Here is a 54,897-nt window from a genome sequence, read left to right as displayed (position 1 = left end):
TTGCCGGATTCGATTTCGGAGCGGAGGACGTTGAATACCGCTTCGGCCGCACTGAGGCGGGCCAGGGGCTGTCCTGCTGTCCGGCTGTCTGACAGGTTCACGCCTTCAACTATGGCAGGGGTCACACCGGGGAGTCAATTGTGACGGCGACGGCGGCCCAGGATGTTGAGCAGTTCAATGTCCGGGGCCGCCGTCGGGTTGCGCGCCGGAGGGGCCGGCGGCGGGTTACTTGACAGTGTCAGTTGGCGGTATTACTTCGTCTTGGTCGGGCGGGTGCGGGCCAGCGCCGTCAGGCCCGCGGCGAGTCCGGCCAGACCGGCGGCCAGCCCGATCCAGCCGGCGGCGGAGCCGCTGTCACCGGGCGTGCTCGCTGCCGCGGCCGGGGCGGGCGACGCCGCAGGTGCCGCTGTTGCTGATGCGCCGTGGCCGGGGTCGGCGTCTTTGGCGGTGGTCACGAATGAGGGGGCGGGGTGTTCGGGTTCGGCCTGGCCCTCGACGGTTTTCTCGTCCCACTTCACGACCGTGCCGTCGGTGTAGGTCTGGGCGGTCGGCAGTGTCACGGTGGTGCCGGCGTCCGGCAGGACGCCCACGGAGAGGGCGAACGCCTGGTATTCGTTGGGCCCGATCTGGTGGGCGGTGTCGGCGGTCCAGACCACGGAGCTGGGGGCCTTGGTGACCGTGGCCCCGGCGATGGTGACCGGTTGGGGCAGATCGGCGGTGGTGATCACGGCAGTCCAGCCCTCGACCGGTTTTACCGACACGGAGGTGAACGGGGTGTCCGTGGGCAGGGTGACTTCGAGTTTGCTGGTCTTGGCCGTCTCGGATTCGTTCGGGACGTTGAAGGTCAGGTGGCTGTAGCCGCCGGCGGCCGGGTCATCGGAGTCGACGTGGACGTGCGCGGACGCGGCCGCGGCGCCGGCGGCGAGCAGGCCGGCGGTCAGCGTGGCGGCAGAGGCGGTCTTGAGGGTACGGCGGAGCGAGGATTGCATGGCAAAAGGGCCTTTCACAAAAAGGAAATAACGGGTCAGGGGCCGGCCGGCACGGGTGTCCGTCCAGTCCAAAGCAGCAGGTGGCCGCCCGCGCTCCCCGGTCCCGTGTGAAAGGAGGGGGATGTCAGGCGGCGGGCACCGGTACGGGCGGGCCGCGCCGGGCCGGCAGCCGCCGGCCGGCCCGGGCCGCCGGAAGCACCAGGGTGGCCGGGCACGGCCCGGGGACCCGGGCCGGCACCACGGTGGCGGGTTCGGGCAGCTGCACCAGGGGCCGCAGCCAGGAGGCCAGCGCGGCCAGGGCCCGCTCGCCGCGGGCCAGCAGCAGCGCGGTGCCCAGGGTCGCGACCGCGTGGGCAGCGAACATGACCCCGTCCATCCCCGCGCCTGGACCCGCAACGGGGACCGCCATGGACGCGTCGAGGGTCCCGTCGAGGGTCCCGGGAGGCATCGCGGCGGCCGCATGGCCCGGATGGCTGCCGGCCATCCGGGCAGGAACGGCCATGGCGGACAGTGCGTCGAAGGACCAGTGCAGCCACAACTGCCCCCCGCCGAGCAGCCCGGCCAACACAGCAAAGGACAGCCGGAACCGGGTCAGGACCGCCACCGGCACCATCGCCACCGCACACAACGCCGCCACGATCGCCGGCTCCGGCATCCGCCCGCCGCCGGCCAGGTGTCCCCCGGCCGCCAGCGCCACAATAATGGATCCGATCAGCCCGGTACGGAACAGCCGGAAGGGAGCGCGCGTCATCGAGGGCAGTCCTCTCCGGATTCCAAGGGCGGGCGGGTTGTCGCAAAGATCCCTTAAATCCTACGGGGGATTGGGCACTGCCACGTGCCCGTCTGGCGGAATCGTCCGTTCCATGACGTCGACGCCTAAGATTCCCGGGGCCTCAGAACCCCTTCGCCTGAGATTCCCGGGGCCTCAGAACCCCGACGCCTGAGATTCCCGGGGCCTCAGAACCTCGACGCCTGAGATTCCCGGCGCCTCAGAGTCCAAGCGCCCTAGATACCTTGAGTTGCCCTGCTTTGACTCCGACCTGCCCGTCTAGTCGGGCCCGGCTGGGTCTCGTTACACCTGACGGCGCACCGTCCGCTGCGCCGTCCCCCTGTTGCCCCACACTCACCGGTACGAACGTGCCGGAATTGCCCTTTTCAGGCACGTTGGTCTGTTCTATACTGGAAATGCACGCAAAACGGCACGTTCGTACCTATCGACGCGGGTCAATAGCGCGGGTCAATCGGACGTATCTGGATCGACAAGAAGGCGGCCATGGCGAACACGTTTCCGGGCGACCTCGCTGCCCAGGTCCGCGGCCGGCGTGGGTCGCTCCGGCTCAGCCAGCGTGATCTTGCCGAACTGGCCGGGGTCTCAGAGCGCTTCGTCCGGTTCGTCGAACAGGGCAAACGCACGGTGCAGCTGGATTCCCTGCTGGCGCTCCTGGACACACTTGGCCTCGAGCTCCGGGTCCAGACCCGGACCAGCGCCGCGGCCCGGGCCCTGGCCGGCCCCCGAACCAGCGGAGAAATCGGTGTCAGCGGACAAACATCCAACACCGAATCAAGAGCCAGCCGTGAACCGCTGGCACACGGCAAACAGCAGAACGGCCCGGAAGCCCGGCCATGAGGCACCGCATCGCGGACATCTACAAGGCCGGCGTGCTGGCAGCCCGGCTGGAGCGGCACGACGGTGGCACCAGGTTCAGCTACCTGCCGGCCTATCTGGCATCTGGCGGGCCCGCCGTCGCAAGTTCCTTGCCGCTGACTGCGAATCCCGTGTTGTCCGCGGCGGGGGCTGCCCCGCCGTATTTCACCGGGCTCCTGCCGGAGGGGCGGCGGCTGAATGCGTTGCGCCGCTCCGTCAAGACCAGCGTGGACGATGAGCTGTCCCTGCTTATCGCGGCCGGCGCCAACCCGGTGGGTGACGTGCAGATTGTTGGACATGGCGAGAAGCTTGACCCGGACGAGCACGCCGTCGAGCTTGACCCCGGGACTCCCGTCGATTTCGATGCCCTGCTGGGAGACTCCGGGCTGATCGACCCCGTGGCACTGGCCGGAGTGCAGGACAAGCTGTCCGCAGGAATGATCTCCATGCCGGTGGCCAGCTCCGGCCGGCGGTACATCCTCAAGCTCAACGCGCCCGAGTTCCCGCACGTCGTCGAAAACGAGTACGTGATGTTCCGGTACGCGGCGCGGCTGCGGATTCCCTTGAGCCGGGTCCAGTTGATCCGCGACGTCGCCGGCCGGCCGGGGTTGCTCGTGGAACGCTTCGACCGGGTTCCGGTCGCCGGGGCGGCGGGGCCCAAGACGGCGGCCGGGTCCGCGGGGGCAGTGCAGCGGCTCGCCGTCGAGGACGGGGCGCAGGTGCTGGGCCTTTATCCCGCGGACAAGTACAACGTGGGATACGGGCAGGTGTGCCACGCTCTGGCGGCGTACTGCGCGGCTCCGCTGCCCGCGCTGCGGAATTTGGCCCTCCAGGCGGCATTTGCGTGGCTTTCCGGCAACGGCGACCTGCATGCCAAGAACGTTTCCATGGTGCAGCAGCCGACCGGGGAGTGGTCCATCGCGCCGGTTTACGACATCCCCTCCACGGTTGTCTACGGGGACAAGACACTCGCCCTGACCCTGGACGGCAAGCGAACAGGGATCTCCAGGAAGCATTTCCTGGGCTGGGCCGCGGGGATGGGCCTGACAGAGCGTTCAGCCGTGCAGGTGCTCGAGCTGGCGTTGAGGGCGTCGGAGCCGCTGCTGGCGGACCTCCAGGCGGGTACGGCGTTCCGCTCCATGACCGACGACGGCGCCTCCCCCTTCTCGACCACGGTCACCCGCGACTGGCTCAAGGAGCTCAGGCACCGGCGCAGGCTGCTGTCGGGGTGATGCCTCAGAGGTGCTGGATGCCAGCCCGCTGCATCGCGTCTTTGTAGACCTCAACGTTTTTGGCGAGGAGCTCTTCCTGCTTGGCTGCCGAGACGGCGAAGGCGCGGCCGCCGAGCGCGGTGGCCTTGTAGATCTTGACGCCATGGTTCTTCAGCGAGGAATGGTAGGTCTTCTCGAAGAGCGTCAGGAAGGAGTGGGCGTCGGCACCGTGGGCAATGACGGCCGAGACGCGCTTGTTAATCTTCAGGAACTGGCGGAAGGGCCGCAGACCGTCCGTCTTCTCCTGGACGTTCAACGCCGAGGCCGCGTCCGGATCGCGGATCCACGGGTAGGCGTTCCACGGCATCACGTAGCGCGGATCCAGCTCGGCGGCCTCGTAGATGGAGGTGGCGCGGCGGGCGGCTTCATCGTCATTGAAATGCGAGACGAAGCCCGATTCCGTGCCCTTGCCGGGGCTGATATGCAGGCTGACGATCCGGCATTCGTCCTCGTCATGGACGGGGTCGATGTAGGGGACCACGGATCCAGGCTTCTTTTCCATGAGTTCGTCGCACAGCTGCGTCACCGCGGCGATGTTCGGCTCCTGCAGCAAGGTCTTTTTTTCGTCCCAGTCAATCGTCACGATTTCTCCCTCAGCACTTGGCGTCCAGAATCAGGCGGCTCCCTCCACTCTACGCTTTCGCGGCAGGGGGTGGTTCGGAGGGGGCATTCATTTCATTTCGGTCTCGAGGGGCGGGTCCAGAGGCTTCCTGCCTCTGGTTCTGGGGATGGGGCGGGCGTACGCTTTAAGTACCTGCAGGTAACCATCTGACGACGCCGGGTTGTTCGGGACACTGAAGTGTCCGAGCCTTCTCATAGCGAGATCGCGAAGGTACCTGCAGGCCTGACGCCAAGCCGCCACCCGGGGTGGAGGGCGTTTTTCTTTGTCGCCGTCGCCGGGTGAGATCTTGTCAGCGTGGCCAGAGGCTGGGACCGGCCGCATTCCAACCGACCGTGGAGCCTCCGTTCGGGCGGCTCCCGTCCTAGCAAGGAGCATTGCCATGGCACTTTCCGTGGTGTTTCACAAGGTTGCCGACTACGACGAATGGCGCAAAGTCTATGATTCCGTCGCCGAACTGCAGGCTGCCGGCGGAGTCACCCAGGAGTCGGTCCACAGGCTGGCCGGCGACCCCAACGCAGTCCTCGTCCTCCACTATTTCGGCTCCGTCGACGAAGCGCGATCCTTCTTTGCCAACCCGGACCTGTTGGACGCCATGAAGCGTGGCGGGGTCCAGGGCGAACCGCGGATCGAGTTCTTCGACTAGCGGCCAGCCGCGCGAGACCGGCTGCCCGAGGCCGGGCGGCAGGCCAAGCTTTGTCCAGTTCCGGCGGGCCCGCCCGGTCCGTGCGCCGCCAGCACACTGATTCCTAAGCCGCAGGTGCTGCTGTGAGTCTTCCGCGGTGAAGTGTTTTGGCGTGGTGCCGGAGCTGGCGCCGTTGGCGGGATCCATGCTGGTCCGAGGCTGGTGGTCGAAGCGGCGTTCCGGGCAGGGGTGGGGCGGTGGAGTGGTAGGTGTGGCCGGTGGGGGTGGTGAGCTCGATGGCGTGCCTAGGGCTACTGCTCCCCCTACTGCTGCCTGCGCCGCTGGCCGACATTGGTGTGGTGGTGGGGCGTGCGGTCCAGCCGGGGGTTTCTTTGGTGTGGTTGCAGGCTTCGCAGAGGCCGGCGCCGTTGGTGTTGGTGGTTTGGCCGCCGTGGTGCCAGGGGGTGACGTGGTCCAGGTGGCGGATGGGCGCGTCGCACCAGGGGGCGCGGCAGGTGTCGTCGCGGGCCTGGATGAAGCGGCGGAGCCCGGGCGGGAAGATCCGGGCGCGGGAGTCCATCCCGACGAGTTCGCCGTTGCGCGGGTGGGTGTAGAGGCGTCGGAGCCAGACCTTGAACGCTGGATCATCGGCAGTCGCGGCCCCGCCGTCCGGTTGAGCGGGACTGCCAGTTTCCAACGTACGGCCCGTGCCGCCAGCCGTGGTGGTCGTGCCGGGTGGGCCGGCGGCTGTGGTGACGAGGGTGCGGGCCCAGCCCGCGGGGACGGTGCCGTAGCCGGGGAGCCGGGCCGGCTCGGAGTCGGCCTGGAGGAGGCTCCGGTCGGTGATGACGAGCTGGATCTCGACCCCGGTGATCCCGCCCGGGGTGCCGGTGGCGCGTTCGACGAGGGTGTCGGCCATGGGCTGGCCACGGTTCCGGGGGTCGCCGGTGCTGCGGAGGGTCTCGGCGTGCCGGGCCAGGGCGGTGTAGACGGCCACGCCGGCGGCGACCGGGAGCAGGGCGCTGAGCCGGCACATGGTGTCCGGGGCCGGGCGAAGGCTGACGTGCCGGTCCGTGGCGGCGTGCGCGGCGCGCTGTGTGACGGTGCGGGGATCCCGGCGGTAGGCCGCGGCGCGGGCCGCGCCGGTGATCGCCCGGTCCCCGGCGCCGTCGAACGTTCCGGTGTCGGGGGCGAGTTCGTCGTCGACGGCGGCCCGGTCCGCCGCGGTCAGGCCGGCGGTCTCGCGCACCAGCAGGGTGGCGCGCCATTCGTTCAGCTGCCCGGTTTCGAGGGCGGTGAGGGCGTGCGGCATTTCGGTCACGAGGGCTTTGGCCAGGCCGAGGAGCCGGCCGCCTTTGGCGGGGGATTCGCGCCGGGCGAGGGCGATCTGCGCGCCGATCCCGGCGCCGAGGTGTTTGGCGGGGATGCCGGCGGCGGCCTGGGGCGCGGCGCTGGAGGAGGTCGAACTCGACGGCGAGCCGGGCCTGTTCAGCCGCCGCCGCCGATTTCACGTCCTCTAGCACCCGGATCCGGTCGATGATCCCGGCACAGTCCGTGGGCGGCGGGACGGCGTTCAGCCGGGCGGCCACGGCAGCGAAGGATCCGCCGCCGCGGCGCCCTGCCACCGGTCTGTGAGCCACTTCTGGCCCCTGTTTGCCGTCCATGAATCCAGTGTTTCAGGGACCACTGACAATAATGGCCGCCGGTCCCGCCCGGAGCGCTGACCACTCAGAGGAAGCCTTCTTAGCAGAGCGGTGTAGGACGTGTGCCCGGAGCGGTGCTCGTTGACGGGTGGGTTTGGTGTGAGCCGTGGGGAGGTCGAGGCCCCCACAACCCCTGTCTCAAAATCCGGCGCGGGTCCATCATGGGAGAGGGCGCCAGCGCGGCGACCCAAGCGGTGTCCGGCGGGGTTTTATAGGGCGGGGTGTGTCCATGAACCAAAAGGAATATATCGCTGCGAGGATCGGCTCGTTGCCTTCTGACCGCCGTTCGCTGCTGAAGGCGTTCGGTGTCGGGGCCGCGGGCATGGCGGCGGCGCCGCTGCTCGCCGCTTGCACGGCCCAAAGCTCCCCCGCCGGTGCCGCAAGCCGTGGCCCGGGCAGTGGCCCGGGCGCCTCCGGCACGCCGTCGCCGTCGGCGTCGTTGCTTCCCGCGCCGGAACCGCAGGTCAAACCGCTCCTGGACCAGCAGAAGGTCAACGACGCCCTGGCCAGGCTGGACGGTATCGTCCAGGGCGCCATGGAGAGTACCGGCGTCCCCGGAATCGCCGTGGCCGTGGTCTACAAGGACCAGGTGTTGTACTCCATGGGCTTCGGCGTGCGGGAGTCCGGCAAGCCCGAGACAGTGGACGCGGACACCGTCTTTCAAGTGGCCTCCGTGTCCAAACCCTTGGCCTCTACGGTGGCTGCAGCCGCGGTGGGCCGCAAGGCCATCTCCTGGACGGACCCGGTGATCAACCACAGCCCGGGCTTCGCCCTAAAGGACCCGTTCGTGACGCAAAATGCCACGGTGGCCGACCTGCTGTCACATCAAAGCGGCCTAAGAACGGGAGCGGGCGATCTGCTGGAGGACCTGGGATTCGACCAGTCCTACATTCTCAGCCACCTCAACCAGCAGCCGCTGGACTCCTTCCGGGCGAGCTACAACTACAGCAACTTCGGCTACACGGCTGGCGCCCGGGCCGCTGCCGATGCCATGAAAATGGCTTGGGCGGACTTCGCTGAAGACGTATTGTTCAAGCCGCTGGGCATGAGCGCCACGAGCTATCGCCACGCGGACTACGAAAAGGCCTCGAACAGGGCCCTGATCCACGTGCCCGCGGGCAATAAGACCTGGGTGGCCAAATACAGCAGGGACGCCGACGCCGAAGCGCCAGCGGGCGGGGCCAGCTCCTCCGTGCGCGACCTCGCCCGCTGGATCCGCCTGCAGCTCGCCGATGGCAGCTTTGAAGGTACGGAGATTATCGCCCCGGACGCGCTGGGGGTCACGCATGTTCCGCACGCGGTGAACGGCTTTCCCCCGACACCAGCGGCCCGCACCCGCTTCTATGGCCTGGGCTGGAACGTCTCGTACGACGACCACGCCCGGCTCATGCTTGGACACTCCGGAGCCTTCAACCTTGGTGCCGCGACCGCCGTCTCCCTGCTCCCCGGCGAGCAGTTGGGCATTGTGGCGCTGACGAACGGTCGGCCGCAGGGCATTCCCGAGGCCATCTGCGCCGCGTTCCTTGACACTGCCCAGAACGGATCACCCACAGTGGACTGGCTCGGATTCACCGCGGGCGCCTTCCAGAAGATCGATGAGGCGGAGAAGCCAAAAGTCGACTACTCCCAGGCGCCGTCGCGGGTCGAACCCGCACGCGGCAACGATTTCTACACCGGCACTTATGCGAATTCCTACTATGGCCCGCTTGGCGTCGCCGTGGAGAACGGCGTCTTGACCCTGGAGCTGGGTCCGGCCGGCCGAACCACCAAGTTTCCTCTCCAACACTTCGACGGCGATACCTTCAGCTTTGAATCCATCGGTGAGAACGCCAACGGCCTCGCCGGGGCAATCTTCGCCGCTGGTGCCGCCACGGGCGCCGCCACCGCGGACGCCAGGGCTCCGAGCGTCAGGCTCGACTTCTACGATCAGACGGGGCTGGGCACCTTCACCCGCGGCTGAGCCCGGACTTCCGCGGGCTTCTTCCGTAAGCTTCAAGGGCGCACACTGCCCCGAGTCAAGGAACCCATGCCGATCAACAGACAGACACTCAAGTCAGACGGGTTTGCCGGGTTTAGGCCTCTCGCAGCAGTGGACGTCAACCGGATCCCCCAACGGACCGGGATCTTCGCCGTGCTGAAGCCTGGAGGCTATGAACTCCGGTTCCTGCCCAAGAGCACGGCAGGGGTCTTCAAGAAAAAGGATCCGTCCGTTTCGGAGTCAGCGTTGGCCGCCGAGTGGGTTGAGGACGCCGACGTCGTCTACATCGGCAAAGCGGGCGCTGGCAGCAAGGGCAACCGCGGCCTTCGCCGACAAATCCAGGAGTTCATCGACTTCGGCAAGGGCAAGCCGCCGGGCCACTGGGACGGCCGGCTGATCTGGCAGCTCGCCGATCCCGGGTCCCTCCTGATTGCCTGGAAGGAGCTGCCAGCGGAGGCTGTCAACGGGGCGGAGGCCGGGTACCACGCCCGATTCCGCGAGGACCACGGCCGGCTGCCGTTCGCCAACCTCGTCCAGGCGCGCGTCAAAGGCAAATAGGCCACAGGCAAAGCAAGCGGCTACGGGCTGCCGTGGGTGAACCGCCCAGCCACCAACGTGGCGGACACGGGCATGGCCGCAAACTCCGCGTCGGAAACCTTCCGCGGGTCGCCGTCGAGCACGGCGATATCGGCCGGATCCCCGACCCGGATCCGGCCACGGCCGCGGGTCGAGGCCGTGAGAGCCTCCTGCCGCGTGAGGGCCTGTTCGGCATGCCAAGGCCCGCGGCCATCCTGCCGGGCCCTCGCCGTGGCGGCGGACATGGCAGTCCACGGATCCAGCGGGGCTACCGGAGCATCGGAGCCGAGGGCGAGCCTTGCCCCGGCGGCCACCAACGAACGGAGCGGGAAGGCCCGGTCCGTGCGGCCCGGCCAGTTCGCCTCGGCAGCGTCCCGGTCATCGAGGGCATGCGCGGGCTGCACGCTCGCAGTCACGCCCAACCGGCCGAAGCGGACAAAATCCTCGCTCCGGACAAACTGGGCGTGTTCCACCCGCCCGCCGATGCCCGCCGCCTCAAACGCATCCAGCGCGACCCGGTTGGCCGCGTCCCCAATCGCATGGACCGCCGGCACAAAACCGGCCTGCCGCGCACGGACCAGCAGGGCCAGCAGCTCCGGCTCGCTCACGGTCAGCAGGCCGTGGCCTCCGGCCGGATACGGGTCAACGCAGAAGGCTGTGCGGGTGTTGAGCGAGCCGTCGATCAGCACCTTCAATGGGCCCACGGTCAGGAGCCCGTTGCTGCCAGCCACCCCCAGCCCAGTCCGCAGCCCCTCGGCCACAGCCCGGTCAAGATCCTGCGGATAGACCCCGGCTTCAACCCGCAGAGCAGCGAAGCCGCCGGAGATTCTCCGCAGCCAGGCGTCGCGGTTCCAAGTCATCTCGAAGTCCACGATCCCGACGACGCCCCGCGCGGCAGCCGCCTTCCCCGCCTGCTGCACCCACCGATCCACCACCGCATCCGGAAGGTTGCCCAGCTCGCGGGTCAGGGCGAATGCCGGATCTTCCCGGAGCAGCCCGTCCGCGTGCGCCTGCACTCCGTACCGTTGGGCCGCTGCGGAGTTGAGCCAGACGCAGTGGAGGTCGTGGCTGATCAGGGCGGTCGGCCGGCCGTGCGTCACACCGTCGAGGAGGTCCAGGCTGGGCAGGTCCGGCCAGACGGCATCGCGGAAACCCACCCCCACCAGCGTCGCGACAGCTCCGGAACCGTCGATACGGCTGCTAACGCCGGTGGCATGAGACCCAGCGACATGCGACCCGACGACGGCGGCCGCCTCGCGCGCCGAGCCGGCATCGGACAGGTCAAGCCGGTTGGTGGCCAGGGCCCACTGCGTCATGTGCACATGCTCATCCCACAGGCCCGGAATGACGGAGCGGCCGTCCAGGTCCACCACGCGGGTGCCGGCGGGGGCCGTAGACGCGTCCTGGCGCGATGGGACGACCGCCGCCACGGCACCGCCGCGGACATGAACGTCGACGCATGCTTCGTTCCCGGGCTGCCGCGCGGAGGCGAGCACGAGATCCGGCGCGCGGCTGGGATCGAGCGGATCAGGCATAGAAACAGGCTAGGCGCGCAATGGCCTTGGACCCAAAGCAGACGGGCCTAATACGCGCACAAGGGACTTTTGCCCCTTACCCGTTAAACGTTTGCCCACCAAGCTGATTGTGGGGAGGTTCCTGCACGGCCAGTTGGGGGTCGCGTAGTTGAGGGAGGAATCGCCCCACGGAATGAAGTAAGGGTCTCACCGCAAATTGGGGAAGGAAATGGCGTTTTGCATTTTCCGGCTTCAGCAGGAAACGGCAGGAGACCACGGCCACATGACCATGCACCACCATTCGGGGGACCCCAAACTCAAAGTTCTCATCCGCCTCAACGCCGACGCCGAATCAGCCCGGATCGAGGTACACGGCATCGTGACCGCAGCCAACGTGCGGGCACTCTACGTTGTGTGCCGCCGCGTCACGAGCAAGCTCCCCGCGTTCGAACTCGTGCTGGACCTCGCGCATGCCCGCGTATCGGCAGCCGCGATTGAGGAACTCCGTGAGCGCGCCCGCGTCTCCTTGCTGTATTCGGGGATCGATGGCACAGAGACGCCATGCCGCCTGCGCCTCGTGGACCCGCTGGTCATCCTTAAAGCCAAGGAATACGTATGAAAGCCCTGGTCTACGGCGGGCCCGGGGAGAAGTCTTGGACCGAGGTCCCCGACCCAAGAATTCAGAGTCCCAGCGATGTGATCGTCAAAGTGGACACCACCACTATCTGCGGCACCGATCTGCACATCCTCAAGGGCGACGTCCCGGCCGTGGCCAAGGGCCGCATTCTGGGCCACGAAGGGGTCGGCACCATCACGGAGATCGGTTCGTCCGTCACCAGCCTCAAGGTCGGGGACCGCGTCATCATCTCCTGCATCAAGTCCTGCGGGCATTGCGCCAACTGCAAGACCGGGCTGTACTCGCACTGCCTGGGGCAGGAAGGCACCCCGGGCATCGGCTGGATTTTCGGGCATCTGATTGACGGCACCCAGGCCGAGTTTGTCCGCGTCCCTTATGCCGAGAACTCCCTGCACCTCTTGCCGGAGGGAGTCAGCGACCAACAAGCCGTCATGCTCTCCGACATCCTTCCTACCGGCTTTGAGATCGGCGTGCAGTACGGCCGGGTCAAACCGGGAGACACGGTGGCCGTAATCGGCGCCGGCCCCGTTGGACTCGCCGCGATCGCTACCGCCGGACTTTATGGGGCCGCCACGATCATCGCTGTCGACCTCGATGCGAACCGGCTCGAGAAATCCCGCGAATTCGGCGCAACGGATGTGGTCCTCTCCAGCGATGCCAATTGGAGGGAACAGGTGATGGTCCTGACCGACGGGCAGGGCGTGGACGTAGCGATCGAGGCCGTCGGCGTGCCGGCGACGTTCACGATGTGTACGGACATCGTGCGGCCCGGCGGCAACGTGGCCAATGTGGGCGTGCACGGCAAGGCCGTTGAACTGCACGTCGAAGACCTCTGGATCCGGAATATCAGCATCAGCATGGGCCTGGTGAACACCAACACCACCCCCATGCTGCTCAAGCTTGTGGCACAGCAAAAAATTGCGGCGGACAGATTCGCCACCCACCACTTCAACTTTGACGAGTTCATGGAGGCGTACGACACGTTCTCCCGCGCGTCAGAGACCAAGGCCCTCAAAGTCGTGATTACCGCGTGAAAGTGCCCTCCTGAAAGGACGGTGGCGGCCATGAAAGCAGGCCGGATTGTCATGCTGGTGATCGGCGCGCTGTGCGCGATGCTGGGGCTGGGGCTGCTGGCCGGAGCCGGCGTCGCGGGCTGGATCAACTACCAGCAGCGCGATGGCCGGTACTTCGTCACGCAGCCGGCGCCGTTCTCCGCCGATTCCTACGCGCTGACCACCCCCAGGCTGGACCTAAGGGCCGGAAGCGGCATGCGCGACGGCGTCCCGGCGGGTTTCGCGGGCAGCGTGCTGCTCCGTGGTTCCACCACCGATCCCGGCAAGGAAATCTTCATCGGTGTTGGCCCGCGGGCTGAGGTCGCGGCGTACCTGGCCGGCGTCCGGCACACCGAAATCGTGGACATCAGGGTCAACCCCTTCCGCGCCCTGTACCGCGATGTGACCGGCGCCAACATCCCGTCCGATCCGGCGCAGCAGAACTTCTGGGCCGCGACTGCCACGGGCCCGGGACAGCAGGACCTCACTTGGGACCTGCGCTCCGGAGACTGGGCCGTGGTGGTCATGAACGCCGACGCGAGTGCCCCGGTAAGCGTGAACCTGCAGGCAGGGGCACGCTCCGGTCTGCTCTTGCCAGTGTTCATCGGCCTGCTGATCGGTGGCCTGGTGATGCTCCTGATCGGCGTGCCGCTGGTAGTGCTGGGCGCCGCAGGGCTCGGACGCGCCGGGCCGGGCCAAGGCGGCCCGGGCGGCGGCGTCCCTCCCGGGCGCCTGTCACCCCAGCCCGGCCAGCCGTATCCAGTGGGCACGCACCCGCCCGGGGCCGCCCCTGGCCAGCACACCATGGCTGCCCCCTACAACATGGCTGCGCCCTACAACATGGCTGTGCCGGCAGGCGCCGTAGCCGCCTATGCCGCCGCGCCGGGAACTCCCTATCCGGTGGCAGCCGGCGCAACCTCGGCGTACGTGTACCCCGCGCGCCTCCACGGCTACCTCGACCCGAACCTGTCGCGCTGGATGTGGCTGGTCAAGTGGTTCCTGGCCATCCCGCACTGCATCATCCTGTTCTTCCTCTGGTTCGCCTTCGCAGTGGTCACGATCGTGGCCTGGTTCGCGATCCTGTTCACGGCGCACTACCCCCGCTCGCTGTTCAACTTCAGCGTCGGCGTGATCCGCTGGAATTGGCGCGTGGCCTACTACGCCTTCAGCGCGATCGGCACGGACGCCTACCCGCCCTTCACCCTGGCCCGCACGGACTACCCGGCGGACTTCGACGTCGATTATCCCGCGCGGCTGTCCCGCGGCCTGGTGCTGGTGAAATCGTGGCTGCTGGCCATCCCGCATCTGCTGATCATCGGCATCCTGACGGGCACGGCTTGGACGTGGGAGTATCGTAACGGCCAGTATGTGCAGTATGGAGCGGGCATCTCCCTGATGGGGCTGCTGGTCCTCATTGCGGGCGTGATCCTGCTGTTTACGGGGCAATACTGGCGGGGGATCTTCGACCTCCTGCTGGGCCTGAACCGCTGGATCTACCGTGTCATCGCCTACGTTGCCCTCATGCGGGACGAATATCCGCCGTTCCACCTGGACTTGGGTCCCGTCGATCCGGGCGAGGTGCCGGTGCCCGTCTCCGGAGGACCCGCCGTCGGTCCGGCACCTAGTGCGGTGCCCCGTTGACGGCGGCTCCGGGCCCGATCTGATCCAGCGTGTATCCGCCCGGGTACACGGCAATGTTTGCGGTGCCCGGGACAAACGAAGGACTGCTCGGCAATGGCCGGATCCGGACTTTGATGGCGCGCGCACGCAGGACAGTGGTGAATGCGAACCTCAGGACGGCCGGTGCCCGCTTCAGCCCCAGGGCATCGGCCACCTTGGGTTTGTCCATCATCAGTGCCAGGACCAGGGGCGTAAAGCGGCGCAGCGGGGCGGGCAACCGGTTTTCCAGGGCGGGGACCGTGGCGGCCAGAAGGGCTGCCCCCTCGGGGCTCGGGCCCAGGTTCCGGTCCTCGTAGTCATCCAGGAAGCCGCAGGCGGCATCGAACGACGCCGGGACCGGGCCCAGTCCCATGCGGGTGCCCAGCTCGGTGTAGAAGGCGGTGGCGGCTTCCTTCTCGAGGTCGGTCAGCCGCCGCCAGCCGTTGGCGTCCACCCATCTCAGCGGAAGGACCAGCAGTGTCATGAGCACGTAGACGAAGTCCTCGGCGGTGCCGGGCACGCCTTCATGGACCCGGCGGAGCAGCCCAATCATGGCTCGGCTGCGCTCGTGGTCAAAGCCGTTGGCGATGATCTCGTGGATGACGATCCCGGTGTCATAGGAGCGCTTCAGCGGGCGGGCCGCCATCTCACCGGTCCGCGCCAGCGTCCGGGCGATCGAGGGGACCGCGAAGTTGCGGTAGTAGGAGACGAAGAACCCGGCGTGGATCTCGGACTGGAAATCGAACAGCACCATGTCCCGGTAGATCTCGTGGAGCTCGGTGCCGGCCGGGTGCGCGCGCCGGCTCGGGTGGGTGAACAACCCCATCAATGGAACCCCGTCACGGGAGCCGGTTCAGGTCGAGCTGCTCTTCGGCAGCCAGCAGGAAGGTGCGCTCCTGCGGGGTCAGGGTGCCGCCGGACGCGAGCTCAGCGTCCCAGACCTCAACGATCATCCGGTGCAGCCGATCCCGGGCAGGCGCGCCGGGGTCGCTCTCGAGGAGGCGTTCGGGATCGACATTGTGCAGGACCCGTTCCCTGATGGGTTCGACGCCGGCGAGGGTGTCGGCCTCCCAGCGGGCCCGGCGTTTGCGCCGGCTCCGGCCTGCCATGGCCGGAATCGTCAGGCCCGTCCCGACCAGTATGACCGTGAGCATTTCCATGACTCCGATGGCGGCATGGGAGGGCACCGGGATGGCCTCCAGCGCCGGGACCGGGACGGAGAGCAGCCCGATCGTGAACTTGACCATCACGAGCACACCGACAGTACAGCCGATGCCGACCATGGTGAACCCGACTTTGAAGGACCGGCGCATCCTCGGGATGTAGCGGAAGCACGCGACGGCGACTCCGCAGCAGACCCACCCGATGAACACGATGAGCACGGTGGAAAACAGGGCGGCAGGCAGTCGCCCGTGGTAGGCGCCCCAGCTGTCCGTCGTGACCGTGGGGCCCGTCAGCACGAAGAACAGCAGTTGCAGGAGCAGGGTGGCGATCAGCGGCAGGGAGCGCACCAAGGGCCGCCGCGTATCGGGCGGCATGATCGCCTCGAGGACCGCGCGTCGGAGATACCACAGCCCGATGATGAAGGCGGAATGCAGGGCAAGCTTGGCGACGTTGATGCCGCCGATGCCGGCATCGACCGTGGCGTACACGGCCGGTGACATCAGCAGCGAGCCGGTGCCGGCGAACAGCGCTGCAAGGAAAACGGTGTCCCGGCCGTTGCGCACCACAGCGGGGATGCGGACCGCGGCCAGAACGAACAGGACCGCGGCCATCAGGAGCTGGATCATCCGAAGACCGAGCTAAAGTTTCCCGGCTGGCCGCCGGAGCGGTCCTGGGAGCTGCGGATGCGTGCGGCGAGGCGGTCAGCCAGGAGTTCGGCGGTTACCTCGAGCTCATCGAGGAAATCCGTCCGTTTCAGTGCCTTGACCACCCGCTCCGGGTCGAGGTCCGGGAAGAACGTACCGGCGTATTCGGCGGACACGGTGTCCTGCTCGTGGCGCAGGATCATGTGGGCGAACTCGTGGAGGATAATCTGCTGCCGGTGGACTTCCGAGGCCGCCCGGGCATGCAGGATCAGGTCCATGTGGTCAAGCCCGAACCACAGGCCGCAGACTTTATCGGTGGGCCCTTCGATGGGGTTGATGACGATCTTGCGGTCCCGCAACCGTTCGAGATGCCTCTGGAGTGAAGCCAGCGAGACCGGCTCGCTGAGGCGGAGGCCGGTTTCTGCTTCCTGTGCCCGCGACCGGGCGGCGTCGTAATCCATGTACCGCGTCCTTGGCTGTTGATAGAGCGTCAGCGTGGACACGCCACTCCCTGACGGCCAAACCTCGCCAGAATCCTATCAGTGCAGGTCAAAGCGCGGTGAGCGGGTCGCGGCAGCAGGGAGCTGGGGGCATCGCGACGTCAGGACATCAAGGCTGGTCCGCATCCCCGCGGGAGAGCTGCTCGTCGATCAGGTCCCGGATTTGGAGCAGGGTTTCCGGGGAGAGTCCGTCCAGTTGGCGGGCGGCGAAGTTGCGCACCTTGTTGGCCCGCATGGAGGCGAGCAATTCGAGCTGGGCCTCGACCCGGGGCGGTAGTTCCTCGTCCCCGTCGATCAGGTAGTTCTCGCTGACCCCGAAGAATTTGGCGAGGTTCTGCAGGAGTTCGACTTTCTTGACGGCCGGTCCGGAGCCCGACCGCATGTAGTGCCACCTGGCCCGCGAGAGCGGCGTCCCGGCAGCGGACATGGCATCCCGGACGTCATTGAACGTGATTTTCCGGCCCTCGGCCTCGGCGGTGTCCAAGAGGATGTTCAGCTTGCGGGCCAGGTCTAGACCCGGCGCGGAGGTCGGCTGGTCGTCACTCACAATGGCTTCTTTCATTGGCGGGACTTCGTCAGCCGCGGCTTGTCGAAAAACTTTGGGTCGCCAGCGAGTGTAGCAGATTGGACATGTCTAATCTGTTCCGGGTACGCTCAGGGCGAGCAATTGGACGTGTCCAATTCCTCGCTGTATGGGCGGCAGTTCTTCGCCCGCTTCGTCGTGGTTCGGCCAGGTGTGTGCTTTGGGGGGACACCTGGCCGGGTCCCGGCGTTTCGGCGGTGCCGCCCATCCTCTTGCCACCGGCCCTGCGCAAGAACATAGTTGAGGGAATTCACGAACTCCGCGGCACTAGGCAGGCGACCATGCTGAATATCGGGATTGCGGAACACGGCTTGCTGCACGGCAAGACTGCCCTGATCTACGGCGGCGGCGGGGCAGTTGGCGGTGCGGTGGCGCGGGCCTTGGCGGCCGACGGGGCCGCGGTCCACATCGCCGGAAGGACCGAATCGCGGCTGGAGAAAGTAGCCAATGAAATCCGCGAGGCCGGCGGCAGCGCCGAAACCGCCGTCGTCGACGCCCTGGACGAAGAGCAGGTGGATGCCTTCGTGAACCGGGTGGCGAAGAAGAGCAAGAAGATAGACATCTCCTTCAACGTGATCTCGTTCGGCGACGTCCAGCAGCCGCTCATGGAGATTGATGTGGATGACTTCACCCGGCCCATCACCCTGGCCGCGCGCACGCACTTCCTCACCACCCGCGCGGCCGCCGCCTACATGGTCAAGCAGCGCTCCGGCGTCGTGCTCATGTTCGGGGGTTCCGGTCCGCAGACGATCCCCGGCCTGGGCGGTTTCAAGGTGGCGCTGGACGCGATGGAAGGGCTGCGCCGCCAGTGGGCGCTCGAGCTGGGAAAACACGGCATCAGGGTGGTCACCATGGTCACCGGCGGCATAATCGAAACCATCCCGTGGCAGGCCGACGGCCGTGAGGAAATCGTTGTGGAGATCGCCAGGGCCGCGCACTTGAACCGCACGGCCACGCTGGCGGACGTGGGAAACGTGGCTTCCTTCATCGTCTCGGACAAGGCCGCGGCCATCACCGACGCGACCGTCAACATCTCAGCCGGCGCAATCGTGGACTACTGACGCCGGCTAGGCCACCAGGTTGGCGGCGGCGACATCCATGTGTTCGAGGACCGTTGTGCGCGCCAGCGTCGCGTTGCCGGTCTCGATCGCCGCGACGATGTCGTGATGGCGGTCCACGCTCATGTTTTTAACGGCCCGCTCGATCCCGGCAAACATGATGGACATCCGGATGGAGCCCTCAAGGGACTCCCAGGAATGCAGCAGGGTCTCGTTTCCGGTGAGCCGGCACAGCGTCCGGTGGAACTCGAGGTCGGACTCAATCCGTTGCTCCAGGCTCGCCTCGGCGGCCGCGGCCATGGCATCGACCGCCGAGCGCAGGGATTCAATCACCGAGGCCCGGTCCGGCAGTTCGCACAGCGTCAGGACCGCGAGCGATTCCAGGGCCGCCCGGACGGCGAAGATGTCCCGGATTTCCTTGCCGTCCAGGTGACGCACGGACAGCCTGCCGCGCGGTCCGGCCGAAAGCAGTCCTTCCTGTTCCAGCTGGCGCAGGGCCTCGCGCAGTGTTCCCCGGCTGATCTGGAGCATGTCGGACAGTTCGGTCTCCACCAGATGCCGCCCGGGCTCCAGCTCACCGCTCGTGATGGCCGTGCGCAGGGCGGATAGCGCCTGCTCGCGGAGGCTCTTCTTTTCCAGTCCGAGAAGCGGGGCTGTTGCTCCGGCCATGGTTTAGTCCTCAATGTCAGTGGTCAACTGTTTACAGTTGGTGCGTTAACAGTTGATGCTACGGTATGTGCGCGGAGCCGGCAGCTGCCGGCCCCGCACATTCTCAGCCAAGTTCGGCGAGCACCTTGGCGACGATCCTCTGCACCGAGAGTCCGTACCGTTCGTGCAGTGTGGGCAGCGCGCCGGCGTCCAGGAATTGATCCGGCAGCGCCACCGGCACCACCCGTTTGCCCAGTCCCGCCGTGACCACGGCCGAGGCGACGGTCTCGAACAGGCCGCCCACCACGCTGTGGTTCTCCAGCGTGACCGCGAGGCGGTCGGTGTTGATTTCGGCGAGGACCGTCGCGGCGTCGAACGGCTTGATGGTGGGGGCATGGACGACGGCGACGTCCACGTTGTGCGCCGCCAGCGCCTCGGCAGCCTGCAGTGCCCGCATGGTCATGAGCCCACTGGAGACGAAGACGACGTCGTTGCCCCCGCGCAGGACCTTGGCCTTGCCGAGTTCGAAGGTGTAGTCGTACTCATCCAGCACCGTGGGGACGTTGCCGCGCAGCAGGCGCAGGTAGGTGGGTCCATCGCTGGCCGCCAGCTGCGGGACCGCCTGCTCAATGTCGACCGAGTCGCAGGGGTCCACAATGGTCAGGTTGGGCATGCCGCGGAAGATCGCCATGTCCTCGGTGGCCTGGTGGCTTGGGCCGTAGCCGGTTGTCAGGCCGGGGAGGCCGCCGACGATATTGACGTTGAGGTTCGGCTCGGCGGCGTCCAGGCACAGGAAGTCGTAGGCGCGCCGGGCAGCGAACACCGAGTACGTCGACGCGAACGGGACCAGCCCGGTCTCCGCCAGGCCGGCCGCGGCGCCGAAGAGCAGCTGTTCGGCCATGCCCATCTGGAAGAACCGTTCCGGGAAGGCCTGGGCGAAGATATGCATGTCCGTGTACTTGCCCAGGTCCGCGGTCAGTCCCACGATCTTGTCGTTCTCCTGTGCGGCCTTGACCAGGGCGTGCCCGAACGGCGCGGACGAGGTCTTCTGGCCCGGATCGGCGAAGGAGGCGATCATGGCCGAGGTCTTCAGCTTCGGGGCTGTGCTGGTGGGGGCGGCGGTGGTGCTCATCGTTCGGCCTTTCCTTCGTATCCTGCGCTGAGTTGTTCGCGGCAGGTCTGCCATTCGTGTTCCTCGATGCGCATGAAGTGGGCCTTCTCGCGCTGTTCCAGCAGCGGAACGCCGCGGCCCACCTTCGTGTCACACAAGATCACGGAGGGACGTCCGACGGTGGCGGCCTGGGCCGCTGCGTTGTCGAACGCGGCCAGCAGCGCGCCGACGTCGTTCCCGTCCACGCGCTGCGTGTACCAGCCGAAGGCTTCCCACTTCTCGGTGACGGGCTCGGTGCGAAGCACGGTGTCTGTCTTGCCGTCGGCCTGCAGGGCGTTGATGTCCACCATGGCGGTCAGGTTGCCGAGCTGGTGGTGGTGGGCGCCCATCGCGGCCTCCCAGGTGGAGCCTTCGTCGAGTTCGCCGTCGGAGAGGAAGTTGTAGACCCGAGCGTCCGAGCCCTGGTAGCGCAGGCCCAGGGCGGCGCCGACGGCGATCGAGAGGCCATGGCCCAGCGAACCGCCGGAGATCTCCATGCCGGGGGTGTAGGTGGACATCCCGGACATCGGCAGCCGGGAATTGTCCGAGCCGTAGGTCTCCAGTTCCTGGACCGGGATGATCCCGGCTTCGGCGAGGGCCGCGTAGTGGCCGATCGCGTAGTGGCCGGTGGAGAGTAGGAACCGGTCGCGTTCCTCCCACTCGGGGTCTTCGGCGCGGAACCGGAGCTGGTCGGCGTAAACCGCGGCGAGCATGTCGGCCGCGCCGAGGGCCTGGCCGACGTAGCCCTGGCCCTGCACCTCGCCCATGTTCAGGGCATGGTGCCGGATCCGGTAGGCGGCGGCCGAAACACTGTCAACGCGTTCTGTCGGGGTGGTGGTCACAGTTTCCTCAGTGGCGGTCGTTTGAGCTTCCTCTGTCGTGGCCATCAGGCGCTCACGTGTGTGGGGGTGCTTTTCGTGGCCTCATCGGCAAGCCGGCGCTCACGCCGGCCCCAGGTTTCACGGGTGGCGACGGCGGCCCACAGGCCGATTGCTGCGTACGTGCCGAAGAGCAGCGCCGGTCCCATCCAGCCGAAGCTGACGAAGAGGAGGGTGGTGATGAACGGGGTGAAGCCGGAGACCATGGCCGAGATCTGGTAGGCCAGCGAGGCGCCGGAGGCGCGGGTCTTGGCCTGGAAGAGCTCCGGGAACCAGGCGCCCTGGGCGCCGGCGAGCGAGTTCTGGCAGACGGCGTAGGAAATCACGAGGGTGGCGATGATGAAGATGAACAGGCCGGTGTTGACCAGCAGGAACATCGGTACAGCGAACGCCACGGCGAAGGCGCAGGACCAGATGTAGAGCGGCCGGCGGCCGATCCTGTCCGTCAGACGGGCCCAGGCCTGGGTGGCGAAGATGCCGATCGCGGAGGCGATGCACAGTGCCACGAGCGTCTGGGTCTTGTCCGCCAGGTGCTGGCTGTTCAGGTAGGAAATCATGTAGGTGACGGACACGGCGTAGCCGGCGGTCTCGGCGATGCGGAGGCCGATGCCCTTGACGATGTTGCGCCAGTCGTTCTTGAGGACCTCGACGATGGGTGACTTCACGATGGCGCCGCTGTCCTTGACCTCGTCAAAGACGGGGGACTCGGGCACCTTCGAGCGGATGATCAGGCCGACGACCACCAGCACGATGCTGGCGAGGAAGGGAATGCGCCAGGCCAGTTCGCCGCCCAGGTTCACGCTGACCAGGAACACCAGGTTGGCCAACAGGAGCCCCACCGGGAAGCCGGCCTGCACCATTCCGGTGTATTTGCCCTTTGACTTCCAGGGGGCGTGCTCGTAGCTCATCAGGATCGCGCCGCCCCATTCAGCGCCAAAGGCCAGGCCCTGGACGATGCGGACAAACACAAGCAAAGCCGGTGCGAGCAGGCCGACCTGGCTGTAGGTGGGGAGCAGGCCGATCAGGAAGGTGGCGAGGCCCATCAGGATCAGCGAGGCCACGAGGACGGGCTTGCGGCCGAGCTTGTCGCCGAGGTGGCCGCCGATGATGCCGCCGATCGGGCGGGCCGCAAACCCCACACCAAGCGTGGCGAACGCGGCGAGCGTCCCTGTCACCGGGTCGCCGGTGGGGAAGAACGCCGTGCCGAAGTACAGGGCCGCAGCCGTGCCGAAACCAATGAAGTCATAAGTTTCGATCACGGCGCCGACGCCGGAGCCGATCGCGACGCGCCTGGCCTCCTTCGTGCCGTGCACCGGGCCCCGCATGGTGAGAGCTTCGTTGCTCATGTCAATCCCTTTCGAAGAGAGCTGCCGACGCTTGAGCGTCAACACTGTCGACTGTTAACAGATGATACGCCAGTGTGACCCAGGCCATAAGCAATGTCAACAGTCAACTTCAAAGGTTGACTGTTGACAGTCGAATTCGTAGTGTGGTCCATATCACCATCGCCCCAGGGCGCGACCAGAGGATCAACGACGATGTTCAACTCCCGACTCGGCTGCTCTTCCATCAGCTTCCGACACCAGGACCTGCCTACGGCGCTGCGCACGATCGCCGGCCTCGGCTTTGAGGAAATAGACCTCGGCGCCCTCCCCGGAGTGTGCGACCACGTTCCGTACGATCTCGACGCCGATGCCGTCGCCGCCGTGACGGCCCAGGTGGTTGCCTCGGGGCTGCGGGTCCGGTCGGTCAACGGAGACGTCGGGGACCTGAACGCCGTGCTCGACGCCGACGCGCAGTCCGCCCGGAACCGGCACCTTGACGCACTCCTCACCCTTGCGGCCGGAACCGGCGCCAAGGCTCTGGTCCTGCCCTGCGGCGCCCTTGGCCACGACCCGGTCCGCAGCCTCGACGAGGACCTGGACACCGTGGCCGCCCAACTCACCGCCGCCAAGCGGCGGGCGGACGAGTTCGGCGTCGAACTCTGGACCGAGTCGCTGCACTTCCTGCGCTTCTGCTGGAACCTGGAACGCGCAGAACTGCTGGCGAAGCGGCTGGCAGGCTCCGGCGTCGCGATCGTCATGGACTTCAGCCACATCGTGGCCGCCGGTGAGGACCCGCTGGAATACCTCGAGCGGCATCAGGGCCGGATTGCCCACGTCCACCTGCGCGACGCCGTGCCGGGGAACATCAACCTCAGCATCGGCAACGGCCAGGCCGATTTCGCCGCCGGGCTGGGCGCCCTCGCGGCCGGTGGCTACACCGGCCACTTCTCCCTGGAACTGGAGACCCGGGACGTCACCCACGAGGAACGCCCCGCCGCTGCCGCCAAGGCCGCCAGCTTCATCACCGACCTCATCTGACCGTCTATTGCTCCGTAACCGCCCTTATGAACACTCAAAACGGCTTTTTCGGAGCACTCGATTCCAACAAACAACACACCATGCATATTCAAGGAGCATCATGAGCACCATCCAGCGCACCGCCGTCCTCACCGGGGCAACCTCGGACCGGGGCATCGGCATCACCACCGCCCGCCGCTACGCCAGCCAGGGCTGGGCCGTGGTGATCCTGGACCTCGACGGCGAGAAGTCCGCCAAGGTCGCAGCGGAGATCGGCAACGAATTCAACGTTCCCGCGTTTGGCCATGAGGTGGACGTCGCCAGCGAGGACTCTGTGACGGCCGCGTACAACGCCGTGGCCGCCGAGGTCCGCTCCGGCAGCCTCCCAGCCGTCGGCGCCCTGGCCAACATCGCCGGCATCACCTCTCCGGTGCCGTTCCTCGAGACCACGCTGGACCTCTGGAACAAGGTCATGGCCGTGAACGCCACGGGAACCTACCTTGTAACCCGCGCCTTCTTGCCGGACATGATCGCCAGCGGCTGGGGCCGGATCGTGAACATGTCCTCCGTCTCAGCCCAGCGCGGCGGCGGCGTCTTCGGCAAGGTCCCGTACTCCGCAGCCAAGGCGGCCATCCTGGGCTTCACCAAGGCCCTGGCCCGCGAGATCGGCAGCACCGGCGTGACCGTCAACGCCATCACCCCCGGCGCGGTGGACACCAACATCCGCGTGGGCAGCACCGAAGAACAGGAAGCCGCCATCAACGCCGGCATTCCGCTGGGACGCAACGCCAGCACCGAGGAAATCGCCGCCGTCATCACCTTCCTGTCCTCCGAGGAATCCGCCTACCTCACCGGAACCACCATCGACATCAACGGCGGAAGCCACATCCACTAGCAGCCACCCTGCTCAGTAATCGAGTCCGTAGACCGAGCGCAGCCGAGAGAGCCCACGATGACCAGAATATTTAACGACCCGTCAGCCTTCGCCGAGGAAGCCCTCGCCGGCTTCTGCGACGTCCATGCGAACCTGGTGCGCCAGGTGCCCGGCGGCGCTGTCCGCCGGCACCGGCCCGGCCAGCCGAAGGTGGCCGTGCTGGCCGGCGGCGGCTCGGGGCACTACCCGGCCTTCGCCGGGCTGATCGGCACCGGACTGGCCGACGGCGCCGTCGTCGGGAACATCTTCACCTCGCCGTCTGCCCAGCAGGCGTACTCCGTGGCCAAGGCGGCGGATTCCGGCGCCGGCGTGGTCTTCACCTACGGCAACTACGCCGGCGACGTCATGAACTTCGGGATGGCCAGCGAACGGCTCGTCGCCGAGGGGATCCAGGTGGAGAACGTCCTGGTGACCGACGACGTCGCCAGCGCGCCGCCGTCGGAAGTGGAAAAACGCCGCGGCATCGCCGGTGACTTCACGGTCTTCAAGATCATGGGCGCGGCCGCCGAGGCGGGCGCTGACTTGGCCGAGGTGGTGCGTCTGGGCCGGAAGGCCAACGACCTGACCCGCACCATCGGCAGTGCCTTCCACGGCTGCACCTTCCCCGGCGCCGAGGCCCCGCTGTTCACCCTCAAGGACCGGCAGATGGGACTCGGCCTGGGCATTCACGGGGAACCGGGCCTGTTCGACACCGATCTGCCGCCGGCGAACCGGCTGGGCCAGGAGTTCGTGTCCCGGCTGCTGGCCGAGACGCCGCAGGGCGCTGGCGACCGCATCGCCGTCATTCTCAACGGGCTCGGCTCCACAAAGCACGAAGAACTCTTTGTCCTCTGGCTCAGCGTGGCACCGCTGCTTCGCGCCGCGGGCTACACCCTGGTGATGCCGGAAGTCGGCGAACTGGTCACCAGCCTGGACATGGCCGGTGTGTCACTGACCGTGACGTGGCTCGATGACGAACTCGAGCCACTCTGGACCGCTCCCGCCGAGACCCCCGCCTACCGGCGCGGGAATGCCGCCCTCCCCGGCGGCGAGGCGGACGATTCGGCTCCTGCCGAGGAAACCACGGCACCGGAGGCTTTCGCCGCGGCCGATGCTTCACGTGATTACGCAGGGCACTGCGTCGCCGCTTTGGCGGCGGCCCGCGAGGCACTCCACGACGCCGAGAAGTTCCTTGGCGACCTCGACGCCATCGCCGGCGACGGGGACCACGGGCGCGGCATGGTCCGCGGTATCGATGCGGCCGCTGACGCCGCCGCAGGGGCTGCGTCCCGCGGTGCCGGTGCAGGAGCCGTACTGGCCACCGCCGGCGATGCCTGGGCGGATAACGCCGGCGGCACCTCGGGCTTCCTGTGGGGCGCCGGCCTGCGGGCCTTTGGCGAGTCCCTCGGCAACGACCACGCGCCCAGTGCTGCCGAACTCGCGGCGGCGGTGGCATCGTTTGCCGCCCGGATCGCCGAACTCGGCAAGGCCGACGTGGGCGACAAGACCATGGTGGACGCACTTGTCCCGTTTGCCGAAACCTTCGGCCGGCTGGCCGGCGAAGGGGCCGGCGCGGATGCCGGCTGGACGGAGGCGGCCCGGGAGGCCACCGCCGCGGCGCAGGCAACGGCAGCCCTGCGCCCCTTGAAGGGCCGGGCCCGACCCCTGGCGGAAAAGAGCGTAGGCACCCCCGACCCGGGGGCCACGTCCCTGGCGATGGTCTTCACGGTGTTCGGTCCGCACCTTGCCGGTGTGAATACCGAACGTGTGAATATTGCCGGTGTGCGGCAGGACGCAGGGGCACACTCATGAGCCAGGCGGCAGGGATCCGGCTCATTGTGGGCGCGGACGAGGCAGGGGTGGACTACAAGGACCAGATCCTGGCGGACCTCCGGACGGACCCGCGGGTGGCGGAAGTCATCGACATCGGCGTCAACCGCGGCGACGCCCCTGAGCAGTTCGCCAAGCCCTACCCGTACGTGGGCATCGCAGCGGGGGAGCTCATCCGGGACGGGATGGCGGACCGGGCCATCCTGTTCTGCGGCACTGGGATCGGTGTCGCCATTGCCGCCAACAAGGTGGACGGCATCCGGGCCGCGACAGCCCATGACTCCTTCAGCGTGGAGCGTTCGGTGCTTTCCAACGACTGCCAGGTCCTCACCATGGGCCAACGCGTGGTGGGGCTGGAACTGGCACGGCGGCTCGCCCGGGAGTGGATCGGCTACACCTTCGATCCCTCGTCCGCCTCGGCGGACAAGGTGAAGGTGCTCACGGACTTCGAGGGCTGCTGACACGGCGCCCGGGGTCCTCCAAGGAAGGGCGCCTACCATGGGCCCGTGCCGCCCCTTGAAGTAGTCCTCACCGCCTGGCAGATCGACTGGGCCGCCGCCGCCCTGATCGGCGGTTCGGCGGTGCTGTTTGCGCTGGGCCTCAAAGCAGCCGCGGCGCGCGGCCACCGCCATCCCCTGTGGCGGACGCTGGCGTTCTATTTCCTGGGCCTGGGGTTCCTGACCGTGCTGACGTGCGGATTCCCGGGCGTCTACAGCCCGCAGCTCCGGTGGGCGTTCACGCTCAAGATTTCCCTGCTGCTGTTCGTGGTGCCGCTGCTGATCGGCCTGGGAAAACCCATTTCGCTGGCCCGCGCGGCCCTTTCGCCGCGGGGCGTGGACCGGCTGAACAAGGCGCTCGCACACCGTGCGGTGCGGCTGGCCGGCAACTCAATGGCCGCCCCGCTCCTGGGCCTCGCGCTCTTCTCGACCTTCCTCACGCCGGCCTTCTACACCCTCCGCACAGCCCCGGTGGCCGGGGCGTTGCTGACTGTCGGGGTCCCGCTGCTGGGCATGATGATGGCCCTGCCGATCATCGAGGAGGCGGACTTCCGCCGGTCCAGCGCGTTCTTCGTCATGGAGTTCGTGTTTGTGTTCATCGAACTGCTGATCGATGCCGTGCCTGGGATCCTGCTGCGCCTCAACGGCCAGGTCCTCGATCACGTCACCACGATGCCGTCCCCGCTGGGCTGGTTTCCCGACGCCCTGCGCGACCAGCAGCTGGCGGGGGATGTTCTGTGGTTCATTTGCGAAATTGTGGATTTGCCGCTGATCATCCTGATGTTCATCCGCTTCTCGCGCAGCGACAAGAGGGAGGCCCGCGGCTTCGATGACCTCACGGACGAAGAACTCGACGAACTGAATGCGGAGCACCTGCGGCAGGGCCACTGAGCCCCCCGCACGTCCAGGGCACTATTCCACACTGACCTTGATCCGCTGCACCACGTTGTTGCCCATGCCCTGATAGTTCCACGCCGGTTCCAGCGGCTGCACGGCGCCGCTGGCATCGGTGGCCCGGCAGCTGAGCTCGTGTTCGCCGGGATCGGCCACCCATGGCATCGACCACGCGCACCAGGCGAACGGCGCGGCCGGGTGCTCCAGATGGGCAGGGGCCCACTTTCCGTCGATCCCGACGTCGACGCGCTCCACGGCGCCCTGCCCGGACCACGCCCGGCCGGTCAGCATGACAGGTCCGGGGGGCAGAATCCTGCTGCGGGTGAAGAAATCCGGGACGCCAGGGGGGACCATGAGCGAGCGGACGTTGATCCAAGAGACCGGGGTGCCGGGGTCGTCGGCATCCTGCTGATAGCGGTACGCCACGGACTGCTGGAAACCGTCGAAGGGCTTGGTCAGAACCTTGATCGAGGACAGCCACTTCACGCTCGCCATGCCGTACCAGCCAGGCACAACAAGCCGGAGCGGATAGCCGTGTTGCGGCGGTAGGTCCGCGCCGTTCATCTGGTAGGCGAGCAGGACGTCGGGCCGCAGGGCCTCGCTGATCGGCAGGCTACGGGCGAAGTGCTGGGCGACTCCGCCCTGGACGCCGCTGTCCGCCCCGGTGAAGAGCACCTCGACGGCGTCGTCGTCCACGCCGGCCTGGGTCAGCAGGTAGGCGAGCGGGACACCGGTCCATACTGCGGTGCCGACTCCCTCCAGGATCCAGGGCTGGCTCAACGGGCGGGGCCGCAACAGGGACCGGCCGTTGCCGGCGCACTCCAAGGTGACCGGGAGGCTCATGCTCGGTGCCCGGCGCAGCGCCCGCAGGCTCAGCTCCACAGCCCGCTGCACCGCGCCACCGATCTGCAGATGCCAATGGTCGACGTCGATGAACGGGATGTCGAAGTGGGTGAGAACATAGTGCAGCCCGGGCGGGGTGGTATCGATCCGCAGGGCCTCGAGCGGCATGGAATGATTCCGCACGGCCAACTGGAGCTCGTCCGTGGTCAGCGGGCCGTGGCTCGGCTCACCGGAGTGCGGCGCGAGTTTCCGGCCCTGCCGGCGCGGACTCTTCAGGACGGTGGAATGTCGGGACATTTGCTTAGGCATGGCGTTGCGATTCTTCCTTGCACCAGCCCGTTGCTGGCCGGTGTCACCTGAAATCAGGTCTACGCCGCGGCCCGGATGCCGTCAATACTGGGTTGTCCTGTCCTGTCCTGTCCTGTCTTGTGTTGGGCTGGCAGTCCGGCTGGCTACAGCGTGTGCGCCTCCGCGAGGAATTGCTCCAGGCCCAGTGGTTCGCGGCCGGTCAGCTCATGCACGGCGGACGTCGGTCCGGCCAGTTCGCCGGCCGCGATGGCCGTGTACGTGCTCACCCAGGCGTCCACCTGCCACGGCGGCGCCCCGTAGGACGCGCGGGACGCGTAGGCCTCCTCCACGGTCTCGTCGTGGAACGTAATGGCCCGGCCGGTTCCGGCGGTCAGGAGTTCCGCGCCGCGGGCCAGCGAGATGTCCTCCGGACCGGTCAGGTTGTAGGTCCGTCCCACGTGCAGGGCCGGGTCCCGCAGCACGGTGACGGCCGAGCGGGCAACATCCGCCCGAGCCACGGCCGCCATCACGCCGGTCCCGGCAGGACCCCGGATGACGCCGTCTTCGCCGGCCAGCAGCGGCAGGAAGTCCAAGTAGAAGTTGTCCCGCAGGAACGTGTAGTCCATACCGGAGGCCTTGATGCGCTCTTCCGTCGCGAAGTGGTCCCGGCCCAGTGTGAAGGTGCAGTTCGGTGCCGCGCCGTAGAACGAGGTGTACACGATGTGCTGGACGCCCGCTGCGGCCGCCGCATCGACAAAGGCGTAGTGCTGCTGCAGCCGATCCTCGGCCTCGGCGGCGGAGACCATGAACAGCGTCTTTGCCCCGGTCAGCGCCGCTTTCGTCCGCTCCTGGTCCGCATAAGTGGTCACGAAGGAGACGGCGCTGTCGAGGTCGGGCGCCCGGGCGGCGTCCCGGACCAGGAGTCGTTGTTGGCTGCCGGCCTGGGCCAGCAGCCTGGCCACCTGGCCGCCCAGGTGGCCGGTGGATCCTGTAACGGCAAGCTCGGGGGCGTTGGTCATGGGCCTAGGCCTCGCGGGACGCTGGCGACTTGGTCTGCGCGGGGTCGCGTTCGGCCAGCGAGCCGATGACGGAATCGATCTTGTCCATGATCACCGCGTCCAGCTTCACGCCCGCCGCTGCCACGTTCTTCTCGATCTGTTCCGGCCGGGACGCGCCCATGATCGCCGACGCCACGTTCTTGTTCTGCAGCACCCAGGCGATGCTGAGCTGGGCCATGGTCAGCCCGGCCTCCTCCGCAATCGGCTTGAGTTGCTGCACGCCGGTGAGGACCTCGTTGGACATCCAGCGCTCGATCATCCGCGAGCCGCCCTTGGAATCGGTGGCGCGGCTGCCTTCGGGGGCAGGCTTGCCGGGGTGGTACTTGCCGCTCAGCACGCCCTGCGCCATCGGGGACCAGACGATCTGGGACAAGCCCAACTCTTCCGATGCCGGAATCACCTCGGCCTCGATCACCCTCCACAGCATGGAGTACTGCGGCTGGTTGGAGATCAGCTGGAAACCCAGTTCCCTGGCGAGGGCATGGCCGTCGCGGATCTGGTTGGCCGTCCACTCGCTGACCCCGATGTACAGGGCCTTGCCCTGCCGGACGATGTCCGCGAAGGCCTGCATGGTTTCTTCCAGCGGCGTCTCGTAGTCATAGCGGTGCGCCTGGTAGAGGTCCACATAGTCGGTCTGCAACCGCCGCAGGGAGCCGTTGATGGATTCCATGATGTGCTTGCGGGAGAGGCCAAGATCGTTGTGGCCTTTGGGGCCGGTGGGGCCAAACACCTTGGTGAAGACTTCCAGCGATTCCCGGCGCTCGTCCTTCAAGGCCGCTCCGAGGACTGTCTCCGCCGCCGTGTTGGCGTAGACGTCGGCCGTGTCGAAGGTGCTGATGCCGGCGTCGAGCGCGGCACGGACGCACTGGGTGGCGACGTCGTTCTCCACTTGGGAGCCATGGGTCAGCCAGTTGCCAAACGTGATTTCTGAAATCTTGAAGCCGCTGTTCCCAAGGTATCTGAATTCCATGGGTTCCAACGTAGCGGACTTGCCTGCCCGGGGTAAGGGCTCAGCCGGCTTTGCGCTCCTGGGCCGGCGGCTTGGCCTTCCCCGTCGGAAGACCGCGCAGGGAAACCAGCGAGCCGGTGTCCAGCAGGGACTTCGCGGCGGGCATGGTCGGCTTCTGGAAGGCTCGCGGGACCGCGCCGAGCTTTCCATTGGTGTCCGTGGCCGATTCCACCAGGGCTGAGACTTCCGTGATGTCCCGGGCCGGTGCGGAGGGGTTGGGCAGGTCGCGGACCTTGACCCGGACGGGCGGGCCGGCCTCGGCCTTGGCCCTCGCGGCGGCACGGGCGTCTGCCCGGGCCACGGCGGCTGCCCATTCCGGCGACAATTCCGGCTCCTTCTTGCCTGCGTTCCGGGCTGGGCGGCGCGCTTTCGCCGTCCCGGCGGGGAGCGCGGGCTTCGTTGCCTTGGCCGGCTGGTCCCGCGGCTGCTTTTCCCGTGTGGGCTGTTCCCCTACCTCGGGCCCACTGCCGAGGAGCCCGGCGACGGCCAGGACAACAAATGCCGCGAGCCGGCCGATCCCCGCGAGCACGAGGGTGGCGGCGAAAACCATGAAGAGGCCAAGGAACATCACGAACGCCACGCCGAGGGTCCCGAAAAAGGTGAGGTTCAGCGCAATGGTCGTTGGATCTTCCATGTCACCTCTCCTTGCCGGCCTGCTGCAGCGGGTTCCCAGCCGCCAGCATGTGGCGGGCACGAACCGCTCTTAACAATACGTACTTTTCGCCGGCCACGCGCCGCCCCGCGCGGTCCTGGCGAAGTTGTGGCGAAGCCGTTATCCGCGGGGAGGCCACGGCGCTACCGGCCGGGCGTCTATAGTCAAAGACACCCCTGCCGGCGACCGTCCGGCCCGCCGGAAGGACACCTTGTGACGCACGCCGCAGCAGCCGACTCTGACCCCGACGGTACGTCCGCCGCGGCGTATGAGGGGAACTGTCCGTGCCTGTCCGGCGAGCAGTATGCCCAGTGCTGCGGCCGTTACCACCGAGGGGATGCCGAGGCGCCGACGGCGGAGCAGCTCATGCGGTCCCGGTACAGCGCTTTTGTGGTCCGGGACGTCGACTACCTGCTGCGGACCTGGCACCCGGACACGAGGCCCGCCGAACTGGAGTTGGATTCCGGCATGCAGTGGCGCCGCCTGGACATCCTGTCCACCAGCCGCGGCGGCCCGCTGGACGGTGAAGGCACGGTGGAATTCGCGGCGCACTTCCGGCACGACGGCGAACGCGGCGTGCAACGCGAAACCAGCCGCTTCGTGCGGATGGACCGGCGCTGGTACTACGTCGACGGCGTCGTGTCCGGCTGACGCCGGCGGGCTACGGGTGCCTGACCGCGGAGCCGCCGACCGGGGAATCCTCGGGGTGGTCCTCAACCGTTGCCGGGCTGAAGCCGGCCTTGTCCACCCGGCGGTGGAAGCGCATGCCCGCGAGGCCGCCCAGCACCGCGCCGGCCAAGGCAACACCGGCCACCACCACGGCCGCGATGATGCTCATGGTGTTCAGTTGGCCCTCGTTGACCGGGATCCGCGGGAAGCTGTTCAGGTTTGCCAGGATATTGAAGCGCTGGCCCGCGACCAAGCCCAGCACGGCGACCACGATCGCGGCGATCAGGGCCCAGATCCAGACCATGAAACCCTGCCTGGCGCCGTTGAAGCGCGCCATCCGTCCGGCCACATAGCCGCCGCAGTAGTAGGAGACCAGGAGGATCGCCAGCAGCACGATGATGCCGGCCAGCCCGATCGTCTGGTTGCTGGAGGCCTGGTTGACGGCCTCGTTCACGTCGGTGTTGGTGGCCAGCCCGACGGCGGTGCCCCCGGCCGCGACCAGCGCGGTGAGCAATACGGCCATGCCGGTGGCGGCCAGCCAGCCGAAGAACGCCGAGCCGACTTGGATGCCGCCGAACTGTTCCTTCTCACGGGCCACAACCGTTTGGCGGGTGGGGACCTCATCCACGCCCGTGTCAACAGCAGTGTCGTGGACGGCCGTGTCGTGGCGGACCGCTGTCACCGGAACGGTTGTGCTCTCCGGTGCCGTCTTGTCCCGGGCCAGGCTGTTCTGGGCCGTGCTGACCTGTGTTGTCTTGGCCGGGGTCGTCTTGTCCTGTTCCGTGTTGTCCTGGGGTGCGGCGTGGCGGGGAGTTGTGTCGTCGGGGCCTGTGGTGCTGCTCATGAGGATCTCTCACTTTCGCTGTGTGGCCCGGGCACGTGGGAGTGCCGGTCTCCATTCCACCTAACCACGGCGGAATCCGGTTAGCAAGGATGCTTACTATCCGAGGTGAGGCCCGTCAGCGGTATTTGCGGTGCAGGTCTTCCCGCACCGAGGCGCGCCGGCTGGCGTCCGCGATCCACGGACCGGTCCCTTCTGACTGGTCAAGGACCCCTGCCTCAAGCCAGGCGTAGTCGCCGGCGAGAGTCTGGCGGGCCAGGACGTGGTCGGCGTCGTCGGTGTTCCGCCACAGCCGGTCGAAATATTCGTCCACGCGTACGCGGGCTTGTTCGCAGTAGGCTTCTGCGAGTTCGTACGCGGAGGCACCGCGTTCCGGCTGCGTCCGCAACAGCATCTCGGCGCGAGAACAGCACGCCGCCATGGCAAACAGCTCGGCGCCGATGTCCACGATCCGGCCCAGGAACGCCTGCTTGTGTTCCAGCTTCGCCTGCCAGCGACCCATGCCGTAGAAGGTCTGCCGCGCCAGGCGCCGGGAGGAACGCTCCACGTAGCGCAGCTGTTTGGCGAGCCGGCCGAAGTCGCTGTATGACCGCGGGTCCATGCCGGCGCCGGCTACGAGTTTGGGCAGCCACTTTGCGTAGAAGCCGGAAGCGCCGACGGCGGCCTTCGCCTTGTCCGAGAGGCTGGCATCCTCCGAAGCGAGGTCTCCCGCGGCCGCCAGGTGCGCATCCACGGCCTCACGGGCGATCAGCAGCTTCATGATTTCCGAGGAGCCCTCGAAGATCCGGTTGATCCTCATGTCGCGGAGCTGCTGTTCCGCGGCGACGGCGCGCTCGCCGCGGGCCTCGAGTGAGTCCGCGGTTTCAAAGCCCCGGCCGCCGCGGATCTGCACGAGCTCATCCGCGATCAGGCAGCTGATCTCGGTGCACCACAGCTTGGCCAGCGCAGCCTCGATCCGGACATCCTTTTGGCCGGCGTCGGCCATTTCCGCGCAGAGTTCGAACACCGCATCCAAGGCGAAGGTGCTGGCTGCGATGAAGGCGATTTTCTTGCCCACAGCTTCATGCTGGCCGATCGGCCGCCCCCACTGGGTGCGGGCATTGGACCATTCCCGGGCGATTTTCAGGCTCCACCGGCCCGACGCGACGCAGACCGCTGGGATCGAGAGTCGGCCCGTGTTGAGCGTGGTGAGGGCGATTTTCAGGCCTTGGCCTTCGCGGCCCAGCCGGTTGGCCGCCGGGACCCTGACCTGATGGAAACGGGTGACGCCGTTTTCGAGCCCGCGGAGCCCCATGAAGGTGTTGCGGTTTTCCACGGTGATGCCGGGGGAGTCCATTTCCACCACGAACGCGCTGATGCCGCCTTTGTGGGCTGCTCCGTCCGAATCCGTGTGCGGCGGCACTAGCGCCATGACCACGACGAGTTCGGCGATCACGCCGTTGGTGGTCCAGAGCTTTACGCCGTCCAGGACGTACGTTTCGCCGTCGTCGGAGAGGACGGCGGTGCTGCCCATCCGGGCGGGGTCGCTGCCGACGTCGGGCTCGGTCAGCAGGAACGCGGTGATGGCTCCGGCGGCGCAACGGGGCAGGTATTCCTGTTTTTGGGCCGGCGTGCCGAAGACTTTGACCGGCTCCGGGACCCCGATCGACTGGTGTGCGGACAGCATGGCGCCAAGGCTCGGGTGCACCGAGCCCAGCAGGGCCAGCGCGCGGCCGTAATACACAAAGGTGAGGCCCAGCCCGCCGTATTCGCGGGGAATCTTCATTCCGAACGCGCCGAGCTCGGCGAGCCCCTTGAGGTATTCGTCCGGGACCCGGTCCTCGCGCTCGATGGCGCGCCCGGACATTGTGCGGCAAAAGTCGGCCAGGCGGGCTATGAACGCCTCGCCGCGTTCGACGTCGTCGGCGGGGGCCTCTGGCCACGGGTGGATCAGGCTCAAATCGAAGTTGCCGAGATAGAGGCCCTTCGCGAAACTGGGCTGCTTCCAGCTGGTTTCGCGGGCTGCTTCGGCAATGGCGCGGGCGTCGGCGGCCGTGGCGTCGGGGCCGATGTGGTCCGGGATCCCCGGAGTCTCTGGCGCTTCGGTGCCTGCTGTGGGGGCGCCGGGTGGTGGGGTGCCGGGGGCGGCGGCGGGGTCTTCAATGGCGGAGCTCACTGGGCATCTCCTCTAACCGGTTGGCCGGCTTGAGCCCTGGATCCGCCGCGGGTGGAGGACCCTTCAGCTGTCCCGCAATACTACTCGCGGGTAAGTGCCCGTGCTAGGGGCAGCCTGCCCTTGATAGTCGGCCCGAAGGTCCGTACCGAAGTCGACCTGGAAATCGCCCGGCAACTCCACTGTTGAGGCGTGGTGTACCAGCCGGTCCCATGCGTGGTTGATGCCGTGGACAAGGCCAACCACCGCGCCGGCCACGAGGTACCAGGCGAGCCGTCCCACTCCAACCACAACCATGGCGGCGAATGCGGACACCATCATGAAGGCGCCGATCACGAGGGCGAAAACGAGGGTTCCGATGACCACCATCGTGCCCGTTTCCACTGCGCTTAGGTCGAACTGCATTCTTCCCCCTGCACCATTGCTTCGGTTGAACCAGTAGCCCGAGCGTAGGGTGCCGGAGAGGTGCTCATCTAGGGTCCATTGAGCGTTCGTGGCCTCTTGATATGGGATCGAAATGCTACCGGGGCGTAGGTCACGGCTCGGTTGCGGCACCCTCACCAATCCCGGGTGTCGCACCGCTTACCTGTGTCGTGAAGTTAGTGGCCGTGACGTTAGTGCCGGAAGGCCCTCAGTCGTCGTCGTGTTCAGGGGCGCTCTGGCTCACCACCTGGAAGTCCGCTCCCAGGGCGACTTCGACCTGCGTCCCGTCGGTGAGGCGCACTTCAACCTCGTAGGCCGCCCCGGAGTCGTCGTCGCGCTCCACTTCGGTGACGGTGCCTTGGCCTACTTTCGCCAGAGCGGCGCTTGATGCCATGGCGCGGTCGGCGTCGGTGAGCGCCGGTCCGTCGGAATCGTCATCGAGGCTCCCGATGCTGGCTGCCAGGCCGGCCAGGGTTCCGACCCGAAGGTCCCGGGCCTGCTGGGTGGCCCCGACCGCGATCGATGCCCCGCCCAGGATCACCGCTGCGGAGGCCGCCCCCGTGATCCACATCGTCCTCTTCCGCATGATCGTCTCCTTTCAGCTGGTCATTCCAGTGTGCTCCCACAGAAGGAAGCAGACAACGATGAATGCGGGCTGAGCACTGCGTTAACCTTGTAGCTGGCAGTTTTGCGAATCCGCTGCCCCGCAACACCACCCCAACCCATCCTCTGGCAGCCGAAGGAGAGTGCGTGTCCCGCTCCGCCGTGTCATCAGCCGACGCCATCAGTGCCCGGCTCCGGGACCTCGAACTCCTCACCAAAGGGCCGGCCTGGGCGCTGACGCGCTCGGCGCCCTGGGTGATCGCCGTACTTCAGGCCTCCTTCACCCGCACGCGTGCCCAGCTGCCGCTGGAAGAGTTCCACGCCGACGTCGACGCCTTCCTCGAGCAGCTCCGCCGGCAGGCCCCCGGCACGGGAGAGCCGCAGAGCGGCTCGGCAAACGGAAAAAAATATGCGGACGAATGGACCCGCAAGAACTTCCTGACCCGCCGGAACCAGTCGGGCCAGATCGTCTACGAAGTCACCGAGCCCGCCGCCCGCGTCCTGGCTTTCCTGGACAGCCTCTCGAGTGAACGCTCCACGTTGAACGGCTCCCGGCTCGGCACACTGCTCGGCGATGTCGAGAAGCTCGCCAATGAGACCAACCCGGACCAGAGCGCGCGGATTGAATCCCTCGCGGAGGAGATCGACGAGCGCCGCCAGCTGATGGAGGACATCAGCTCCGGGGACTTTGACGGACTGCTCGACGACGACGAGGCCGTGGAGGCCGCCGGCAACATCCTCGATCTCGCCGCTAGCCTGCCCGCGGACTACAAGAAGATGCGTGACCGGATCGAAGAGCTCGTGGGGGAGCTGCGCAACCAGATCATCGAGGAATCACTGAGCAAGGGCGCCACCATGGCCCAGGTGCTCGAGGCCGACAAGCGGCTCCGGCAGAGCCCCGAAGGCCGGACGTTCCGCTCCTTCACCGCGTTCCTGGAGGACCCGCAGCAGCAGCTGAGGTTCCGGTCGGCGATCGGCGAGGTCCTGAGCCGGCAGTTCGCGGACGAGCTCAGCCATGACGAGCGCGAGACCCTCAAGAACCTCGTTGCCGAACTCCGCAGCCAGCACAGCCAGATCCAGAGGATCTACGGAAAGCTCAGCGAAAGCCTCAACACGTACGTCCAAAGTGATGATTTCCGTCAGTCGGTCCGGCTCCGCAAGGTCCTGCGCGAGGCCGAGCAGGCGATCCGTTCCCTGCCGTACGAGCGCGAACGGCCCGGCCTGGTCCGCGGTCCGGTGCTGTTCAGTGCCGGCTTCGAGTCCCTGGCCATGGTCAAGCTCTTCGACCCCGACGAGTTCGCGGCGCCACCCAAGCTCGCGGACCCCATCGCGTTCTCCGACTCGGACCGCGCGCGCTCTCCCCGGACCGCCAAGGCCAAGCCGGAAGCCATCCGCGCCGCGCTCGCCGGGGCCTCCACCCTCACCGAGGCGTGGGCGCAGCTCCCGGCCGGGGAACGCCACATCAACTCCATCCGGGCCCTGCTTTCGCAGACCCTCCACGAAGGCGCCGGCTTCGACCGCGAAGCCTGGGGGCCCATCGAATTCGAACAAATCGACGGCACCACCCGCACCGCATACCTGCCCGTCGTCACGCTCGCGAAGGATTGACCATGACTGAAGAGACCGCGACAGAGACCGCGGCCGTGGATACGACGCCGGACCTGCAGCCCGCGCCTGCACCTGCTGAGCATGAGGGCGACCACGTCCGCAGCGACCCCTTCGCAGTCACGCCTCGGGACACGTTCGTCGACGGCGCCGCACTCTTCCCGGGCGATACCGGCGTGCTCCCGATGAAGGTCCGGCAGGCGCTCGTGAAGCTTCTCAAGGGCCCCTACGTCGACGGCGGCCGCGACGAAAAACTGTGGACCACGCTTCTGGACAACCAGCTGATCCTGCGCAGCCGGCTCTCGGAACTGTTCCTGACGCTGCAGCTGGACCACGAGCGCAAGGTCGCCGTCCTGCGCCCCGTGGACCCCGAGGCGATCGGCGGCAGCACCCGGTCCAGCATCCTGCGGCAGCAGCGCGCCCTGAGCAGGGTCGAGACCATCGTCCTGCTCCGCCTGCGCCTCCTCCTGGACCGCCACGTCACCGCCCAGACCGACCCCACGATCTCGCGCGAGGAAATCGCCGAACTCGTCGCCCACTACCAGCCCGCCGGCCAGCAGGACGCCCTGCGGGACGCCGACGTCGTCAATCGCGCCATCACCAAGCTCCTGGCCCGCCAGCTCCTCCTCGCCACGGGCCTGGACGAGGTCTACACCATCTCCAACGCCCTCCCGCTGGCCCTCCCATTCGAAAACATCGGCGACATCCCAGCCCAAATCGAAGCCCTGATAGCGGCCAACACAGACCAGTCAGGAACGGAACCCCTGCTGGACCTCGACGGCGCCACCTCTGCTGAGGAGGATCCGGACGACGACGGCGATGCCGCCCAGGGAGTGGCATCGGGCCTGTCGGAGCCGGCAGCATCGTCCGCAGGACGATTGCTGTCCGGCGAAGGGGCGGGGGCGGCATCGCCGTCGGCGTCCCCGGCAACCACACCTAACGCGACCACGGACACGAACGGAGAAGCCAAGTGAGCATCGCAACCATGCTGCCAATAGGCGAGCTCACCAACCCGGGCCAGATGCGCCTCGCCTTGGTCCAGGTGGTCAACTGGGGCACATTCCACGGCGCCCACACCATGCACGTGGACCGCAACGGCACACTGCTGACCGGCAATTCGGGCGTCGGCAAGTCCACGCTGTTCGATGCCATGCTCCGGGTCTTCGACGCCCGCCCGCGCTCCAACGAAGCTGCTGCCCAGCGGGCCGGAGGCGCTGTCGAGGACAAGCGCACCACGTTCACGTACATGCGCGGCAAGGTGGGCGACAAGGCGGTGGGCGAGGGCTCGGCGAGTGCGTTCCAGCGGCCCGGGGCCACCTGGTCCGCCGTCGCCCTGACTTTCGACAACGCCGCCGGCACCAAAGTCACGGTCTCGGCGCTGTTCGACCTGCCCAAGAACGGCACGGAATCCAGCGTCGGCCGGTACTACGTGATCGACAGCCAGCCGCTCGATCTCGCTGCGATCGAGGGCATCGCGGACAAGCGGTTCACCAAGTCCGCGCTCGACGCGGTCTTCCCGGACGCCCAGATCTTCGACGTCCACAAGGCTTTCGCCGAGCGCTTCCGCCGGCTCCTGGGAATCAACTCGGACCAGGCCCTCCCGCTGCTGCGCGTCATCCAGGCCGGCAAGGGGCTCGGCGGCAGCGTCAACACGTTCTTCCGCGACCAGGTCCTCGATGCCCCCGCCACGCTGGCCGCAGCGGACGACGTGGTTGAGGAATTCAGCAACCTCATGTCCATCCGGCAGCGCCTCGAGGACGTCCGGCAGCAGCGCGACCAGCTGGCTCCCGTCCCGGGACTGAACAAGGAGTACGCGCAGGCGCTGCTGGACGCGAACCGCTTACGGGACCTAACCGGTGAGGAATTCGAGGCCTACAAGCAGCAGCTCGCCGTCACCGTCCATGGGAAGACCCTGGCCCGGTTGAAGGAGCTCGCCCAGGCAAAGGCCAGTTCCCTGGCCGCCGAGCGCGCTGTCCGCGACGGCTTCGCCAAGGAGCTGCGCCAGCTGGAGGGGGAGTACAACAACCAGGGCGGCAACGCGATTTCGGCGATCGAGCAGTCTTTGGAGAACGCCCGTGTGGGGCTCAAGCTCCGGCAGGAGGTGGAGGAATCGACCCGCAAGGCCCTGACCGACGCCGGGCTGGAACTCCAGTGGTCGGCCGCAGGCTGGGAACAGGCCCACGCCCACGCCGCGGCACGCTCGGCCGAACTCCAGGACGACTCTGAGGCGCTCAAGGAACTGCGGTTCGAGGCATTCGACGGCCACGCGACCAGGAAACGCGAGCTGGCTGCCGCCCAGCAGGAACTGGTGTCGCTGAAGACGCGCAAGTCGCTGCTGCCGCCGTCGAGCATTGAAAACCGCAGCGCCATCGCGGCGGCCACCGGCGTGCCGGAAGAACGCATGCCTTTCGGCGGCGAACTGATCGACCTCGCCGAAGGCCAGGAGCAGTGGCGGCCGGCGGCCGAACGCGCGCTGCGGAGCCTGGCCACCACCTTGCTGGTGCCGGGCGAGCACTTCGCCGCGGTCACGCGGTACCTCAACGACCACTCCGTGCGCGGGGCGCTGCGCGCCGTGGACGTCTCCCGGCCCCTGCCCGGCGGCGCGCTTGCCGTCGAGGACGTGGCCGACGGCGATCTGCTGACCAAGCTCAGTTTCCTCACCGACGCCGGCCTGGCCGCCGGCGCTCACGCCCAGGCGCTGGCGGAGGCCAGCGCGTGGCTCCGCGAACGCATTGCAGTCGACTTCGCCTACCCCTGCGTGGAAGACCCGGACGAGCTCGCCGGTCTGGACAAGGGCCTGAGCCTGGGCGGCGTGGTCAAGCGAAACCGCCACACGGTGGAAAAGGACGACCGCTTCACCTCCCGCCAGGACTACGTCCTCGGCTTCGACAACGCCGCAAAGCTGGAGCTCGTGGCCGCCCAGGTCGAGGACCTGCAACAGGAGCTGGCCAAGGCCGCCGAACTGGCGCAAAGCCGCGAAGAGTCGCACCAGGGCATGACCCGGCAGCTTGAGGCCCTGCGTCGCGTGGCCGACGACCACAGGAGTTGGGAGCAGGTCTCGGCCGCCGTGGCCGCGGAGGAACTCGCCAGGATCGAGCAGCGGCTCAAGGACGCCCTCGCCGCCCAGGCTGACCTCGAACCGCTGCGCGCCAGCATCGAGGCCGCGCGCCACAAGCACCAGTCCAGCACCGAGGCAGCGGCCGTGCTCCAGAGCGAGTACAAGGCCCTCGACGCGCGCATGACCGCCGCCGATTCGCTGCTCGACGCCGCCCGCAACCGGCTCGCGCAGGCGCCGCCGTCGGACGCCAGCATCGCCGCGCTGGAACCGTACTTCACCGGCTTCGGCGACGTCCTGGAGATGCACGAGCTCGACAACCTCGCCAACCAGGTCCGCACCCGGCTCCTCGCAGAACTGCACGGGGCCGAGTCCCGCGGCCAGGCCACCTCTGAGCGCCTCACCCGCATTTTCGAGGGCTTCGTCCGCGAATGGGGCACGGCGATTTCCGCGGACCACGGCACCTCGATCGGCGCCGCGGGGGAGTTCGAATCCCGTTACCACGCGATTGTCAGCGACGGGCTGCCGGCGCAGGAGGCCGAGTTCCGGCAGTTCTTCAACCAGCGGACACACGAATCCTTTTCCACCCTGCTTCACCTGCTGGACGAGGAACGCCGGGCCATCACGAGCCGCATCCTGCCGCTGAACGGCATCCTGTCCGAGGTCAACTTCCATGAGGGCAGCTTCCTGGAACTCGACATCAAACAGACGCTGCCCGCGACGGCGAAGCAGTTCAAAGATGCCATCCAGAACGCGCTCAAGGTCCGGCACGCCCGGCCCGGAAGGGCCGCAGCGTCCGCGGCGGCGTCGGGGACCCAGCCGGACGACGACGCCGAGCTCACCACCCGCTATAAGTCGCTCGAAACCCTCGTGAAGCGCCTCGGCTCGCAGACCCCGGAGGACCGGCGATGGCGGGCCGAAGTGCTGGATGTCCGCGGCCACCTGTTCATCCAGTGCAAGGAACACCGCGAGGTCCAGGGTGGCGGATCCAAAGGGGCCGGTTCCAAGGGCGCCGGGAAGGGCGCCAAAAAGACCGAGGTCTTCATGCACGCGGACACCGGGTCCATGTCCGGCGGTGAGCGGCAGCGCTTCACCGCGTTCATCATGGCCGCGGCGCTGAGCTACCAGCTGGGCATCGCCGAACAGGGCTTCACCACGTACGGCACGGTCATGATGGACGAGGCGTTCGTGCTCGCCTCGGAGGAGTTCGCCGGCGCCGGCATCAAGGCGCTGCACGAGTTCGGCTTCCAGCTCCTGCTGGCCGCGCCGGAGAACGTGATCGACCTTTCCCGGCACCTGGGGTCCGTGACGGAGATCCTCCGGGACAAGCGGACCAACCGCTCCGGCGTCCTGACCGCCCCGGTGATTGCCCCGCGTCCCGGCACGGAAGGCACCTGGCGGTCCGAGGCGAACCCCGTGGACATCGTCCTGCGCTGACCCTTCCCGCGTTGCCCTAACCAGCAGCACATTGGCCCCTGGAGAACACTCCAGGGGCCGCTTTCGTGCACGTCAAAGGCCAATTGAGACAATTACGTTACTCAAACCTTCCTTAATTACCGGAAGGGTAGGCTAGCCTTACTTAGGTTTGCTTCACTTACCTAAGGAGTTCCGTGGCATCCGCCGTCTTCCCCCGTTCCGCCGGCCGTCCTGCCGGCCGCCGCCCCCGCAAGACCGCGGGGCGGGCCGCAGCTCTTCTGGCCGCCGTCGCGCTGTCCCTGACCGCCTGCTCCACCGGACCAGCAACGTCGACGGCGGTAGACGCGCCCTCCCAGCCGGCCAGCGCCGCCTTCCCGGTCACCATCAAGCACCTCTTCGGCGAGACCACCATCAAGGAACAGCCCAAGCGCGTGGTCACCGTTTCGTGGGTCAACGACGACGTCGCCATCGCCCTCGGCCTGGTTCCCGTAGGCGTCCCCAAGAACGAATGGGGCGGCAACGACAAGGGCTCCACTCCGTGGAAGGACGCCGCGCTGGAGAAGCTCGGCGCCGGTTTCGGAACTGAGAAGGCCCCCGTCCAGTTCTCCGAGGCTGACGGCATCAACTTCACCGAGATCGCCAAGCTGAACCCTGACGTCATCCTGGGCGCCTACTCCGGCCTGACCGAAGAGGACTACAAGAAGCTCAGCGAAATCGCCCCCGTCGTGGCCCAGCCGGAGATCGCCTATGGCACCTCCTGGCAGGACTCCACCACCATCATCGGCAAGGCCCTCGGCAAGGAGGCCGAAGCCACCAAGCTGGTCTCCGATACCGAGGCCACCATCAAGGACAAGGTCTCCAAGTACCCGCAGATCGCCGGAAAGTCCTACATCTACGGCAACCTGGAACCGGACAGGAGCGACGGCGTCAACGTCTACACGGCCAACGACAACCGCCCGCGCTTCCTCAGCGAAATCGGCATGAAGCTCGCGCCTGTCGTCGAGGACAACTCCAAGGGCTCCAAGGAGTTCTTCATCCCGTGGTCCGCTGAAAAAGCCAACGAGCTCAACTCGGACATCTTCGTGACCTGGGTGCCGGATGCGGCCACCACTGACTCCATCAAGGCTGATCCGCTGCTGGGCCAGATCCCGGCCATCAAGACCGGCGCCCTGGTTGCCGACTCGAACAACACCCTGACGCTGTCCATCTCCGCTTCGTCGCCGCTGAGCCTGCCGTGGTCCCTGGACACGTTCCTGCCGCAGCTGGCCAGCGCGGCGGACAAAGTCGCTGCCGCGGCGAAGTAACACCCTCCCCATGACGAACAGTACGACGACGGCGCCGGCGGCCAGTGCGCCCGCGCACCCGGCCCCCACCGGGAAGAAAGCCCCCGCAACGCAGGCGGCCTGGCTGCTGGCCGCCGTCGTCGTACTTGTTCTGGTCTGCGCGGCGTCCCTGACCGTTGGTGCCCGCGGGGTTCCCCTCGGCACCGTCTGGCAGGCGCTCACGCAGTTCGACCCCACCGACGGCAATCACGCCGTCATCCACGCCCGCATCCCCCGCACCGTGCTGGGTCTGCTCGCCGGCGGCGCCCTCGGGCTCGCGGGCGCGGCCATGCAGGGCGTGGCCCGCAACCCGCTCGCGGACCCCGGCATCATCGGCGTCAACGCCGGCGCCGCCCTCGCCGTCGTCACAGGGATCTACGTCTTCGGCGTCTCATCCCTGACCGGCTACATCTGGTTTGCGTTCATCGGCTCCGCCGCCGCCGCCGTCGTGGTATATCTGATCGCGTCCATGGGACGCGACGGGGCGACGCCGGTCAAACTGGCACTGGCGGGCGCGGCCCTGAGCGCGGGGCTGTATTCGCTCATGAACGTGGTCCTGGTCTCCAGCCAAGACACTCTGGACCGGTTCCGGTTCTGGCAGGTGGGCGGGATCGCCGGCCGGGACTGGTCCGTTGTGCTGCCCGGGTTGCCGTTCCTGGCCGCCGGGGCACTGATCGTCCTGTTCACCGGACGGATCCTGAACAGCCTCGCCTTGGGGGACGACATCGCCCGCGGCCTGGGCCAGCGCGTCGGCCTCACCCGCGGCATTACCGCGCTGGGCATTGTGCTGCTCTGCGGCTCGGCCACTGCGCTGGCCGGGCCGATCGGATTCGTCGGCCTGGTGGTTCCGCATGCCGTCCGCTTCCTGACCGGGCCGGACTACCGCTGGATCCTGCCTTTCTCCCTGGTCCTGGCGCCCGTGCTGCTTCTGCTGTCGGACGTGGTGGGCCGGGTCATCCTGCTGCCGGGCGAAGTTCCCGCCGGCATCATGACCGCCCTTGTGGGTGCGCCTGTCTTCGTGTGGCTGGTCCGCGGCGGGAAGGGGGCCGGGCTGTGAGCAAGGCTGACCTCGCCAGCGTCCGGCACGAGCTGGGGAACAACGCCCCGGCGGAGCAGGGACGGGCAGACAACGCCCCCAGGAATTCCCGTAGGGCCACCCAAACACGGCGTCATCCCGTGAACCGTACCGCCGTCCTGGTCTTCGCCGTCGTGGTGCTCCTCGCCGTCAGCATCCTGCTGGGCAGCTACACCGTCACCATCCCGGACTTCTTCAAGATCCTCACCGCCCACCTCACCGGCGGCGAGAAAATCCCCGGCGCCAGCTTCATCGTGATGGAAAACAAGCTGCCCCGGGCGGTCATCGGCACCATGATCGGGATTGCCTTCGGCCTCTCGGGAACCCTGTTCCAGACCATGCTGCGCAACCCGCTGGCCAGCCCAGACGTCATCGGCATCAGCTACGGGGCCAGCGCGGCCGCCGTTACCGCCATCGTCGTCTTCGGAGCCTCCGGGGCGGCCGTTTCCGGCGCGGCGCTCTGCGGTGCCATGGCCGTAGCGGTCGTGATCTACACAATCTCCAGGGGCGGCTCCCTTGGATCCGGCGGCAACCGGGGCAACGCAGCCGGCAGCCGGCTCATCCTGGCCGGCATCGGCATCGCTGCCGCACTGAACGCCGTGGTCAACTTCCTCATGACCCGCGCCGACATCCGTACCGCGGCAGAGGCCCTGATCTGGCTGAACGGATCGCTGAACTCCGCCAGCTGGGACCGTGCCGGCGTGCTGGCACTGGCGCTGCTGGTCCTGGTGCCCGCCGTCGCCGTCCTCGCCGGCCCGCTCCGGATCCTGGAACTGGGAGACGACGCCGCCGCCGGACTGGGCATCCGGGTGGGCATCACGCGGCTGGGCGTGGTGGTTACTGCCGTCGCCCTTGCCGCCGCCGCCACCGCGGCAGCGGGACCCGTGGCCTTCGTGGCCTTCCTGGCCGGACCCATCGCCCGCCGCTTCACTGGCAAGGCGAGCCTGCCCGCCGGCGCGTTCGTTGGTGCCCTGATTGTCCTCGCCGCGGACTACGTCGCCGCCAACATCGCCCCACTGCTGCTTGACGGCACCGTCCTTCCCGTCGGCGTGGTCACCGGCGCGCTCGGGGCCCCGTTCCTGCTGTGGCTCCTGGTCTCAGCCAACCGAAAGGACGCCTGACATGGCAGTTCTCAACGCCCAGGACCTGACGCTGCAGTACGACCAGCGCCGGGTGGTCGAGGGCCTCACGGGGGAGATCCCCGAAGGCAAGGTGACCATGATCGTGGGCGCCAACGCCTGCGGCAAATCGACGCTTCTTCGCGGCCTGTCCCGGCTGCTCAAGCCGGCCGGCGGCACCGTGACCCTGGACGGCAAAGATATCCATTCCCGCCCCGCCAAGGAGCTCGCCCGCATCCTCGGCCTGCTGCCGCAGCACCCCACCGCCCCGGACGGCATCCTGGTCCGGGACCTTGTGGGCCGCGGACGCTACCCGCACCAGGGCTTCTTCCGCAGCTGGGGCGCCACCGACGATCTGGCCGTGCAGCGCGCGCTCGAAGCCACCGAAACGCTGGAGCTCGCCGATCGGAACGTGGACGAACTCTCCGGCGGGCAGCGCCAGCGCGTCTGGATCGCGATGGCGCTGGCTCAGGAAACCGACGTGCTCCTGCTCGACGAGCCAACCACCTACCTGGACCTGGCCCACCAGGTGGAGGTCCTGGACCTGGTCACCGACCTCAACCGGCAGCGCGGCACCACCGTGGCAATCGTCCTGCACGACCTGAACCTGGCGGCCCGGTACGCGGACCACGTGATCGCCATGAAGGGCGGCAGGATCGTGGCCGAGGGGCCCTCCGCCGCGGTGGTCACCGAGGACTTGGTCCGGGACGTCTTCGGCCTGGAATCCCGCGTGCTTCCTGACCCCATTTCCGGCACGCCGCTGATCATTCCGCTCGGCCGGCACCATACCGATTTCCCAAAAGCCGAAACCACAATCCTGGAGTTGGTCCCATGACGAGCCGAGCAAATCCGACCCGTGTGCATTCAGCCCGCGTGAATTCAGCGCTAAAAGACAGACTTGCCACCCAACCAATGACGCTGGCCTTCGACGTGACTGTCTCCGCGGTGCAGGAACTCAGCCCCAACTTCCGCCGCATCACCTTCGGCGGGTACTCCCTGCGTGACTTCGGCGTCCACGGCGAAACCCTGGATCTCCGCGTGAAGCTGATGATCCCCTCCCTCGCCGAGGACGGCACCCGGCTGCCGCTGCCGGTGTTCGCGATGGAGCAGTCCGGCTGGTACCAGGAATGGCTGGCCATGGATCCGGCAACCCGTGGTTCCATGCGCACGTACACCGTGCGGCAGGAACGGCTCGACGCCGTCTACCCGGAGATCGACGTCGACTTCGTACTGCACTTCGACGACGCCGGCGACGGCGGACCCGCCGCGAACTGGGCCCTGAACGCCAGGCCGGGGGACGCCCTCACCATCATCGGCCCCAACAACCGGGCCGCGCACTGTGTCACTGCGGAGACTTACTCCGGCATCGAGTGGCGGCCGGGCCTGGCCCAGCGGGTACTACTCGCCGGTGACGAGACGGCCGTTCCGGCCATCAGCGCCATCCTGGAAAGCCTCCCGTCGTACATGAGCGGGCACGCGTTCCTTGAGGTCCCCGAGGGAGGCGACTTCCTGGATCTGAAGTCGGACGCCGACGTCGAAATCACCTGGCTGGCGCGCGGCGCCTCGATCGGCCGCTCGCGTCCGCACGGCGAACTCCTGCAGGAAGCCGTCCGCGCCGCTGTTCCCGAGCCCGGCTGGGTGGGCATCAAGGCTGCCGCCGGCGGGGCCGGCCCGGAACCCGACGACGTCAACGTGGACCAGGACATCCTCTGGGAGACCCCAGCCCGGATGGACGCCGCGGCGATCGGAGCCGGCAAGAACCCCGACAAGCCCGCCGGGGCGCTGCCGTTCTACGCCTGGATCGCCGGCGAGGCGGGCACTGTCAAGGAGCTGCGGCGGTACTTGGTGCGGGACGTGGGGATCGACCGGAAGCAGGTCGCGTTCATGGGTTACTGGCGGCAGGGCAAAGCCGAGCTGTAGTTTTCGTCTCCGTTTCCGTCTCCGACTCCGACTTGCCGGCGCTGACTTGCCGATGCGCCTGCTGCTTTGCCTTCGAGTCCGTCGCGGGCTTCGCCCGCAATCGCCGTTTGCCGTCGCTTAGACACCTTCTGCGGCCGCGGGCGGCCTTAGTCGGCGATGCGCTCCTTTGCAAAGCGGCGATTGCGGTCTTGGGATTAGCCCACGTTTGGTCAGTTCCGGGTGTGACGGATGAGACGCTGGGAGCAGATCACGTTTGGTTTGTCGCGCGTCGCTTACGGCACTCGGTGCGACTGCGGCTCCTTGGGTGTGTCACCTTGGGTTAACCCGCTCTTTTCTTTTCGGATTCTTGGGGTGGGTAGGGTGCCGGGGTGGATTCTTTTCCTTTGCTTCCGGATCGGGGCGGGCGGCGGGTCTTTGTTGCCTTGGGGGACTCCTTTACCGAGGGTGTGGGGGACCGGAGCAAGACGCTGCCCAACGGCGTGCGCGGCTGGGCGGACCGGGTCGCGGAGAAGCTGGCCAAAGCGGAGCCGGGCTGGCAGTACGCCAACCTGGCCATCCGCAGCAAACGGCTGCGCCACATCATCGACGAACAACTCGGGCCGGCCGTGGCCATGGAACCGACACTCGTCACCCTGTACGCCGGCGGCAACGACATCCTGGATTTTGGCACCGACATGGATGACCTGATGGCCGAGTACGAATTGCTTGTGGCCCGGCTCGCCGCGACGGGTGCCACGGTGGTGCTGTTCACCGGCTTTGACGTCAAGGTATCGGCCGTCCTGGAGCCGCTGAAGAGACGCAACACCTTCTACAACCGGCGCGTCCGGCAGATCGCGTCAAAGTACGGCGCCGTCCTGGTGGACTACTGGTGCTTCGACGCATTCCACGACCCGCGAATGTGGGACTCGGACCGGTTGCACATGTCCAAGGCAGGCCACAAATACCTCGCCGGCCAAGTGCTGGACCACTTGGGTGTTCCGCATAAGATCAGCCCGCTGGACTGGGAGCCGCCGGCCAGGCTGAGCCTGCGGGAGTGGGAACGCCGGCAGCGCCGCTGGGTGCACGATTGGGTGCTGCCGCTCTTTGGCCGTAAGCTGCGCGGGGTCACCCTGGGTGACCAGCTCCGGCCGCGGTGGCCGTCGCCGGTGAAGGTCCCGCGCAAGGGCGGCCTTAAGAAGCTGATGGAAAAGGCGTCCCGCGCCTAGCTCATGAGGGCGCCTCTGAGTCCAGCAGGTTTTCGTAGCCCGGAGCCACCCTGTTGGCGTGGAACTCCATGACCTCGAAGTCGGCCACACCATTGACGTAGAACGGGTCCTTGGCCAGGGCGGCGTCAAGGCTGGCCCGGTCCGAATTGGAGAGCAACAGGCCGCCGGTGCGGGGGATTTTTCGCCCCGCGACCATGAAGACGCCGTCGTCGAAGGCCGCCTGGAGCCACGCGACGTGGGCCGGGAGGTGGAACTCCACAATGTCGTCGGGGACCTTGTATGTCAGGGAGACTACGTACATGCGGCCAGCCTACCGGTAGCTGGCCGGGGGCAGGCGGGAACTTTTCTGGAATTCCCCACGTTGAAGTTGAACCGTCAAGCTTCGCGTCTCCTAGAATGTAGCCATGACCGAACCCCGCTGGCTCAACGCCGACGAACGCCGGGCCTGGCTCGCCCAGCTCAGCATCAACACCATGCTGCCGGCCGCCCTGGACACCCAGCTCCACGCTGCGGGCAAGCTTTCCCTGTTCGACTACAACGTGCTGGCGATGCTTTCCGAGGCCGAGGGGCGCTTCCTGCCCATGAGCGAGCTCGCCGCCCGCACCAGCGCCTCGCTGTCCCGGCTCTCCCATGTGGTGACCAAGCTGCAGAACCGTGGCTGGCTCGAGCGCCGGCCGCACCCCGGCGACGCCCGCGTCACCACGGCGCACCTGACCGATGAAGGCATGCAGACGATCGTGAAGCTCGCCCCGGGCCATGTGGAAGCCGTCCGGTCACTGTTCCTGGACGCGCTCAGCCCCAAGGACGTCGCGGACCTGGCCCGGATCGGCGAGAAAATCGTGGGCCGCCTCGACGACGACCACTGGATCCTGCGCGAGCGCTAAGCGCGGCAACTGAACGCGCCGCCCGGTCCCATCTTTGTTGCTCGCGGCAACTGCTGGCAGACTTGTCCCATGGATTTCACGTCCCGCTATGTGGCCCTTGGAGACTCCTTTACCGAGGGCGTCGGCGACGACGACCCCACCAGGCCCAACGGTGTCCGGGGCTGGGCGGACCGGGTGGCAGAGCGGCTCGGCGCCGCCGATCCCGGTTTCGGGTACGCGAACCTGGCCATCCGCGGCAGGAAACTCCGCCAGATCATGGCCGAACAGGTGGATGCCGCCGTCGCACTCAAACCCACTCTGGTCAGCATCTACGCCGGCGCCAACGACATCCTCAGGCCCAGGATCGACATCGATGACCTGCTGGCGGAATACGACGCCGGCATCCGCAAGCTGACGGCCACCGGCGCCACTGTGGTGATGTTCACCGGTTTCGACGCGCGGGGCTCCAAGATTTTCGGCACCATGCGCGGACGAACGGCCATCTACAACGAGCTGGTTCGTGGAATCGCCGGGGATCACGGCGCCCTGCTGGTCGACTATTGGCGTTTCAGCGAGTACTACGACTGGGGCATGTGGGCCACGGACCGGATGCACATGTCCGCTGCCGGCCACGCCAACATGGCCAATCGCGTCCTCACCGTCTTGGCGCACGAACACTCGATTGACGTCCCGCCCATGACCCCGGTGCCCGAGCTGAGCCGGGTGGACGCCATCCGCGCGAATGCCCGGTGGGTGCGCGAATTCGCCGGCCCGTGGGTTATCCGGCGTGTCACGGGCAAGTCCTCCGGCGACGGCCTGGAGCCGAAATACGGCCGGCTCACGCACCTCTAGGCCGGCACGCTAGTCGCGGAATCCCGGCGTCGCGAGCAGTTCGCCGCCCCGGCGGACGGCCAGCACATCGATCTCCCAGCCGTCCGTGGCCCGGTCCAGCATCGCTGTCCCGCCTGCGACGATCGCCGTCGCAAGTACATCGGCCGTGAGGATGTCCGCCGCGGCCACGGAGACCTGGACGAACTCGGCACGGCGGCTGCCGGCAGTCCAGATGTGGTCACCCCGCTCCGCCGAGCCCGACGTCGCAAGGGCGTGCAGGGTGCCGGACCCGCCCAGCTGGAAAGCGGAAAACAGCACGGAGCGATCCTGCGGGTCAACCACCCCGGCGGCCCACGAGGCTCCGCTGCCCGGAACGGGCGAGCCCATCACCAGCACGTCGCCGCCGGCATTCAGGCACCAGTCAGTGATTCCCCGGCTGCGCAACGCCTCCCCGGCCTGCCCGATTGCGTAGCCCTTGATGATCCCGGAAAGGTCCAGGACGCCGTCGGGCCGCTCCGGCGAGAACGCGCCCTCCGTCATGAGCCGCCAGCCCACAGCATCCGCGTACCGGTCCCGCATCCCGGCGGATGAGTCCCGGAGCGACAGCTCGCCGCGCGCCAGCCGGCTGGCCTCGGAATCGGGACGGTACAGGCTGAAGGTCTCATCAAAGTGGGCGAACACGCGTTCGACGGCGTCAGCTGCGGCGTCGAGTTCGCGGTCCCCGACGGGAGTTCTTGGGCCGGCGGCTGTTTCCAAGGCCCTGGCAGGAACGGTCAGGCTGACGACCGTGCCCATGGTGCCAAACGTCCTGGCTCTCAGGGCCGAGCCGCCCAGCTCAGAGGTTGGCTGCATCGAGGGCCGCCTGCAGGGAGTTCAAATACGCGTCGGAAGTCACTGTGGCACCGCTGATGGTCTGCACGTCCGCGGACTGGGATTGGAGCACCTCGGCGCGCAGGAGCGGGGCCGCCCGGTTGCTGATTTGCACGGACTTGCGTTCAGCATCGGTCAGCTGGAGCGCCGTGACGTCAGTGATTTTTCCGGCCTGCACGGTTATCTGTACCTGGACGGAGCCGAACCGGGTCTGGACGACGGAGCCGGCATACGTCCCGACTGCCTTCGCCGAGGCGCCGGTGGTGCCCGTGCCCGACGAACCGGATGACCCTGCTGAACCTGACGAACTTGATGTTCCGTCCGAGTCCAATGAATCGCTGCCGGTCGCCGCGCTCGCGACGGGGCTGCTGGTATCGGCCACGTGGACGCCGGACTGCCATCCTGCAATGAGGATGCCGGCGGAGGCCAGGGCTGCTGAAACTGCTGCGCGGGTTCTCACCAGTCGAACCTTTCGTAGTGGAGCTGATCTTCCCGGACGCCGGCTGCGCGGGCGTCCCCGAGCACGCTTTGCGCCCAGGCGGCGGGGCCGCAGACGTACACGTCGGCGTCGGCGATGTTGGGGTCAAAACTTGCCAGCCGATGGCCGGCGCGTGCGGAGTTCTCCGGCAGCCAGGTCCGGACGCCTGCTGGGCGGGGGCCGGTCAGGTGGAACAGCGTGGCTCCGCGCTGCTGGCAGAGTTCGAGAATTTCCTGGCCCAGGTAAAGCTCGGATTCGCTGTGACCGCGCAGAATGACGGTGGCGTTTCCGGGCTGGAACGGCGTGCTCTCCAGCAGGGCGCGGACCGGGGTGATGCCGATTCCGGCGCCCACCATGACCACGTGGTTGCGGCTGCGCGCCGCCGTGCTGAACAGCCCGTACGGGCCCTCCAGTGCCACTTTGGTACCGGGCTTCAGGAAGGCGAGCCGGGCGGACCCCCTGCCCAGGTTGCGGACCGTGATTCTCAGCGTGCCGTCTCGGGAAGCGTCGAGCCTGACGGGGTCGGCGGACAGGCTGAACGGGTGTGGATGCCACCACAGCCCGGGAGCCAGGAACCGCCAAATAAAGAACCGGCCGCCGCTGCCCGTCAACTGATCCAGTCGCAGGCCGGACATCTCGATGCTCACCACGCCCGGGGCCACCGGCAGCACCCGTTTCACGGTCAACTGGTGCCGGAACGTTGCCACCAGGGGTTGGGCCACGCGGTAGTAGAGCAGCGCGGCGCCGGTTGCGATGCACAGTGCCAGCCAGTACCAGCGCTGCCATGTGCCCTCGGCAAAAAGGCCGCCCACGCTGAACTGGTGGGGGAGCGAGGTCAGGACCGCCGCGTACGTCAGGAGGTGGACGCCGTACCAGAATTCGTACGGGAACCGGCGTCGGACGGCTACCAGGGAGGTGACGACGACGGCGATGAACAGGAGCATGGAAATGTAGGCGAGCCACATATCCGGCACCAGGATCCACAGCGCAACCGCCTCACTGACAGGATCCAGCCCTTCGGCCATGCCGTAGCCGATCGCGATGAGGATCCCGTGGGCGAGCAGGAGGTACAAGGCGGGCTTTCCCAGCTTGCCATGGAACTCGAGTGCGCGGTCGTGGCCCACAGTGTTGTCGATGACTGGAATACGGGCCGCCAGCAGCAGCATGAGAAGCACCAGGTCCATCCCGGCGAGGCCCGCCACAATGCCCAGCGCGGTGAAGGAGCCCGACGGCGTCGAGAAGCCGGCGGCCCCGCCGTCGGCCAGCCACAAAGCGACGGCGCCGGCAAGGGACGCCCAGAAGAGGACTGTCAGCAGATCCGCCCGCAGCAACCGCCGCCGATGCTGCCCATCGAAGGGGTTCGCAGCGCCACGGGGGCTGCGGCGAACCTCGGGGCGGCTCGTCAGAAGTTGTGTGTTCATGAAGCCAGAATTCCCTCGCCGCCTATCATTTGGCTGTGAAAAAGCTTCGTCCGGCATATGACCTGCGAGGACTCCGGGCCATCTCTGGGGACGGGCTGCAGGCCCTTCCCTATACACCATGGAGCACCGGATTGGTCTTTAATTCGTCGAACTCGTAGACTTGGTAGGCGCTAGGTGGCGCGGAGCGTGTGCAATTGCTCCGGTTGGCAGGACCCGTGAAGAGAAATCGACGGTCCTGGTGGCCGGTAGTTAGGGGCTCAAGTTGCGCGCATTCCTGTATTTCGCCCAGCATCCCGGCACTTCGCAATGACTGTCCAACGGACACATCAACGCCAAGTGCCCGTGGCCCACAATCGTCGCCGCAGTGAGGAACCAGCCGGTTTGTGCCGTCTGCGTGAATCCCCGCGGAACCGCGGTTGGGGGAGGGAGCCGGATGCGGACGCCGCCTATTGCACGGTCAGCGGGAACTCCGTTAGCCGTTTCATTTATTTTTTGAGGAGAGTCGTCATGGCAGCACACTGCCAGGTGACCGGAGCCGAGCCGGGCTTTGGACACAGCATTTCGCACTCGCACCGCCGCAACAAGCGCCGGTTCGACCCGAACATCCAGAAGAAGCGCTACTGGGTTCCGTCCCTGCGCCGTAATGTCACCCTGCAGGTCTCTGCTCGTGGCATCAAGACCATCGACGTACGTGGCATCGACGTAGTCGTCGCCGCAATCCTGGCACGAGGAGTGAAGCTCTAATGGCAAAGGACAAGGACGTACGTCCGATCATCAAGCTCAAGTCGACCGCGGGCACGGGCTACACCTACGTGACGCGCAAGAACCGTCGTAACGACCCAGACCGTCTGGTCCTGAAGAAGTACGACCCGAAAATCCGCCAGCACGTCGAATTCCGAGAGGAGCGCTAAACACATGGCTAAGAAGTCCAAGATTGCTAAGAACGAACAGCGTAAAGTCATCGTTGAGCGCTATGCAGCAAAGCGCCTCGAGCTGAAGAAGACCCTGGTTGACGCCAACGCGACCGACGAAGCACGCGAAGCTGCACGCCTCGGCCTGCAGAAGCTGCCCCGCAACGCCTCCCCGATCCGTCTGCGTAACCGCGACATCATCGACGGCCGTCCCCGCGGTACCTTCCAGAAGTTCGGCATCTCCCGTGTTCGCTTCCGCGACATGGCTCACCGCGGTGAGCTCCCGGGCATCACGAAGTCTTCCTGGTAATTCAGCACTCCTGAAGCCAGTGGCTTGAGAAGGGCCGGCAACCAAATTGGTTGCCGGCCCTTCTTGCGTTTAACGCCTGGGCGGTGGGTTGGTGTGCCCGCGGGCCGGGCCATTCGGCGCCCCCTGCTGCGGCGCCGCGTGCCTCACGACGGCGGTCCGCGTCCAACCGCACCGGCGGTGACGCACCCCACAGTTCGGACTTACGACGCCGGAGCCTGGGCTGGGTGCCTGATGAGTGGTTTGGCCGCGGTTTTTGGGGGTTTTGGGGTGTTGGTGGTGGTGTGCGGGGGTGGGTTTGCGGTGGGGGCGTGGTGGGTGTATTGTTTTCTAAGTCGCCGAGAGGGAGACCAGCGGAAATGCTGGGAACCGGAGGCGGCCAATCCCCTAAATTTCAAGACCGGATCTGGTCGGCGTTTCGTGCGCTCCGGGTTCTGGTGGGGGCGGGTCGGATGGTTTGTGGGTCGCGGAAGCGCTGATTTGCAAAGTGTTCCGGACTCGGGTAAGTTTGAAAAGTTGCTCCGGAGCGATCCGCGACTGTGAAGTTGTGGTGGTGCCGGGTGTGTCTGTTGTTTGAGAACTCAATAGTGTGC

At 67.3% G+C, this 54,897-nt stretch carries 54 protein-coding genes and 1 pseudogene (1 of these 55 only partly in view); 29 read left to right on the top strand and 26 right to left on the bottom strand.

All coding sequences use genetic code 11. The features are described 5' to 3' along the window. The 3 genes from ACFVTM_RS21595 to ACFVTM_RS21585 all read right to left on the bottom strand — a co-directional run. Nucleotides 1-101: the 5' portion of a FadR/GntR family transcriptional regulator gene (locus ACFVTM_RS21595; RefSeq protein ID WP_390206157.1), read on the bottom strand. Its footprint begins 595 nt before the window's first position; only the first 101 of its 696 coding nucleotides appear in the window; its start codon is at nt 99-101; its stop codon lies beyond the left edge, outside the window. Nucleotides 102-251: 150 nt separating this feature from the next. After that, nucleotides 252-989, bottom strand: a complete 738-nt coding sequence (locus tag ACFVTM_RS21590) for a YcnI family protein (RefSeq protein ID WP_390206156.1) — start codon at nt 987-989, stop codon at nt 252-254. A gap of 124 nt (nt 990-1,113) precedes the next feature. Further along, nucleotides 1,114-1,740 (bottom strand): hypothetical protein, encoded by a 627-nt coding sequence (locus tag ACFVTM_RS21585; RefSeq protein WP_390206155.1) that lies wholly within the window; start codon nt 1,738-1,740, stop codon nt 1,114-1,116. A 522-nt stretch (nt 1,741-2,262) separates the two neighbouring features. On the opposite strand from ACFVTM_RS21585, the gene ACFVTM_RS21580 reads away from it, so the two are divergent. Together ACFVTM_RS21580 and ACFVTM_RS21575 are read left to right on the top strand one after the other, a co-directional pair. Next, the gene (locus ACFVTM_RS21580; protein ID WP_390206154.1) at nt 2,263-2,616 is read left to right on the top strand and encodes a type II toxin-antitoxin system Y4mF family antitoxin; all 354 of its coding nucleotides are present in this window, start codon (nt 2,263-2,265) and stop codon (nt 2,614-2,616) included. Next, nucleotides 2,613-3,866, top strand: a complete 1,254-nt coding sequence (locus tag ACFVTM_RS21575; RefSeq protein ID WP_390206153.1) for a type II toxin-antitoxin system HipA family toxin — start codon at nt 2,613-2,615, stop codon at nt 3,864-3,866. The genes ACFVTM_RS21580 and ACFVTM_RS21575 overlap by 4 nt, the downstream gene beginning before the upstream one ends. A gap of 4 nt (nt 3,867-3,870) precedes the next feature. Here ACFVTM_RS21575 and ACFVTM_RS21570 read toward each other — a convergent pair whose 3' ends face one another. Beyond that, a complete protein-coding gene (locus ACFVTM_RS21570; RefSeq protein ID WP_390206151.1) occupies nt 3,871-4,488 on the bottom strand; it encodes a uracil-DNA glycosylase in 618 nt (205 codons plus the stop codon). A 418-nt stretch (nt 4,489-4,906) separates the two neighbouring features. Here ACFVTM_RS21570 and ACFVTM_RS21565 point away from each other — a divergent pair, with 418 nt between their 5' ends. Beyond that, nucleotides 4,907-5,170, top strand: coding sequence for a hypothetical protein (locus tag ACFVTM_RS21565; RefSeq protein ID WP_390206150.1), 264 nt, complete (start codon nt 4,907-4,909; stop codon nt 5,168-5,170). Between the two features lie 103 nt (nt 5,171-5,273). Here ACFVTM_RS21565 and ACFVTM_RS21560 read toward each other — a convergent pair. Next, nucleotides 5,274-6,813, bottom strand: a pseudogene (locus tag ACFVTM_RS21560) (HNH endonuclease). A 268-nt stretch (nt 6,814-7,081) separates the two neighbouring features. On the opposite strand from ACFVTM_RS21560, the gene ACFVTM_RS21555 reads away from it, so the two are divergent. Both ACFVTM_RS21555 and ACFVTM_RS21550 read left to right on the top strand, forming a co-directional pair. Beyond that, nucleotides 7,082-8,812 carry a serine hydrolase gene (locus ACFVTM_RS21555; protein WP_390206149.1) on the top strand — a complete coding sequence of 577 codons (1,731 nt, stop codon included), beginning with the start codon at nt 7,082-7,084 and terminating at the stop codon, nt 8,810-8,812. Nucleotides 8,813-8,878: 66 nt separating this feature from the next. Continuing rightward, the gene (locus ACFVTM_RS21550) at nt 8,879-9,388 is read left to right on the top strand and encodes a hypothetical protein (RefSeq protein ID WP_390206148.1); all 510 of its coding nucleotides are present in this window, start codon (nt 8,879-8,881) and stop codon (nt 9,386-9,388) included. A 20-nt stretch (nt 9,389-9,408) separates the two neighbouring features. Here the strand turns inward: ACFVTM_RS21550 and ACFVTM_RS21545 are convergent, their stop codons facing one another. Beyond that, on the bottom strand, nt 9,409-10,941 hold the full coding sequence (locus tag ACFVTM_RS21545; RefSeq protein ID WP_390206147.1) for an amidohydrolase: 1,533 nt from the start codon (nt 10,939-10,941) through the stop codon (nt 9,409-9,411). Nucleotides 10,942-11,203: 262 nt separating this feature from the next. Between ACFVTM_RS21545 and ACFVTM_RS21540 the strand changes: the two genes are divergently transcribed. From ACFVTM_RS21540 to ACFVTM_RS21530, 3 genes are read left to right on the top strand one after another with little or no spacing between them, the layout of a single operon-like run. Then, nucleotides 11,204-11,539 (top strand): hypothetical protein, encoded by a 336-nt coding sequence (locus ACFVTM_RS21540; protein WP_390206146.1) that lies wholly within the window; start codon nt 11,204-11,206, stop codon nt 11,537-11,539. Further along, nucleotides 11,536-12,591: a zinc-dependent alcohol dehydrogenase family protein gene (locus ACFVTM_RS21535; protein ID WP_390206145.1), complete on the top strand. Its 1,056-nt coding sequence runs from the start codon at nt 11,536-11,538 to the stop codon at nt 12,589-12,591. Before ACFVTM_RS21540 ends, ACFVTM_RS21535 begins: the two co-directional genes overlap by 4 nt. Before the next feature lie 30 nt (nt 12,592-12,621). Then, nucleotides 12,622-14,250, top strand: coding sequence for a DUF4389 domain-containing protein (locus ACFVTM_RS21530; RefSeq protein ID WP_390206144.1), 1,629 nt, complete (start codon nt 12,622-12,624; stop codon nt 14,248-14,250). Here the strand turns inward: ACFVTM_RS21530 and ACFVTM_RS21525 are convergent. From ACFVTM_RS21525 to ACFVTM_RS21510, 4 genes are all read right to left on the bottom strand, one after another. Then, on the bottom strand, nt 14,231-15,094 hold the full coding sequence (locus tag ACFVTM_RS21525) for an oxygenase MpaB family protein (RefSeq protein ID WP_390206142.1): 864 nt from the start codon (nt 15,092-15,094) through the stop codon (nt 14,231-14,233). The genes ACFVTM_RS21530 and ACFVTM_RS21525 overlap by 20 nt on opposite strands. Before the next feature lie 13 nt (nt 15,095-15,107). After that, on the bottom strand, nt 15,108-16,058 hold the full coding sequence (locus ACFVTM_RS21520; protein ID WP_390206141.1) for a hypothetical protein: 951 nt from the start codon (nt 16,056-16,058) through the stop codon (nt 15,108-15,110). Beyond that, nucleotides 16,055-16,537 carry a hypothetical protein gene (locus ACFVTM_RS21515; protein ID WP_390206140.1) on the bottom strand — a complete coding sequence of 161 codons (483 nt, stop codon included), beginning with the start codon at nt 16,535-16,537 and terminating at the stop codon, nt 16,055-16,057. The genes ACFVTM_RS21520 and ACFVTM_RS21515 overlap by 4 nt, the downstream gene beginning before the upstream one ends. A 148-nt stretch (nt 16,538-16,685) precedes the next feature. Beyond that, nucleotides 16,686-17,123, bottom strand: coding sequence for a hypothetical protein (locus ACFVTM_RS21510; protein ID WP_390206139.1), 438 nt, complete (start codon nt 17,121-17,123; stop codon nt 16,686-16,688). Between the two features lie 317 nt (nt 17,124-17,440). Between ACFVTM_RS21510 and ACFVTM_RS21505 the strand changes: the two genes are divergently transcribed. Beyond that, nucleotides 17,441-18,220, top strand: a complete 780-nt coding sequence (locus tag ACFVTM_RS21505; RefSeq protein ID WP_390206137.1) for an SDR family NAD(P)-dependent oxidoreductase — start codon at nt 17,441-17,443, stop codon at nt 18,218-18,220. Nucleotides 18,221-18,226: 6 nt separating this feature from the next. Here the strand turns inward: ACFVTM_RS21505 and ACFVTM_RS21500 are convergent, their stop codons facing one another. From ACFVTM_RS21500 to ACFVTM_RS21485, 4 genes are all read right to left on the bottom strand, one after another. After that, nucleotides 18,227-18,886, bottom strand: a complete 660-nt coding sequence (locus tag ACFVTM_RS21500) for a GntR family transcriptional regulator (RefSeq protein ID WP_390206136.1) — start codon at nt 18,884-18,886, stop codon at nt 18,227-18,229. A gap of 103 nt (nt 18,887-18,989) precedes the next feature. Next, complete coding sequence (locus ACFVTM_RS21495; protein ID WP_390206135.1) at nt 18,990-19,997, bottom strand: transketolase family protein; 1,008 nt, start codon at nt 19,995-19,997, stop codon at nt 18,990-18,992. Then, entirely contained in the window at nt 19,994-20,902 is a 909-nt protein-coding gene (locus tag ACFVTM_RS21490; protein ID WP_390206134.1) for a transketolase, read from the bottom strand. Before ACFVTM_RS21490 ends, ACFVTM_RS21495 begins: the two co-directional genes overlap by 4 nt. Further along, the gene (locus ACFVTM_RS21485; RefSeq protein ID WP_390206132.1) at nt 20,902-22,239 is read right to left on the bottom strand and encodes an MFS transporter; all 1,338 of its coding nucleotides are present in this window, start codon (nt 22,237-22,239) and stop codon (nt 20,902-20,904) included. Before ACFVTM_RS21485 ends, ACFVTM_RS21490 begins: the two co-directional genes overlap by 1 nt. A 192-nt stretch (nt 22,240-22,431) precedes the next feature. On the opposite strand from ACFVTM_RS21485, the gene ACFVTM_RS21480 reads away from it, so the two are divergent. The 5 genes from ACFVTM_RS21480 (at nt 22,432) to ACFVTM_RS21460 (ending at nt 27,366) form a co-directional block, all read left to right on the top strand. Continuing rightward, nucleotides 22,432-23,256, top strand: coding sequence for a sugar phosphate isomerase/epimerase family protein (locus tag ACFVTM_RS21480; RefSeq protein ID WP_390206131.1), 825 nt, complete (start codon nt 22,432-22,434; stop codon nt 23,254-23,256). A gap of 100 nt (nt 23,257-23,356) precedes the next feature. Then, nucleotides 23,357-24,130, top strand: a complete 774-nt coding sequence (locus ACFVTM_RS21475) for an SDR family NAD(P)-dependent oxidoreductase (RefSeq protein ID WP_390206130.1) — start codon at nt 23,357-23,359, stop codon at nt 24,128-24,130. A 57-nt stretch (nt 24,131-24,187) separates the two neighbouring features. Continuing rightward, entirely contained in the window at nt 24,188-25,960 is a 1,773-nt protein-coding gene (locus ACFVTM_RS21470) for a dihydroxyacetone kinase family protein (protein ID WP_390206128.1), read from the top strand. Beyond that, entirely contained in the window at nt 25,957-26,439 is a 483-nt protein-coding gene (locus ACFVTM_RS21465) for an RpiB/LacA/LacB family sugar-phosphate isomerase (RefSeq protein WP_390206127.1), read from the top strand. Before ACFVTM_RS21470 ends, ACFVTM_RS21465 begins: the two co-directional genes overlap by 4 nt. Before the next feature lie 45 nt (nt 26,440-26,484). After that, on the top strand, nt 26,485-27,366 hold the full coding sequence (locus ACFVTM_RS21460; protein WP_390206125.1) for a cytochrome c oxidase assembly protein: 882 nt from the start codon (nt 26,485-26,487) through the stop codon (nt 27,364-27,366). A gap of 21 nt (nt 27,367-27,387) precedes the next feature. Here the strand turns inward: ACFVTM_RS21460 and ACFVTM_RS21455 are convergent, their stop codons facing one another. The 4 genes from ACFVTM_RS21455 to ACFVTM_RS21440 form a co-directional block, all read right to left on the bottom strand. Further along, nucleotides 27,388-28,509, bottom strand: a complete 1,122-nt coding sequence (locus ACFVTM_RS21455; protein ID WP_390206169.1) for a sulfite oxidase — start codon at nt 28,507-28,509, stop codon at nt 27,388-27,390. A gap of 155 nt (nt 28,510-28,664) precedes the next feature. Further along, the gene (locus ACFVTM_RS21450) at nt 28,665-29,519 is read right to left on the bottom strand and encodes an NAD(P)H-binding protein (RefSeq protein ID WP_390206123.1); all 855 of its coding nucleotides are present in this window, start codon (nt 29,517-29,519) and stop codon (nt 28,665-28,667) included. A 4-nt stretch (nt 29,520-29,523) separates the two neighbouring features. Continuing rightward, a complete protein-coding gene (locus ACFVTM_RS21445; protein WP_390206122.1) occupies nt 29,524-30,528 on the bottom strand; it encodes an aldo/keto reductase family protein in 1,005 nt (334 codons plus the stop codon). Nucleotides 30,529-30,568: 40 nt separating this feature from the next. Beyond that, the gene (locus ACFVTM_RS21440; protein WP_390206121.1) at nt 30,569-31,201 is read right to left on the bottom strand and encodes a hypothetical protein; all 633 of its coding nucleotides are present in this window, start codon (nt 31,199-31,201) and stop codon (nt 30,569-30,571) included. Nucleotides 31,202-31,432: 231 nt separating this feature from the next. Between ACFVTM_RS21440 and ACFVTM_RS21435 the strand changes: the two genes are divergently transcribed. Next, on the top strand, nt 31,433-31,870 hold the full coding sequence (locus tag ACFVTM_RS21435) for a YchJ family protein (RefSeq protein ID WP_390206119.1): 438 nt from the start codon (nt 31,433-31,435) through the stop codon (nt 31,868-31,870). A 10-nt stretch (nt 31,871-31,880) separates the two neighbouring features. Here the strand turns inward: ACFVTM_RS21435 and ACFVTM_RS21430 are convergent, their stop codons facing one another. From ACFVTM_RS21430 to ACFVTM_RS21415, 4 genes are all read right to left on the bottom strand, one after another. Next, nucleotides 31,881-32,732 (bottom strand): YrzE family protein, encoded by an 852-nt coding sequence (locus tag ACFVTM_RS21430; RefSeq protein ID WP_390206118.1) that lies wholly within the window; start codon nt 32,730-32,732, stop codon nt 31,881-31,883. 115 nt (nt 32,733-32,847) lie between these two features. Continuing rightward, on the bottom strand, nt 32,848-34,791 hold the full coding sequence (locus tag ACFVTM_RS21425) for an acyl-CoA dehydrogenase family protein (protein WP_390206168.1): 1,944 nt from the start codon (nt 34,789-34,791) through the stop codon (nt 32,848-32,850). 156 nt (nt 34,792-34,947) lie between these two features. Continuing rightward, nucleotides 34,948-35,286 (bottom strand): hypothetical protein, encoded by a 339-nt coding sequence (locus ACFVTM_RS21420; RefSeq protein WP_390206117.1) that lies wholly within the window; start codon nt 35,284-35,286, stop codon nt 34,948-34,950. A gap of 226 nt (nt 35,287-35,512) precedes the next feature. Beyond that, nucleotides 35,513-35,890, bottom strand: a complete 378-nt coding sequence (locus ACFVTM_RS21415) for a PepSY domain-containing protein (RefSeq protein WP_390206116.1) — start codon at nt 35,888-35,890, stop codon at nt 35,513-35,515. Nucleotides 35,891-36,054: 164 nt separating this feature from the next. Between ACFVTM_RS21415 and ACFVTM_RS21410 the strand changes: the two genes are divergently transcribed. The 9 genes from ACFVTM_RS21410 (at nt 36,055) to ACFVTM_RS21370 (ending at nt 48,623) form a co-directional block, all read left to right on the top strand. Then, nucleotides 36,055-37,515, top strand: a complete 1,461-nt coding sequence (locus tag ACFVTM_RS21410; RefSeq protein WP_390206115.1) for a DUF3375 family protein — start codon at nt 36,055-36,057, stop codon at nt 37,513-37,515. A gap of 2 nt (nt 37,516-37,517) precedes the next feature. Next, on the top strand, nt 37,518-38,486 hold the full coding sequence (locus tag ACFVTM_RS21405) for a DUF4194 domain-containing protein (RefSeq protein WP_390206113.1): 969 nt from the start codon (nt 37,518-37,520) through the stop codon (nt 38,484-38,486). Further along, nucleotides 38,483-42,004, top strand: coding sequence for an ATP-binding protein (locus tag ACFVTM_RS21400; RefSeq protein ID WP_390206111.1), 3,522 nt, complete (start codon nt 38,483-38,485; stop codon nt 42,002-42,004). Before ACFVTM_RS21405 ends, ACFVTM_RS21400 begins: the two co-directional genes overlap by 4 nt. 173 nt (nt 42,005-42,177) lie before the next feature. Further along, complete coding sequence (locus tag ACFVTM_RS21395) at nt 42,178-43,287, top strand: iron-siderophore ABC transporter substrate-binding protein (RefSeq protein ID WP_390206110.1); 1,110 nt, start codon at nt 42,178-42,180, stop codon at nt 43,285-43,287. A 10-nt stretch (nt 43,288-43,297) separates the two neighbouring features. Then, complete coding sequence (locus ACFVTM_RS21390) at nt 43,298-44,362, top strand: FecCD family ABC transporter permease (protein WP_390206109.1); 1,065 nt, start codon at nt 43,298-43,300, stop codon at nt 44,360-44,362. Between the two features lie 119 nt (nt 44,363-44,481). Continuing rightward, nucleotides 44,482-45,501: a FecCD family ABC transporter permease gene (locus ACFVTM_RS21385; protein WP_390206166.1), complete on the top strand. Its 1,020-nt coding sequence runs from the start codon at nt 44,482-44,484 to the stop codon at nt 45,499-45,501. 1 nt (nt 45,502) lies between these two features. Continuing rightward, nucleotides 45,503-46,333, top strand: coding sequence for an ABC transporter ATP-binding protein (locus ACFVTM_RS21380; protein WP_390206108.1), 831 nt, complete (start codon nt 45,503-45,505; stop codon nt 46,331-46,333). A 77-nt stretch (nt 46,334-46,410) separates the two neighbouring features. Beyond that, entirely contained in the window at nt 46,411-47,418 is a 1,008-nt protein-coding gene (locus tag ACFVTM_RS21375; protein ID WP_390206107.1) for a siderophore-interacting protein, read from the top strand. Nucleotides 47,419-47,786: 368 nt separating this feature from the next. Further along, nucleotides 47,787-48,623 (top strand): SGNH/GDSL hydrolase family protein, encoded by an 837-nt coding sequence (locus ACFVTM_RS21370; protein ID WP_390206106.1) that lies wholly within the window; start codon nt 47,787-47,789, stop codon nt 48,621-48,623. 1 nt (nt 48,624) lies between these two features. On the opposite strand, the gene ACFVTM_RS21365 is transcribed toward ACFVTM_RS21370, so the two are convergent. Continuing rightward, complete coding sequence (locus tag ACFVTM_RS21365) at nt 48,625-48,924, bottom strand: YciI family protein (protein WP_390206105.1); 300 nt, start codon at nt 48,922-48,924, stop codon at nt 48,625-48,627. Between the two features lie 103 nt (nt 48,925-49,027). Here ACFVTM_RS21365 and ACFVTM_RS21360 point away from each other — a divergent pair, with 103 nt between their 5' ends. Continuing rightward, complete coding sequence (locus ACFVTM_RS21360) at nt 49,028-49,507, top strand: MarR family winged helix-turn-helix transcriptional regulator (protein ID WP_390206104.1); 480 nt, start codon at nt 49,028-49,030, stop codon at nt 49,505-49,507. 69 nt (nt 49,508-49,576) lie between these two features. Beyond that, nucleotides 49,577-50,338: an SGNH/GDSL hydrolase family protein gene (locus ACFVTM_RS21355; RefSeq protein WP_390206102.1), complete on the top strand. Its 762-nt coding sequence runs from the start codon at nt 49,577-49,579 to the stop codon at nt 50,336-50,338. A gap of 9 nt (nt 50,339-50,347) precedes the next feature. Here ACFVTM_RS21355 and ACFVTM_RS21350 read toward each other — a convergent pair whose 3' ends face one another. Genes ACFVTM_RS21350 through ACFVTM_RS21340 form a run of 3 tightly spaced genes read right to left on the bottom strand, consistent with a single transcriptional unit; the run spans nt 50,348 to nt 53,086 of the window. Beyond that, nucleotides 50,348-51,112: an FAD:protein FMN transferase gene (locus tag ACFVTM_RS21350; protein WP_390206164.1), complete on the bottom strand. Its 765-nt coding sequence runs from the start codon at nt 51,110-51,112 to the stop codon at nt 50,348-50,350. A gap of 40 nt (nt 51,113-51,152) precedes the next feature. Next, complete coding sequence (locus ACFVTM_RS21345; protein WP_390206100.1) at nt 51,153-51,647, bottom strand: FMN-binding protein; 495 nt, start codon at nt 51,645-51,647, stop codon at nt 51,153-51,155. Beyond that, on the bottom strand, nt 51,644-53,086 hold the full coding sequence (locus ACFVTM_RS21340) for a ferric reductase-like transmembrane domain-containing protein (protein ID WP_390206098.1): 1,443 nt from the start codon (nt 53,084-53,086) through the stop codon (nt 51,644-51,646). The genes ACFVTM_RS21345 and ACFVTM_RS21340 overlap by 4 nt, the downstream gene beginning before the upstream one ends. A gap of 507 nt (nt 53,087-53,593) precedes the next feature. On the opposite strand from ACFVTM_RS21340, the gene rpmB reads away from it, so the two are divergent. From rpmB to rpsN, 3 genes are read left to right on the top strand one after another with little or no spacing between them, the layout of a single operon-like run. After that, on the top strand, nt 53,594-53,830 hold the full coding sequence (rpmB, locus tag ACFVTM_RS21335) for a 50S ribosomal protein L28 (RefSeq protein ID WP_011693744.1): 237 nt from the start codon (nt 53,594-53,596) through the stop codon (nt 53,828-53,830). Then, nucleotides 53,830-53,997, top strand: coding sequence for a 50S ribosomal protein L33 (rpmG, locus tag ACFVTM_RS21330; protein WP_003798558.1), 168 nt, complete (start codon nt 53,830-53,832; stop codon nt 53,995-53,997). Before rpmB ends, rpmG begins: the two co-directional genes overlap by 1 nt. A gap of 4 nt (nt 53,998-54,001) precedes the next feature. Next, nucleotides 54,002-54,307: a 30S ribosomal protein S14 gene (gene rpsN / locus ACFVTM_RS21325; RefSeq protein ID WP_390206096.1), complete on the top strand. Its 306-nt coding sequence runs from the start codon at nt 54,002-54,004 to the stop codon at nt 54,305-54,307. Nucleotides 54,308-54,897: the final 590 nt, after the last annotated feature.

This window comes from Arthrobacter sp. NPDC058130 (genome assembly GCF_042884475.1).
Lineage (GTDB): Bacteria > Actinomycetota > Actinomycetes > Actinomycetales > Micrococcaceae > Arthrobacter.
The sequence above is the reverse complement of the archived record's forward strand: the minus strand, read 5'-3'. Positions and strand labels throughout refer to the sequence as shown.

What these genes read in the sequence shown, in the direction of transcription:
- ACFVTM_RS21575 (WP_390206153.1), top strand. Translation starts at nt 2,613, where the DNA reads ATGAGGCACCGCATCGCGGACATCTACAAGGCCGGCGTGCTGGCAGCC.
- ACFVTM_RS21495 (WP_390206135.1), bottom strand. Translation starts at nt 19,997, where the DNA reads ATGAGCACCACCGCCGCCCCCACCAGCACAGCCCCGAAGCTGAAGACC.
- ACFVTM_RS21445 (WP_390206122.1), bottom strand. Translation starts at nt 30,528, where the DNA reads ATGGAATTCAGATACCTTGGGAACAGCGGCTTCAAGATTTCAGAAATC.
- ACFVTM_RS21505 (WP_390206137.1), top strand. Translation starts at nt 17,441, where the DNA reads ATGCTGAATATCGGGATTGCGGAACACGGCTTGCTGCACGGCAAGACT.
- ACFVTM_RS21475 (WP_390206130.1), top strand. Translation starts at nt 23,357, where the DNA reads ATGAGCACCATCCAGCGCACCGCCGTCCTCACCGGGGCAACCTCGGAC.
- ACFVTM_RS21350 (WP_390206164.1), bottom strand. Translation starts at nt 51,112, where the DNA reads ATGGGCACGGTCGTCAGCCTGACCGTTCCTGCCAGGGCCTTGGAAACA.
- rpmB (WP_011693744.1), top strand. Translation starts at nt 53,594, where the DNA reads ATGGCAGCACACTGCCAGGTGACCGGAGCCGAGCCGGGCTTTGGACAC.
- ACFVTM_RS21380 (WP_390206108.1), top strand. Translation starts at nt 45,503, where the DNA reads ATGGCAGTTCTCAACGCCCAGGACCTGACGCTGCAGTACGACCAGCGC.
- ACFVTM_RS21415 (WP_390206116.1), bottom strand. Translation starts at nt 35,890, where the DNA reads ATGCGGAAGAGGACGATGTGGATCACGGGGGCGGCCTCCGCAGCGGTG.
- ACFVTM_RS21455 (WP_390206169.1), bottom strand. Translation starts at nt 28,509, where the DNA reads ATGTCCCGACATTCCACCGTCCTGAAGAGTCCGCGCCGGCAGGGCCGG.
- ACFVTM_RS21340 (WP_390206098.1), bottom strand. Translation starts at nt 53,086, where the DNA reads ATGAACACACAACTTCTGACGAGCCGCCCCGAGGTTCGCCGCAGCCCC.
- ACFVTM_RS21540 (WP_390206146.1), top strand. Translation starts at nt 11,204, where the DNA reads ATGACCATGCACCACCATTCGGGGGACCCCAAACTCAAAGTTCTCATC.
- ACFVTM_RS21375 (WP_390206107.1), top strand. Translation starts at nt 46,411, where the DNA reads ATGACGCTGGCCTTCGACGTGACTGTCTCCGCGGTGCAGGAACTCAGC.
- ACFVTM_RS21535 (WP_390206145.1), top strand. Translation starts at nt 11,536, where the DNA reads ATGAAAGCCCTGGTCTACGGCGGGCCCGGGGAGAAGTCTTGGACCGAG.
- ACFVTM_RS21530 (WP_390206144.1), top strand. Translation starts at nt 12,622, where the DNA reads ATGAAAGCAGGCCGGATTGTCATGCTGGTGATCGGCGCGCTGTGCGCG.
- ACFVTM_RS21470 (WP_390206128.1), top strand. Translation starts at nt 24,188, where the DNA reads ATGACCAGAATATTTAACGACCCGTCAGCCTTCGCCGAGGAAGCCCTC.
- ACFVTM_RS21365 (WP_390206105.1), bottom strand. Translation starts at nt 48,924, where the DNA reads ATGTACGTAGTCTCCCTGACATACAAGGTCCCCGACGACATTGTGGAG.
- ACFVTM_RS21430 (WP_390206118.1), bottom strand. Translation starts at nt 32,732, where the DNA reads ATGAGCAGCACCACAGGCCCCGACGACACAACTCCCCGCCACGCCGCA.
- ACFVTM_RS21515 (WP_390206140.1), bottom strand. Translation starts at nt 16,537, where the DNA reads ATGGATTACGACGCCGCCCGGTCGCGGGCACAGGAAGCAGAAACCGGC.
- ACFVTM_RS21440 (WP_390206121.1), bottom strand. Translation starts at nt 31,201, where the DNA reads ATGGAAGATCCAACGACCATTGCGCTGAACCTCACCTTTTTCGGGACC.
- ACFVTM_RS21450 (WP_390206123.1), bottom strand. Translation starts at nt 29,519, where the DNA reads ATGACCAACGCCCCCGAGCTTGCCGTTACAGGATCCACCGGCCACCTG.
- ACFVTM_RS21485 (WP_390206132.1), bottom strand. Translation starts at nt 22,239, where the DNA reads ATGAGCAACGAAGCTCTCACCATGCGGGGCCCGGTGCACGGCACGAAG.
- ACFVTM_RS21525 (WP_390206142.1), bottom strand. Translation starts at nt 15,094, where the DNA reads ATGGGGTTGTTCACCCACCCGAGCCGGCGCGCGCACCCGGCCGGCACC.
- ACFVTM_RS21420 (WP_390206117.1), bottom strand. Translation starts at nt 35,286, where the DNA reads ATGCAGTTCGACCTAAGCGCAGTGGAAACGGGCACGATGGTGGTCATC.
- ACFVTM_RS21500 (WP_390206136.1), bottom strand. Translation starts at nt 18,886, where the DNA reads ATGGCCGGAGCAACAGCCCCGCTTCTCGGACTGGAAAAGAAGAGCCTC.
- ACFVTM_RS21390 (WP_390206109.1), top strand. Translation starts at nt 43,298, where the DNA reads ATGACGAACAGTACGACGACGGCGCCGGCGGCCAGTGCGCCCGCGCAC.
- ACFVTM_RS21360 (WP_390206104.1), top strand. Translation starts at nt 49,028, where the DNA reads ATGACCGAACCCCGCTGGCTCAACGCCGACGAACGCCGGGCCTGGCTC.
- ACFVTM_RS21465 (WP_390206127.1), top strand. Translation starts at nt 25,957, where the DNA reads ATGAGCCAGGCGGCAGGGATCCGGCTCATTGTGGGCGCGGACGAGGCA.
- ACFVTM_RS21555 (WP_390206149.1), top strand. Translation starts at nt 7,082, where the DNA reads ATGAACCAAAAGGAATATATCGCTGCGAGGATCGGCTCGTTGCCTTCT.
- ACFVTM_RS21490 (WP_390206134.1), bottom strand. Translation starts at nt 20,902, where the DNA reads ATGGCCACGACAGAGGAAGCTCAAACGACCGCCACTGAGGAAACTGTG.
- ACFVTM_RS21550 (WP_390206148.1), top strand. Translation starts at nt 8,879, where the DNA reads ATGCCGATCAACAGACAGACACTCAAGTCAGACGGGTTTGCCGGGTTT.
- rpmG (WP_003798558.1), top strand. Translation starts at nt 53,830, where the DNA reads ATGGCAAAGGACAAGGACGTACGTCCGATCATCAAGCTCAAGTCGACC.
- ACFVTM_RS21585 (WP_390206155.1), bottom strand. Translation starts at nt 1,740, where the DNA reads ATGACGCGCGCTCCCTTCCGGCTGTTCCGTACCGGGCTGATCGGATCC.
- ACFVTM_RS21580 (WP_390206154.1), top strand. Translation starts at nt 2,263, where the DNA reads ATGGCGAACACGTTTCCGGGCGACCTCGCTGCCCAGGTCCGCGGCCGG.
- ACFVTM_RS21545 (WP_390206147.1), bottom strand. Translation starts at nt 10,941, where the DNA reads ATGCCTGATCCGCTCGATCCCAGCCGCGCGCCGGATCTCGTGCTCGCC.
- ACFVTM_RS21480 (WP_390206131.1), top strand. Translation starts at nt 22,432, where the DNA reads ATGTTCAACTCCCGACTCGGCTGCTCTTCCATCAGCTTCCGACACCAG.
- ACFVTM_RS21405 (WP_390206113.1), top strand. Translation starts at nt 37,518, where the DNA reads ATGACTGAAGAGACCGCGACAGAGACCGCGGCCGTGGATACGACGCCG.
- ACFVTM_RS21565 (WP_390206150.1), top strand. Translation starts at nt 4,907, where the DNA reads ATGGCACTTTCCGTGGTGTTTCACAAGGTTGCCGACTACGACGAATGG.
- ACFVTM_RS21520 (WP_390206141.1), bottom strand. Translation starts at nt 16,058, where the DNA reads ATGATCCAGCTCCTGATGGCCGCGGTCCTGTTCGTTCTGGCCGCGGTC.
- rpsN (WP_390206096.1), top strand. Translation starts at nt 54,002, where the DNA reads ATGGCTAAGAAGTCCAAGATTGCTAAGAACGAACAGCGTAAAGTCATC.
- ACFVTM_RS21355 (WP_390206102.1), top strand. Translation starts at nt 49,577, where the DNA reads ATGGATTTCACGTCCCGCTATGTGGCCCTTGGAGACTCCTTTACCGAG.
- ACFVTM_RS21590 (WP_390206156.1), bottom strand. Translation starts at nt 989, where the DNA reads ATGCAATCCTCGCTCCGCCGTACCCTCAAGACCGCCTCTGCCGCCACG.